This is a genomic window from Sandarakinorhabdus sp., assembly GCF_987265915.1.
In genome coordinates this window covers 747,959-805,629 of the sequence record NZ_OZ503948.1, presented here as the reverse complement: position 1 = coordinate 805,629, position 57,671 = coordinate 747,959, and the positions used below count along the sequence as shown (strand labels likewise).

General features: G+C 64.6%; 45 protein-coding genes, 1 tRNA gene and 2 pseudogenes (2 of these 48 running past the window's edge). 25 read left to right on the top strand and 23 right to left on the bottom strand.

Translation table 11 applies throughout. The features are described from left to right. A protein-coding gene (locus AC6UUM_RS03865) for a hypothetical protein (RefSeq protein WP_500804028.1) crosses the window boundary here: on the bottom strand, positions 1 to 304 show its 5' portion. 11 nt of this gene lie to the left of the window's left edge; 304 of the gene's 315 nt are visible here — the first part of the coding sequence; the start codon lies at positions 302 to 304; the stop codon falls past the left edge of the window. A 323-nt stretch (positions 305 to 627) separates the two neighbouring features. Between AC6UUM_RS03865 and AC6UUM_RS03860 the strand changes: the two genes are divergently transcribed. Further along, a complete protein-coding gene (locus AC6UUM_RS03860; RefSeq protein WP_500804027.1) occupies positions 628 to 954 on the top strand; it encodes a hypothetical protein in 327 nt (108 codons plus the stop codon). 18 nt (positions 955 to 972) lie between these two features. Here the strand turns inward: AC6UUM_RS03860 and AC6UUM_RS03855 are convergent, their stop codons facing one another. From AC6UUM_RS03855 to AC6UUM_RS03835, 5 genes are all read right to left on the bottom strand, one after another. After that, positions 973 to 2,076 (bottom strand): relaxase/mobilization nuclease domain-containing protein, encoded by a 1,104-nt coding sequence (locus tag AC6UUM_RS03855; protein WP_500804026.1) that lies wholly within the window; start codon positions 2,074 to 2,076, stop codon positions 973 to 975. 16 nt (positions 2,077 to 2,092) lie between these two features. After that, on the bottom strand, positions 2,093 to 3,208 hold the full coding sequence (locus AC6UUM_RS03850; RefSeq protein WP_500804025.1) for an LPD7 domain-containing protein: 1,116 nt from the start codon (positions 3,206 to 3,208) through the stop codon (positions 2,093 to 2,095). A 55-nt stretch (positions 3,209 to 3,263) separates the two neighbouring features. Then, positions 3,264 to 5,438, bottom strand: a complete 2,175-nt coding sequence (locus AC6UUM_RS03845) for a type IV secretory system conjugative DNA transfer family protein (RefSeq protein ID WP_500804024.1) — start codon at positions 5,436 to 5,438, stop codon at positions 3,264 to 3,266. Between the two features lie 3 nt (positions 5,439 to 5,441). Continuing rightward, positions 5,442 to 6,446, bottom strand: a complete 1,005-nt coding sequence (gene virB11 / locus AC6UUM_RS03840; RefSeq protein ID WP_500804023.1) for a P-type DNA transfer ATPase VirB11 — start codon at positions 6,444 to 6,446, stop codon at positions 5,442 to 5,444. A gap of 160 nt (positions 6,447 to 6,606) precedes the next feature. Then, positions 6,607 to 6,897, bottom strand: a complete 291-nt coding sequence (locus tag AC6UUM_RS03835; RefSeq protein ID WP_500804022.1) for a hypothetical protein — start codon at positions 6,895 to 6,897, stop codon at positions 6,607 to 6,609. A gap of 741 nt (positions 6,898 to 7,638) precedes the next feature. Here AC6UUM_RS03835 and AC6UUM_RS03830 point away from each other — a divergent pair. From AC6UUM_RS03830 to AC6UUM_RS03800, 7 genes are all read left to right on the top strand, one after another. Then, positions 7,639 to 7,728 (top strand): potassium-transporting ATPase subunit F, encoded by a 90-nt coding sequence (locus tag AC6UUM_RS03830; RefSeq protein ID WP_500804021.1) that lies wholly within the window; start codon positions 7,639 to 7,641, stop codon positions 7,726 to 7,728. A gap of 12 nt (positions 7,729 to 7,740) precedes the next feature. Continuing rightward, entirely contained in the window at positions 7,741 to 9,444 is a 1,704-nt protein-coding gene (gene kdpA, locus AC6UUM_RS03825; protein ID WP_500804020.1) for a potassium-transporting ATPase subunit KdpA, read from the top strand. 12 nt (positions 9,445 to 9,456) lie between these two features. Continuing rightward, entirely contained in the window at positions 9,457 to 11,493 is a 2,037-nt protein-coding gene (gene kdpB / locus AC6UUM_RS03820) for a potassium-transporting ATPase subunit KdpB (RefSeq protein ID WP_500804019.1), read from the top strand. 13 nt (positions 11,494 to 11,506) lie between these two features. Continuing rightward, on the top strand, positions 11,507 to 12,109 hold the full coding sequence (kdpC, locus tag AC6UUM_RS03815; RefSeq protein WP_500804018.1) for a potassium-transporting ATPase subunit KdpC: 603 nt from the start codon (positions 11,507 to 11,509) through the stop codon (positions 12,107 to 12,109). After that, a complete protein-coding gene (locus AC6UUM_RS03810; protein ID WP_500804017.1) occupies positions 12,106 to 14,745 on the top strand; it encodes a DUF4118 domain-containing protein in 2,640 nt (879 codons plus the stop codon). Before kdpC ends, AC6UUM_RS03810 begins: the two co-directional genes overlap by 4 nt. Then, positions 14,742 to 15,413: a response regulator transcription factor gene (locus AC6UUM_RS03805; RefSeq protein WP_500804016.1), complete on the top strand. Its 672-nt coding sequence runs from the start codon at positions 14,742 to 14,744 to the stop codon at positions 15,411 to 15,413. The genes AC6UUM_RS03810 and AC6UUM_RS03805 overlap by 4 nt, the downstream gene beginning before the upstream one ends. A 602-nt stretch (positions 15,414 to 16,015) precedes the next feature. Then, positions 16,016 to 16,291, top strand: coding sequence for a helix-turn-helix domain-containing protein (locus tag AC6UUM_RS03800; RefSeq protein WP_500804015.1), 276 nt, complete (start codon positions 16,016 to 16,018; stop codon positions 16,289 to 16,291). Positions 16,292 to 16,347: 56 nt separating this feature from the next. Here AC6UUM_RS03800 and AC6UUM_RS03795 read toward each other — a convergent pair whose 3' ends face one another. Together AC6UUM_RS03795 and AC6UUM_RS03790 are read right to left on the bottom strand one after the other, a co-directional pair. After that, complete coding sequence (locus tag AC6UUM_RS03795) at positions 16,348 to 17,604, bottom strand: tyrosine-type recombinase/integrase (RefSeq protein WP_500804014.1); 1,257 nt, start codon at positions 17,602 to 17,604, stop codon at positions 16,348 to 16,350. 165 nt (positions 17,605 to 17,769) lie between these two features. Beyond that, positions 17,770 to 17,845 (bottom strand) — tRNA-Thr (locus tag AC6UUM_RS03790). Between the two features lie 88 nt (positions 17,846 to 17,933). Here AC6UUM_RS03790 and AC6UUM_RS03785 point away from each other — a divergent pair. The 7 genes from AC6UUM_RS03785 to AC6UUM_RS03755 all read left to right on the top strand — a co-directional run bounded on the left by AC6UUM_RS03785 (position 17,934) and on the right by AC6UUM_RS03755 (position 28,877). After that, on the top strand, positions 17,934 to 18,572 hold the full coding sequence (locus tag AC6UUM_RS03785; protein WP_500804013.1) for a hypothetical protein: 639 nt from the start codon (positions 17,934 to 17,936) through the stop codon (positions 18,570 to 18,572). 73 nt (positions 18,573 to 18,645) lie between these two features. Then, positions 18,646 to 23,403, top strand: a complete 4,758-nt coding sequence (locus tag AC6UUM_RS03780) for an NAD-glutamate dehydrogenase (RefSeq protein ID WP_500804012.1) — start codon at positions 18,646 to 18,648, stop codon at positions 23,401 to 23,403. 65 nt (positions 23,404 to 23,468) lie between these two features. Further along, positions 23,469 to 23,756: an Asp-tRNA(Asn)/Glu-tRNA(Gln) amidotransferase subunit GatC gene (gene gatC / locus AC6UUM_RS03775; protein ID WP_500804011.1), complete on the top strand. Its 288-nt coding sequence runs from the start codon at positions 23,469 to 23,471 to the stop codon at positions 23,754 to 23,756. Next, the gene (gatA, locus tag AC6UUM_RS03770; protein ID WP_500804010.1) at positions 23,753 to 25,231 is read left to right on the top strand and encodes an Asp-tRNA(Asn)/Glu-tRNA(Gln) amidotransferase subunit GatA; all 1,479 of its coding nucleotides are present in this window, start codon (positions 23,753 to 23,755) and stop codon (positions 25,229 to 25,231) included. The genes gatC and gatA overlap by 4 nt, the downstream gene beginning before the upstream one ends. 236 nt (positions 25,232 to 25,467) lie before the next feature. After that, positions 25,468 to 26,562 carry an acyltransferase family protein gene (locus AC6UUM_RS03765; protein WP_500804009.1) on the top strand — a complete coding sequence of 365 codons (1,095 nt, stop codon included), beginning with the start codon at positions 25,468 to 25,470 and terminating at the stop codon, positions 26,560 to 26,562. Between the two features lie 64 nt (positions 26,563 to 26,626). Beyond that, on the top strand, positions 26,627 to 28,138 hold the full coding sequence (gatB, locus tag AC6UUM_RS03760; RefSeq protein WP_500804008.1) for an Asp-tRNA(Asn)/Glu-tRNA(Gln) amidotransferase subunit GatB: 1,512 nt from the start codon (positions 26,627 to 26,629) through the stop codon (positions 28,136 to 28,138). A 253-nt stretch (positions 28,139 to 28,391) separates the two neighbouring features. Continuing rightward, positions 28,392 to 28,877 carry a cell wall hydrolase gene (locus tag AC6UUM_RS03755; RefSeq protein WP_500804007.1) on the top strand — a complete coding sequence of 162 codons (486 nt, stop codon included), beginning with the start codon at positions 28,392 to 28,394 and terminating at the stop codon, positions 28,875 to 28,877. Here AC6UUM_RS03755 and AC6UUM_RS03750 read toward each other — a convergent pair. From AC6UUM_RS03750 to AC6UUM_RS03720, 7 genes are all read right to left on the bottom strand, one after another. Then, a complete protein-coding gene (locus AC6UUM_RS03750) occupies positions 28,868 to 29,194 on the bottom strand; it encodes a hypothetical protein (RefSeq protein ID WP_500804006.1) in 327 nt (108 codons plus the stop codon). The two genes, AC6UUM_RS03755 and AC6UUM_RS03750, sit on opposite strands and share 10 nt — an antisense overlap. Positions 29,195 to 29,206: 12 nt before the next feature. Beyond that, positions 29,207 to 30,619, bottom strand: a complete 1,413-nt coding sequence (locus tag AC6UUM_RS03745) for an MBOAT family O-acyltransferase (protein WP_500804005.1) — start codon at positions 30,617 to 30,619, stop codon at positions 29,207 to 29,209. Continuing rightward, positions 30,619 to 31,962, bottom strand: coding sequence for a GDSL-type esterase/lipase family protein (locus tag AC6UUM_RS03740; protein ID WP_500804004.1), 1,344 nt, complete (start codon positions 31,960 to 31,962; stop codon positions 30,619 to 30,621). The genes AC6UUM_RS03745 and AC6UUM_RS03740 overlap by 1 nt, the downstream gene beginning before the upstream one ends. Further along, the gene (locus AC6UUM_RS03735) at positions 31,962 to 33,095 is read right to left on the bottom strand and encodes an SGNH/GDSL hydrolase family protein (protein ID WP_500804003.1); all 1,134 of its coding nucleotides are present in this window, start codon (positions 33,093 to 33,095) and stop codon (positions 31,962 to 31,964) included. Before AC6UUM_RS03735 ends, AC6UUM_RS03740 begins: the two co-directional genes overlap by 1 nt. Before the next feature lie 64 nt (positions 33,096 to 33,159). After that, on the bottom strand, positions 33,160 to 34,203 hold the full coding sequence (locus tag AC6UUM_RS03730; protein ID WP_500804002.1) for an AI-2E family transporter: 1,044 nt from the start codon (positions 34,201 to 34,203) through the stop codon (positions 33,160 to 33,162). 56 nt (positions 34,204 to 34,259) lie between these two features. Then, complete coding sequence (locus AC6UUM_RS03725; RefSeq protein WP_500804001.1) at positions 34,260 to 36,824, bottom strand: YbcC family protein; 2,565 nt, start codon at positions 36,822 to 36,824, stop codon at positions 34,260 to 34,262. Positions 36,825 to 36,857: 33 nt separating this feature from the next. Beyond that, positions 36,858 to 38,459 (bottom strand): NADH-quinone oxidoreductase subunit L, encoded by a 1,602-nt coding sequence (locus tag AC6UUM_RS03720; protein ID WP_500804000.1) that lies wholly within the window; start codon positions 38,457 to 38,459, stop codon positions 36,858 to 36,860. 94 nt (positions 38,460 to 38,553) lie between these two features. Here AC6UUM_RS03720 and AC6UUM_RS03715 point away from each other — a divergent pair, with 94 nt between their 5' ends. Beyond that, on the top strand, positions 38,554 to 39,441 hold the full coding sequence (locus AC6UUM_RS03715; RefSeq protein WP_500803999.1) for a LysR family transcriptional regulator: 888 nt from the start codon (positions 38,554 to 38,556) through the stop codon (positions 39,439 to 39,441). Between the two features lie 20 nt (positions 39,442 to 39,461). On the opposite strand, the pseudogene AC6UUM_RS03710 reads toward AC6UUM_RS03715, so the two are convergent. Then, positions 39,462 to 39,560, bottom strand: a pseudogene (locus AC6UUM_RS03710) (PEPxxWA-CTERM sorting domain-containing protein); the annotation flags it as partial. A gap of 27 nt (positions 39,561 to 39,587) precedes the next feature. Further along, positions 39,588 to 40,655 (bottom strand): annotated as a pseudogene (locus AC6UUM_RS03705) (choice-of-anchor tandem repeat GloVer-containing protein); the annotation flags it as partial. Between the two features lie 219 nt (positions 40,656 to 40,874). On the opposite strand from AC6UUM_RS03705, the gene AC6UUM_RS03700 reads away from it, so the two are divergent. Then, positions 40,875 to 41,678 (top strand): sterol desaturase family protein, encoded by an 804-nt coding sequence (locus AC6UUM_RS03700; protein ID WP_500803998.1) that lies wholly within the window; start codon positions 40,875 to 40,877, stop codon positions 41,676 to 41,678. Between the two features lie 45 nt (positions 41,679 to 41,723). Here AC6UUM_RS03700 and ccmI read toward each other — a convergent pair whose 3' ends face one another. The 4 genes from ccmI to AC6UUM_RS03680 are packed head-to-tail and all read right to left on the bottom strand — an operon-like array spanning position 41,724 to position 45,977. Next, positions 41,724 to 42,980: a c-type cytochrome biogenesis protein CcmI gene (gene ccmI / locus AC6UUM_RS03695; protein WP_500803997.1), complete on the bottom strand. Its 1,257-nt coding sequence runs from the start codon at positions 42,978 to 42,980 to the stop codon at positions 41,724 to 41,726. Positions 42,981 to 42,987: 7 nt separating this feature from the next. Continuing rightward, on the bottom strand, positions 42,988 to 43,443 hold the full coding sequence (locus tag AC6UUM_RS03690) for a cytochrome c-type biogenesis protein (RefSeq protein ID WP_500803996.1): 456 nt from the start codon (positions 43,441 to 43,443) through the stop codon (positions 42,988 to 42,990). Continuing rightward, on the bottom strand, positions 43,440 to 43,982 hold the full coding sequence (locus tag AC6UUM_RS03685) for a DsbE family thiol:disulfide interchange protein (RefSeq protein WP_500803995.1): 543 nt from the start codon (positions 43,980 to 43,982) through the stop codon (positions 43,440 to 43,442). Before AC6UUM_RS03685 ends, AC6UUM_RS03690 begins: the two co-directional genes overlap by 4 nt. Positions 43,983 to 43,991: 9 nt before the next feature. Continuing rightward, positions 43,992 to 45,977: a heme lyase CcmF/NrfE family subunit gene (locus AC6UUM_RS03680; RefSeq protein WP_500803994.1), complete on the bottom strand. Its 1,986-nt coding sequence runs from the start codon at positions 45,975 to 45,977 to the stop codon at positions 43,992 to 43,994. A gap of 148 nt (positions 45,978 to 46,125) precedes the next feature. Here AC6UUM_RS03680 and AC6UUM_RS03675 point away from each other — a divergent pair, with 148 nt between their 5' ends. The 4 genes from AC6UUM_RS03675 (at position 46,126) to AC6UUM_RS03660 (ending at position 52,564) form a co-directional block, all read left to right on the top strand. After that, positions 46,126 to 48,660: a cyclic nucleotide-binding domain-containing protein gene (locus AC6UUM_RS03675; protein WP_500804900.1), complete on the top strand. Its 2,535-nt coding sequence runs from the start codon at positions 46,126 to 46,128 to the stop codon at positions 48,658 to 48,660. Positions 48,661 to 48,719: 59 nt separating this feature from the next. Further along, a complete protein-coding gene (locus AC6UUM_RS03670) occupies positions 48,720 to 49,595 on the top strand; it encodes a hypothetical protein (protein ID WP_500804899.1) in 876 nt (291 codons plus the stop codon). A 37-nt stretch (positions 49,596 to 49,632) separates the two neighbouring features. After that, on the top strand, positions 49,633 to 51,582 hold the full coding sequence (locus tag AC6UUM_RS03665; protein WP_500803993.1) for a cytochrome c3 family protein: 1,950 nt from the start codon (positions 49,633 to 49,635) through the stop codon (positions 51,580 to 51,582). Positions 51,583 to 51,709: 127 nt separating this feature from the next. Next, complete coding sequence (locus tag AC6UUM_RS03660; protein WP_500803992.1) at positions 51,710 to 52,564, top strand: phosphodiesterase; 855 nt, start codon at positions 51,710 to 51,712, stop codon at positions 52,562 to 52,564. 18 nt (positions 52,565 to 52,582) lie between these two features. Here AC6UUM_RS03660 and dnaN read toward each other — a convergent pair whose 3' ends face one another. Further along, positions 52,583 to 53,704, bottom strand: a complete 1,122-nt coding sequence (gene dnaN / locus AC6UUM_RS03655; RefSeq protein ID WP_500803991.1) for a DNA polymerase III subunit beta — start codon at positions 53,702 to 53,704, stop codon at positions 52,583 to 52,585. A gap of 98 nt (positions 53,705 to 53,802) precedes the next feature. On the opposite strand from dnaN, the gene AC6UUM_RS03650 reads away from it, so the two are divergent. After that, a complete protein-coding gene (locus AC6UUM_RS03650) occupies positions 53,803 to 54,429 on the top strand; it encodes a histidine phosphatase family protein (RefSeq protein WP_500803990.1) in 627 nt (208 codons plus the stop codon). 125 nt (positions 54,430 to 54,554) lie between these two features. Here the strand turns inward: AC6UUM_RS03650 and AC6UUM_RS03645 are convergent, their stop codons facing one another. Then, positions 54,555 to 55,079: a hypothetical protein gene (locus AC6UUM_RS03645; RefSeq protein ID WP_500803989.1), complete on the bottom strand. Its 525-nt coding sequence runs from the start codon at positions 55,077 to 55,079 to the stop codon at positions 54,555 to 54,557. Between the two features lie 227 nt (positions 55,080 to 55,306). Between AC6UUM_RS03645 and AC6UUM_RS03640 the strand changes: the two genes are divergently transcribed. From AC6UUM_RS03640 to AC6UUM_RS03630, 3 genes are all read left to right on the top strand, one after another. Beyond that, entirely contained in the window at positions 55,307 to 56,002 is a 696-nt protein-coding gene (locus AC6UUM_RS03640; protein WP_500803988.1) for an Eco57I restriction-modification methylase domain-containing protein, read from the top strand. A gap of 111 nt (positions 56,003 to 56,113) precedes the next feature. After that, the gene (locus tag AC6UUM_RS03635; RefSeq protein WP_500803987.1) at positions 56,114 to 56,833 is read left to right on the top strand and encodes a hypothetical protein; all 720 of its coding nucleotides are present in this window, start codon (positions 56,114 to 56,116) and stop codon (positions 56,831 to 56,833) included. Then, positions 56,830 to 57,671, top strand: partial view of a BsuBI/PstI family type II restriction endonuclease gene (locus AC6UUM_RS03630; RefSeq protein WP_500803986.1) — the 5' portion only. 256 nt of this gene lie beyond the right edge of the window; 842 of the gene's 1,098 nt are visible here — the first part of the coding sequence; it begins with the start codon at positions 56,830 to 56,832; its stop codon lies off the right edge, out of view. Before AC6UUM_RS03635 ends, AC6UUM_RS03630 begins: the two co-directional genes overlap by 4 nt.

Genomic DNA, 57,671 nt, shown 5'->3' with positions numbered 1-57,671 from the left:
ACGGACGTATCGCTTCTAAAAGAATAACTGCATTTATCACATCCTTGGCAGCTCGAATCACTGTTGTCGAAACGAGAAGCAAGTCATTCGAAACTGGAATAGTTCCATCTGCATGGTGCTCAACGACGTCATTGGCTTCTTGAAGGCCGGTCGACACATGCTTCATCAATTCTTTGAGCTGCATAGGCGCGCGCGATCCTGGCGCGCGTACTGCCGCGGCCAGCAAACTCTCAAGTTCATTTAAAGAAGTTGCATGTTCAGCCAGCGCGTTTCGTACGTGAAATTCATACTGCGTGTCAGTCAATGCTTTGTCTCCGATTAGATTGGCCGCCGCTCACATTGCTGATGCGAGGGCATCAAACTCTAGTTGAAGCCCTCGATGTAACTTGTAAAGTAGTCATATCCGCTGCGCATCGGAACGGCAGCTAGCGCATCCGCCATTTATGCTCACTTGAAACGGGTATACGGATTCACACTAGGTCATCGTTCATATATTGTTCTCCGATGCCCATCAGACCCGACCAACGACAGCTCTATCCATTCGACTGGCGGCAGCTCTCCCAATCCGTTCGTTTCCGGCGCGCGGGCGGCAGGTGCGAGCAATGCGGGAGGCCGCACGCGGCTAGGGTGGCCCAACTTCCCCAAGGCCAGTGGTGGGACGAGACCCTCCTTTGCTGGCGCGACGAGCGCGGCCGAAAGGCGCGGCTGCCTACCATCGACGTGTTCGCATCGGCGGCACCAACGTTCGCCGGCTTTCCGTCTTCGCCGCCGTTCCGGCTGCGCCGCGTGATCTTGGCCACCGCGCATCTGGACCACGACCCCACCAACAACACATCGCGCAACTTGGCGGCTCTGTGCGGGCGCTGTCATCTGGCGCACGATCGACCCGAGCATCGCCGCCGCCGGCACAAAACACTACGGCAGCGGCGAGCTGTCGGCGATCTCTTCAGCTGATCGGGCAGGCGGGAAGGATCACCGCCGCTGCTTCGGCTCATTCGGCGGCAGGTCTAGCTTGGGCTGCTCCGGGTCGGAAAGTCTTGCACCGTGCAAGACTTCCTCCTCCTTCGCCGGCCCGTCCACCTTCGCCCCTCCGGCCCCATTCTCCCGCTCCAGCACGCGCCGCAACTCCACCGCCAGCGCCTGCCGCCGGGTGAGCGCCACCGGCATTTCCGCCACAAACCGCTCCACGTCGCGGGCAAGCCGGCGATCGTCGGGATCACCGGTGGCGAGCTCGACCGCATGGGCGAGATAGGCGTCACGGATCTTCGCCTGTCTGGCGCTGATCGTGAGGTTCCACTCCGGGCGTTCCGCCGGCGGCGCCTTGGCGTCGCGCTCGGCCGCCTGCCGCTCGGCCTTCCGCACCTTGGGTTCGACACCCTTGCGCTCCATCTGCTCGATCGGCGCTTTGGTGGCCTTCCTGACCGCGCCGCGCGCCTGGCGCGGGGTGGCCTCGGCTTCGATGCCCAGCCTTCGCAGTTCCTTGGCGAACGTCTCCCGCCAGTTCTGCAGATCGGTGCGGTTCGGGGCGAGCCTCAGTCCATCGGGTCCGACCGCCCTTATGCTGACATGGACATGCGGGTGATCGGTGTCGTCGTGGCGGACCATCAGCCAGTCATGGCGGGTGCCGAACGTGTCCCTTGCCCAGGTGCGGGCGGCGGATTCCACGCGGTCGGCCGGCGACCCCGGCGGCATCGACAGGATGACCGAGACCGACTGCGCCGCATCGGGCAGCGGGCGTCCCCGTGCTTCGACAGCATTGGCGAGGAGCCAGTCATCGGTGAGGGCTCTGAGCGCATGGCGGTTGTCGATGCGGGTGCCGTTCTGGGTTTCAGCTGCGAGTTTGGCGTTGCGGGTGATGTAGTCGAGATGGGCCTTCAGGCCGAAAGCACCGCCGCGGGCGCGGCCGGTGACCTTGACCATGGCTTCGGGCGCACGGGACACAATCCTTCGCAGGCGATCCTTGGCGGCCTGGGACAGCGGCGCGCGCTTCGAGGGACCCGCACCACCCCCGGCGCGCAGATCGTCGCCACGGACGCTCTCAGGCAGCCGCCAGACGTCGTTCTCGTGTGTGGCCATGCTCCGGCAGCCTCGATCAGCGCGAGCGCGTCAGGCGGGGCTGCTCGGGCTCGCGAGACAAATTGGGAGGGGGTGCAGAGGCGGTGGATCGACCGGGATCGCGCCCGTCCCGCAGCGCCTCGACGTTGTCTTTCCCGGCTGCCCGACCCTGTTCCGGCGCGGTCGCCATGCGGCGTTGCTCGGCCGACAGCTGCACCGGGCCTTGGGCACGCTCCTTGGCTTGCAGTTCGGTGGCCACGAACAGCTTCAGCTCGGCTTTGGCATCGCTGTTGTAGCGGTTCATCTGGCGATCGATTTTCTCGGACAGCGCAGCGAGGATCAGCTTGCCGTCCGACGACAGCTCAGCCTCTGCGGTGCGCAGCGCCTTGCGTTGCTCTGCCGGCGTTGCAGGCGTAGCGGGAGCCGATGTCGCTATTGCGACAGATGGGGAGGGCCCATCGGTTGCCGCTGGCCTGTTCGGCGCGTCTCGCACGCTGCCATTCCGGCCGGCGGCGGCCACGGCCGCGACCGGGCCGCTGGCGGCGATTGCCGCAACCGCCGCTGCCGGCGCTGCTGGCGTCGACCGCTCCGATGAGTTCGGCATCTTCGGCGCGATGGCGTTCGCCGGCCGCGACTGTTCCCGCTCGGCCTTGCGCCGGTCCGCTTCCTGCCGATCGGGGTCGCTGGCCTTGTAGCCGGCGGCATCGAGCCCGGCGGCGGCAGCTTCGATCCAGGCCTCACGCCGGAACGTCTCTGTCCCGCGCAGCTGCACCGAGCGCCAGCCTCGTGCCTGGGCCACTTCCACCATGTCCCGCACGGTGCGGAGGTCCTCGCGCGCCGAGGTCACGCGGGTTTCGGTGGCGGTGAACGCCACTGCCTTGCGCTGATAGTCCTGGTAGTAGGTCCGGCGATCGGCGGCTTCCTCGACATAGTAATTAGCGGCGATCGTCGCCGGCTCGCTCTTCGCCGGGATCGGCTTGCGGGCCGGGGCGTCGGACGCAGCGGGCGGGGTTGGGCTTTGGGCTGAGCTGGCAGCCGCCGGCGCTGCCGCGCGATCGGCGGACGGTGCGCTTTGCGATGGCTGTGGCTGCGGCTCCGGCATCGCTTCGATGCTGTTGCTGGCACGGCGGGGGATAAAGTTTGCAATCGCCATCAGGGCCTCCTGTGGGGCTGTGTGAGGGGCATGAGGGAGCGGAGGGCCATCATCGCTACTCTGCGGCCGTCCTGCGGCCTCTGGACGGCGCAGCGGTCGGCACGCGGTCGATCATCTGGGCAACGACAAGCTTTGCGTCGGACAGGCCGTAGTCGCTGAGGTCGATATCGGCGCCCATCACCGAACTGAGCAGGCTGTCGGACTGGTGGGGCTTGAGGTCGTGTGACGGGGCAGATTGAGGTACGGCAGCCACGTAAGCCGGCGTTGGAGCGGGCGTTCCAGTGACACGGGCGCCGGTGCCGGAGTCTTGCACCGTGCAAGACTTTTGCGGGTTCGGCCTAGCGGCTTTGGGCCGGCGGGAGGAGGCGGTTTCCGCGGCAGAGTCTTGCACGGTGCAAGACATTTGCCCTTCCGCTTGCCCGGAACCCGCGCCCTGACCCGTACCCTCGTCAGCCATCGCGCCGGCATCGGCGCCGGCGCTGGCGGGCACTGCCCGCGCCACCGGCCCGCGATCGAGCCGCACATCGATGTCGATCGGCGGCACAACGGGCGGCGCGCGCAGCAGCCGCTTGAACAGCGGATCGGCATAATGGCGAATGCGCTTCGCCCGTATCGGAAACATCCCCGGCTTGATGAGGATAGCTTCTTCCGGCTTCAGCCGCGCGATCTCCTGCGGCAGCAGCAGCGCCCGGCGCTGGTCGCTCTCCGTCAGGCTGAGCTTGTCCCTGCGGAACAACCGCCAGAACCGCGGGCCGGAGCGGCTTGCCGCTTTCACCGTGTCATAGCCGATCCGTGCCGACAGCTCTTCGGTCAGTTTCAGGTCCTTGGTGCCGAACACCACTTCGAGCCCGCAGTTGTCGAGGATGGCTTCGGCCTTGTCCGGCCCATAGAGGTCGCGGTCTCTGAGCTGCGCCTTCGACTGCATGATCAGCATCATGCGAATGCCGAATCCGGCGACGAACGCGAACGCTTCCGCCAGCACCGGCATCGGCCCCAGCAGCGGAAACTCATCGAGCAGCAGCAGCACCTGGTGCCGGGCGTTGGGATCGTGTTGCGGCAGGGTGCGCACCTGCAGGTCGACCAGCTGCTGGAAGAACAGCGCCAGCAGCGGCCGCAGCCGGGCGATGTTGTCCGGCGTCACCCCGACATAGACCGCGTGCAGGCTGCACCGCAGCTCCCGCATGTCGAAATCGGATGCCGCGGTCGCGGCATCGATGCGCGGGTTGAACCACAGCGACAGCTTGGAGGTGACCGTCTTTCGGATCGAGTTGACTAGGTCGGCCGAGCCCTTGAGATAGTCCTCCAGCGCCTTCACGGTCGCTTCGGTGTAGGGATCGCCGGCAAGCCGCCGGGCCTCGATGCGCTGGAGCATCAGCGTCGCCGCATCGTTGCCCGACAGCTGGCGTAGTACCTCGCCGAACGTCAGCGGCAGTTCGGGGGATTCGGCGAGATAGCCGGCGGCGCCGACGAACGCCGAGCGTGCCGAGTCCTGCCAGAACGCCTGGTCGCCGCTGACATGCGGGAACACCATCTGGGCAATGCGCTGGATGTCCTCGAACGCATCGATGGTGCCGCGCCGGACATAGGTGAACGGGTTGTAGCGGGCGGTGCGGCCATCGGGGGCGAGCGGGTCGAACAGGAACACCTTCTGCCCGGCGGCCTCGCGGATGCCGGCGGTGGCAGCCCAGTTCTCTTTCTTCACGTCGAGGCAGACGAGGCTAGCGTCGTAGAGCAGGCAGTTGGGGATGACGAGGCCGACGCCCTTGCCTGATCGCGTGGGGGCATAGCAGGCGACATGCTCCGGGCCGCCGAACCGCAGATGTTTGCCGCGAGCGTCCTTGCCGACGTAGAGACCGGCGAACTTCGCATAGAAGCCGGCGTGTTTCATTTCGGAACGCGAGGCCCAGCGCGTACTGCCGTGGAGGCTCTTGTTGCCCGAGGCCGACAGCCCGCCGCGTGCCACCCGCGCCAGGATCAGCAGCGCCGGGATGGCGGTGGCAACGCCGGCGGCGATCTTCAGCCAGGTGCCAACCCGCGGGTTCGTGAACCCGTACCAGCGGAAGTAGGACCACCATTCGAGGAACGGTATCGTCTCCCGGTTGCCCAGCATGCTGGTGCCGACCAGGAACACCGTCGACGCAAGCAATGACCAGACGCAAGCGAGCAGCAGCATCCCGAACAGCAGCCCCAAAGCTTTGGCAGCGGGTGGCCACTCGGCGAAGCTGCCCATGCTCTACTCCGCCGCTTCGAGGGCATGAGGGAGGATGGAGCCGTTTCCGGTCGTGCCCTTGAACAGCACTTCCTCCACCCCGTAGCGGCCACAGTCCTTGCGGCAGTGGACGACCACATCGACCAGCGCGTGCAGCAGCTGGCGCACATCGGCGTCGGCGAGGTGCTTGCCGGCATCGTGCTGTTTCACCATCAGGCGCAGCGCGTCGAAGGCGCCGGCCGCACTGTTGGCGTGGCAGGTCGTGATCGAGCCGGGATGCCCGGCGGCGATCGAGCGGATGAAGGTGAACGCCGCGCCGTCGCGCAGCTCCTGCATCAGCACCCGGTCCGGGCGCATGCGCAGCGCGGCTTCGATCAGATCCTCCGAATGCACGCGGGCGAGGCCCTGATGGCCCTTGGAGTAGAACAGTGACACACGGTTGCGATGCGGGCAGACGAACTCGGCCGTGTCTTCGATTGTCACCAAGCGCTCTTCCAGCGGGATGGCGGCGATCAGTGCCTTGGCCACCGTCGTCTTGCCCGAGCCGGTGTCGCCGGTGATGACGATGGTCTTCTTTGCGGCGACGGCCAGCGCCAGGAACGCCTCCCAATGTCTTGCACGGTGCAAGACTTCGAGCTCATCATCATGTGGCGCCGCAGGGCGGTCGGCGGCGCGTGTGGAGGCAAACAGCCCGCCGGCGGCAAGGCTCGCGACCGTGGGTGCGAACCCCGAAGGGCGGCGGATTGTCAGGCTGATCGTGCCCGAGGGCACGGCCGGCGGTCGGCAAATTTGCAGGCGCTGGCCGTCCGGCAGCACCGTGGCGCACAGCGGGCGCTCCGGGCCGACGTCTTGCGACGAGAGCGACGCGGCCAATGTCGCAATGCCATCGAGGCGCTCAAAGGTCAGCTCCGGGACCGATTGCCACGACCAGGTGCCGCTGCGTTCTACCCCGACCTCGCAGGGGCGGTTGATGACCAGCTCTGTGACCGACGCATCGGCCAGCAGTTCCGCGACGGGCGCAAGCAGCAAGCGAAGCGTGCGCTCGCCTCCCCGGCTCACAGGCGAAAACCGGCGCTGGAACGGACAGCGAACGAGTCTTGCACGGTGCAAGACTTTACGAATTGGGAGGGGACCACACAGCGCCCTGCACAACCTGCTTTCAATGCATTGTTGCCGCCCGACATGCCTGCTATTCGAAAGCTGCGTAAAGGTGATGCCCGATCTCGCGGACGAACTGGCCTTTGGAATCGAACTCGAGCAGCTGGGCGGCGGCCGCGGCATAGGCCGGACCCTCTGTATTGCCGCGCTGGAAGACGTAGACCTGGCCCGCCTTGCCGACCGCAACGCCGGCCACTTCGCCCAGGTGCATGTCGGCCGGGGGTTTGAGGAAATCGACGGCGTCGAAGCGAATTTCCGGAACCTCCTGCGCCGCGGTGGCCGTGGCTAGCAGCGCCGCGCAAAGCCCGATCGCGCGCAGCATGATGCGTCTCCCCCCTGAAGTCAGGCCCGCTATACTGTTTCCGCCCACGTCACGATAGGCACTGTCAGGCCAACAGCGCCGACGCCGAATTCACAACCAATTCAATAGGTTGTGGCGAGACAACTTGCGGTGCGGCAACGAGGCGTCGGCGAGTCACAGCTCTAAAGTGAGGCGCCTCGCGGCAAAGACATTGATCTTACGACACAAATGGCGAGTCACGCACTTGCAGTTCACTGCATCGTGTGTGGCAATTGCTCCCACTCGGAATCCTCGTTCTACCGATGTGCAAATTTACTCCAGCCAGTACGCGGTTACTCGGTTTTTGGAATGATCGGGGTACCCGACACCGCAGTTACCGAGAACCCTTCAAGTTCATCCAAATGCGAAATGATCGATCAACGTCGGCGATTCGCAGAAAAGACATTCGCGCGTGTGCTCGAGCGATTTCGCTAATGGGCCAAGCGCGGACCGAAAGACGTCGGCAGCCTTGGTCGGATAGCGGTCCTCGGCGTCTGGTTGCCGCACGCGTCCGGCCGGAGCTTTGGCCCATGAAACATCCTCGCCCGGCTCACGCCCTGTAAATTGGCGTTTTCGGGATTGCTGTCAGCGATAGCTTTGCCGCCTCTCAGACAACCCGATTTAACGCGAATTTTACGGCACCGAGGTGATTTGCCCGCAGCGCCATGATGCCGATCGGTGGTCAAAGCACGGTCTATAACACCCGCCACAGGACCGCTTGCCATGGGTTTCGAGACAGCGCTGGGAGCCATCGTTTCGATGGTTGTCCTTATTTATCTGCTCGCCGTGCTGGCGCGGCCTGAGCGGTTTTAGGGGGTCATCGCCATGACAACCGCTGGTTGGGGCCTGATCCTCGCGTTCATCCTGCTGCTGGTCGCGCTGGCGCGGCCGATGGGCGAATTTCTGTATCGCCTGTATCTGGGCGAACGCATGCCCATGGCAGTGGTAATCGGCCCCGTCGAGCGCGGGTTCTATCGCGTCGCCGGGATCGATCCGCGCAATGAGCAGGGCTGGCTGGCCTATGCCGCGGCCGTCATGGCGCTCAATATCGGCGGCATCATCCTGTTGTTCGCGATTTTGAAACTGCAGGGCGTGTTGCCGTTCAATCCCCAGGGTTTTTCCGGCGTTGAAACGCTGCTGGCGCTCAATACCGCGGTTAGCTTTGTCACTAACACCAACTGGCAGAATTATGGCGGCGAGACGACGCTGTCGCATTTCTCGCAGATGGCCGGGCTGACAGTGCAGAATTTCCTGTCGGCAGCGACCGGCATTGCGGTGGCCTTTGCCTTTATCCGCGGGTTTGCCCGGCGCGAAGTGGCTGGCATCGGCAATTTCTGGGCCGATGTGACGCGGGTCACCCTGTATTTGCTGCTGCCTCTCAGTATCATCCTGGCATTGTTCTACGTCACGCAAGGCGTGCCGCAGACCTTTGCCGCCAGCGCTGCGGCGACGACGTTGGAGGGCAAGCAACAGGTCATCGCGCTTGGCCCGGTGGCGTCGCAGCTGGCGATCAAGCAGCTCGGCACTAATGGCGGCGGCTTTTTCAACGCCAACTCGGCGCATCCGTTCGAAAACCCGACGGCGCTGGCCAATCTGGCACAACTCCTCTCGATCATTTCGATCGGCGCGGGGTTGACCTGGCTGTTCGGCAAGGCGGTCGGGTCGACGCGCCAGGGCTGGGCGCTGCTCGCCGCGATGGTCATCATGCTGATCATCGGCGCCGGTACGGCCTATTGGGCCGAGGCGGCAGGCAACCCGATCCACCAGGCGCTGGGCGTTTCCGGTGCCAATTTGGAGGGCAAGGAAGTCCGCTTCGGCATTGCCGCGAGCGCGCTTTACGCAACAGTCACGACAGCGACTTCCACCGGCGCGGTGATCGCCATGCATGACAGCTTGATGCCGCTCGCTGGCCTGGTGACGATGTTCAACATGCAATTGGGCGAGCTCATCATCGGCGGCGTCGGCTCGGGGCTTTATGCCATGCTTGTCTACGCCATCCTTGCCGTCTTCATCGCCGGCCTGATGGTCGGCCGCACCCCCGAATATGTCGGCAAGAAGATCGAGGCGCGTGAAATGAAGCTCAGCGTCATCGCCATCGTCATCCCGCCGCTGGCGATCCTCGGCCTTGCCGCCATTGCCAGCGTGGTGCCGGCGGGCCTGGCCGGACCGTTGGCGAAAGGCCCGCACGGCTTTTCGGAAATCCTTTATGCCTTCAGCAGCGCGGCGGCGAACAACGGCAGCGCCTTTGGCGGGTTGTCGGGCAACACGCCATTTTACAACAGCCTGCTGGCGCTCGCCATGTTCGTTGGCCGCTTCGGCGTGCTGCTGCCGGTGCTCGCCATCGCTGGCGGGCTGGCGGCCAAACGCCATGTCCCTGCCGGGCCGGGATCCTTCCCGACCACAGGGCCGCTGTGGATCGGCCTGCTCATCGCCGTCATCGTCATCGTCGGCGGCCTGACCTTCCTGCCCAGCCTGGCGCTGGGGCCGATCGCCGACCAGTTCCAGGTCGCCGCCGGCAAGACGCTTTAGGGTTATCTGCACATGTCAAACGCCCCCGCTTCGCTGTTTACCGGCCCGCTGATGTCGGCCGCCGTCAGGGACAGTTTCGTCAAGCTTGACCCACGCGTGCTGGTCAGGAACCCGGTGATGTTCGTCGTCGCCATCGTGGCCTTGTTGTCGACGGTTCTGTGGATCAGAGGCCTCGTCACCGGCACTGGCCAGCCCGGTTTTGAAGGCCAGCTGGTGTTCTGGCTATGGCTGACGGTGCTGTTCGGCAATTTCGCCGAAGGCCTGGCCGAAGGACGCGGCAAGGCGCAGGCGGCATCGCTGCGCGCCACCAAGGCAGAATTGTCGGCCAAGCGCCTCGCAGGGGCTGAGGGCGCGCTCGCCAAGGCATGGCGTATCGTGCCCGCCAGCCAGTTGCAGGTCGATGATCTCGTGCTGGTCGAAACCGGCGACCTGATCCCCGCCGATGGCGAGGTCGTCGCCGGCGTCGCCAGTGTCAACGAGGCGGCCATTACCGGCGAAAGCGCGCCGGTCATCCGCGAAGCCGGCGGCGACCGGTCGGCGGTAACGGCCGGAACACGGGTGATTTCGGACCAGATCACCGTGCGGGTGACGGCGGCGGCGGGCGAAGGCTTTCTCGACCGGATGATCGCGCTGGTCGAAGGCGCGTCGCGGCAAAAGACCCCGAACGAGATCGCGCTGACGATCCTGCTCGCCGGGTTGACGCTGATCTTCCTGATCGCGGTGGCGACGCTGCCCAGCTTTGCCGCCTATGCCGGCGGCGTCATCGCCGTACCGGTGCTGGTGGCGCTGTTCGTCACGCTTATCCCGACGACAATCTCGGCGCTGCTGTCCGCTATCGGCATCGCAGGCATGGACCGGCTGGTGCGGTTCAACGTGCTGGCAAAATCGGGCCGGGCGGTTGAGGCGGCGGGCGATATCGACACGCTGCTGCTCGACAAGACCGGCACCATCACGCTTGGTGACCGCCAGGCGACGGCGTTCATGCCGATTCCGGGAGTGGCCGAGGCCGAACTCATGGCGGCCGCTCGCCTCGCCAGCCTTGCCGATGAAACCCCTGAAGGTCGCTCGATCGTTGCGCTCGCTGGCACTGGCGACCCACTCCCGTCGAACGCCGTGCCGATTGCGTTTACCGCCCAGACGCGCGTGTCGGGTGTTACCATCGGTGACCGCGAACTGGTCAAGGGCGCCGTCGATGCGGTTTTGAAACGCCTCGGCTCACGAGTCGACCCGGCGGCAGCGGCAGCGCTGACCCGGATTTCCGACGATATCGCCCGCGCCGGTGGCACGCCGCTGGCCGTCGCCGATGGTGCCCGCCTGCTTGGGGTGGTGCCACTGAAGGACATCGTCAAGGCCGGCATCCGCGAGCGCTTCGGCGAATTGCGCCGAATGGGCATCCGCACCGTGATGATCACCGGCGACAACCCGTTGACCGCCGCCAGCATTGCCGCCGAAAGCGGCGTCGATGACTTCCTTGCCGAGGCAACGCCCGAGGACAAGTTGGCGCTGATCCGCACCGAACAGGCCGGCGGTAAGCTTGTCGCCATGTGCGGCGACGGCACCAATGACGCGCCGGCGCTGGCGCAATCCGATGTCGGCGTTGCCATGAACACCGGCACCCAGGCGGCGCGCGAGGCCGGCAACATGGTCGATCTCGACAGCGACCCGACCAAGCTGATCGAGATTGTCGGCCTCGGCAAACAGCTGTTGATGACGCGCGGCGCGCTGACGACCTTCTCCATCTCCAATGATGTCGCCAAATATTTCGCCATCCTGCCGGCAATCTTCGTGGTGCTTTACCCGGGGCTCGGCGCGCTCAATGTCATGCGGCTCGGATCGCCGGAAAGCGCCATCCTGTCGGCGATCATCTTCAATGCGCTGATCATCCCGGCGCTGGTGCCCCTGGCACTGAAGGGTGTGAAATACCGCCCGGCGCCGGCTGGCGACCTGCTGGCACGCAATCTTGCCGTCTATGGTGTCGGCGGGCTGATTGCGCCGTTCATCGGCATCAAGATCATCGACATGGCCGTCACCGGCCTTGGTCTGGCGTAAGGACAAAAAAGCCTTGTTCACCGAACTCCGCGCCGCGCTGCGGCCTGCGCTCGTCCTCCTAATCGGCTTCACGCTCCTGCTCGGCATCGCCTATCCGGTCGCCATCACCGGTATTGCCGGGCTGGCGCTGCCGGCCGAGGCGGGGGGCAGTCTCGTCATCGCCGATGGCAAGACCGTCGGTTCGTCGCTGATCGGGCAGGATTTCACGGGGGCCGGCTATTTCCACCCGCGCCCGTCGGCGGCCGGCAAGGGCCATGACGCTAGTGCGTCCTCGGGCTCCAACCTTGCGCCGGGGTCGCACGACCTTGCGACACGCATTGCTGCATCGGTTGCCGGCCTGCGCGGCGAAGGCGTCTCGGGCGCCGTTCCCGGCGATCTCGTTACCACGTCGGGCTCGGGCCTTGATCCCGACATCAGCCCCGATGCTGCGCGCGCACAGGTGGCGCGCGTTGCCAATACCCGGGGCCTTGCCGCCAGCGAAATCGCGGCGCTTGTCGCGGAACAGACCGAAGGCCCGTTGCTCGGCGTCCTTGGCGAACCGCGCGTCAATGTGCTGGCGCTCAACCGCGAACTTGACCGGATTTCGGCTACAAAAGCTGCTAAACCGCCGGTGTGACCGACGACCGGCCCTCTCCCGATGCGTTGCTGCGCGCCGCCCGCCGCGAAAGCCGTGGCCGGCTGAAGATTCTGCTCGGCGCTTCGCCCGGCGTCGGCAAGACCTTCGAGATGCTGCTCGAAGGCGCCGAGCTCGCCAAGGCCGGCCGCGATGTTGTTGTCGGCATCGTCGAAACCCATGGACGCGCCGATACCGAAGCGCTGGTGGCGCCGTTCGAGGTGCTGCCCCGGCGCAGCATCGCCCATGGCCCGCACACGCTGACCGAACTCGATATCGACGCGCTGCTGGCCCGCGCCCCCGATGTCGCGCTGGTCGATGAGCTGGCGCATTCGAACGCGCCGGGCAGTCGCCACCCCAAGCGCTGGCAGGATATCGAGGAGCTGCGCGACGCCGGCATCGACGTGCTGACGACCGTTAATGTTCAGCATGTCGAAAGCCTCAACGACGTCGTCGCCAGCTTCACCCAGGTGCGGGTGCGCGAAACCGTCCCCGATGCGGTTTTCGACGATGCCGAGATCGAGCTGGTCGACCTGCCGCCCGACGAACTGATCGAGCGGTTGAAGGCCGGGAAAATCTATATCCCCGAAGAAGCCAGCCGTGCGCTGGGGCATTTCTTTTCCAAATCGAACCTGTCGGCGCTGCGCGAAATGGCGCTGCGCCGTGCTGCTCAGACAGTCGACCGGCAAATGCTCGACCATATTCGCAGCACCGGCGCTGGCGGCCAATGGGCGGCGGGTGAGCGCATCGTCGTCGCCATCGGCGATCAACCGGGCGCCGAAACGCTGGTGCGCACTGCGAAGCGCCTTGCTGACGCGCTTGATGCGCCGTGGACAGCGCTGGTAGTCGAAACGCCGCGCAGCGTCGCCCTGCCCGACGCGGCGCGCGACCGTGTTGCCGCGGCGTTGAAGCTGGCGGCAACGCTGGGCGCCAGCATCGCCACAGTGCCGGCCGCCGATGTCACGTCCGGGCTGATCGGCTATCTGCGCGAGGCTCGGGCGACGATGCTGGTCATCGGCAAGACCAGCCGGTCGTGGTGGTTCGAACTGCGCCATCGCTCGGTCGTCGGCGCGCTGGTGCGCGATCTTGATGGCATCACCGTCCATGTCGTGCCGGCAATGGCCGAAGGATCGGCGGAAACGCTTGGCGCCGCATCCGCCTGGCCCTGGGCGACGACCGGCCTTGCCATCGCCATGGTGGCGCTGACGACGGCGGTGGCGCTGCTGCTGGTGCCGGTCATCGGCGTCAACAGTGTCGACCTTATCTATCTGGTGCCGGTCATCGCCGCTGCGACACTGCTCGGCCTGCGCCCCTCGCTGGTCGCCAGCGTCGCTGCGGCGCTCGCCTATAACTTCTTCTTCCTGCCGCCGATCTATACCTTCACCATCGCCGATCCGCAGAATTTCGTGACGCTTCTGGTGCTGACCGGGGTGGCGATCATTGCCTCGCAGCTCGCCGGCCGGCTGAAGCGTGAGGCCAATATCGGCGCCCGTGCCGCCCAGGAAAACGCCGCGATCGCCGCCTTTGGCCAGCGGCTTGCCGCCACATCGGATGAAGCCGGCACCGCCCAGGCGGTTTGCGACGAGATCGGCCGCATGCTGGGCGTGCAGACGGTGCTGCTGGCCAACCACGATGGCCAGTTGCAGCCGATCGCCGCAAGCCCGGCCGATCCGATCTTGGGGCCGATCGACCTTGCCGCAGCGCAATGGGCGTTTGATCGGGGCGAGCCGGCCGGCACCGACACATCGACCCTGACATCGAGCGAGTGGCAGTTCCACCCGCTGGCGACGGCGCTTGGCGTGCTGGCCATATTGGGCGTGGCGCGCGATCACCGCGAACCGATTCCGGGCGATCGCCGGTTGTTGTTCACCACCCTCGTCGGCCAGGCAGCGCTGGCGCAGGAACGCATCCGGCTCGAAGCCGATGCCCGCGAACTCGACAGCCTGAAACAGCGCGACGAGTTGCGCGTCACGTTATTGTCGTCGATCGGCCATGACTTGAAAACGCCGCTCACCTCGGTCGTCGCCGCCGCCGAAGCACTCGCCGCCGACAGTCCGTCACCGATCGCGGCAACCCTGAAGGCCGAAGCGCGTCGCCTGCGCCGGGTGTTCGACGATCTTGTTGAAATGACCCGGCTCGACAGCGGTGCGGTGCTGGTCAAGGCCGAAGCAACCGACCTTGTCGATGCCATTGGCGGTGCCGTCCATGATCTCAAATCGGAACTGCTCCACCACCGGCTGGTGCTCGATGTGCCGCCGTCGCTGCCACTGGTCGAGGCCGACCCGCGCCTGCTGCATCACATCCTCATCAACCTTATTGGCAATGCCGCAAAATTCGCCCCCGAAGGCAGCGCCATCACCATTGAGGGGCGCCGCACCGCCACTGGCCTGACGCTGTCGGTGCTCGATACCGGGCCGGGGTTGCCGGCTGGGCAGGAAGCAACGCTTTTCGATCGCTTTGCTCGCGTCGAGGGCGATGACCGCAGCGGCGGGACCGGGTTGGGGCTCGCCATCGTCAAGGGATTTGCCAGCGCGATGGGACTATCGGCCATGGCAACGAACCGGAGCGACGGGCCGGGCGCGCGCTTTACCATCACCTGGCCCGAAGCCGCGATCCGCCGCGGCACGGTCGCTGCATGACAGCGCCGATATTGATCATCGACGACGAACCCGCCATCCGGCGCCTGGTGCGCGGCGCACTGGAACGCGCTGGTCACACTATCGATGATGCCGCCAATGCCACCGATGGCCTAGCGCAGGCGCATCGCGCCGGCTGCGAGCTTGTGCTGCTCGATCTCGGCCTGCCGGATCGTGACGGACTTGAACTGGTCCCTCTGCTCAAAGCCCTCGACCGCGCCGTCATCGTCCTGACCGCGCGCGATGCGACGTCGGAAAAGGTCGCAGCGCTCGATCTTGGCGCTGATGATTATGTCGTCAAACCATTCGACACTGACGAGCTGCTTGCCCGCGTGCGCACCGCCCTGCGCCATCGCAGCGGCGCAACAACGGGGCCGCTGATCGTTGGCGGCATCAGCATCGACATGCTGCGCCGCGAAGTGCGACGCGATGGCGCGCTGGTGCCGCTCACCCGCAAGGAACTCGCCTTGCTCGCCGAGCTCGCCCGCCACCCCGGTAGAGTGATAACCCACAACCAGCTTCTCATTTCGGTCTGGGGTGAAGCACATGTCGACGACGTCGAATATCTGCGCGTAACGGTGCGCAGCCTGCGCCGCAAACTTGAACCCAACCCGTCCTCTCCGACTCTAATCCGAAATGAACCGGGCGTTGGTTATCGATTAATGGATTGAAGTGCGCCCAATCTGAGGCCGACGCATACGCGTGACGAGTTTCGTTAAGCGGTTTGGCGGTGTCGAATGACTGGTACCCGAGCGCGTTGCTAGTCAGCGTCCGGGTGCCCGATGTTGCTAAAAGGCCGGGAATATCGCAACGGCGTGAGACGATTTCCGCCCCCGGCTCCAGGAGGATTTCAAGCGTGAGAGTTTGCCACACCTTACGCAGTGAACTGCAGGCCTGTGACTCGCGCTTTTTCTCGCTGTTTCAATGCCTTTGCGGCAAGGCACCTCGTCACAAAGCTATGCCTTATCGGCGCCTCGCTGCCTCGCTGCAAGTTGCCTCGCGATAAACAATTGAACTCGCTGCAAATTTAGCCGGTCGCAAGGCGCGGGCGTTTCCTTCTTTTTTAAGATTCTGGTGATTGGCCGCCGGCATTGCGTGAAAGGCGGTTGTCGGAAGTTCGTCCGCTGGCGTCCGCGCTGCTGAAGTGGCGCTCCAAGCGTCACTGTCGATACAATTGATCGTGGCATGTGAACGGAGCGCTGTTGCCGAGGCTCTGCTGATTTGGCATTATATCGCTGGTCCACAGGCCTGCTTTTGAGCGGAGTGTGGAGATATGCCTTACATTCAACCGGCCAAGCCCGCCGTATCGCCGGCCAATGATCGGCAACTGAAACTGCCGTTCGACACGATCACGGTGAAGATATCCGTCGCTGTTCAGATGACCGGGATCGGCAGAACCAAGATGTACGAGCTGATCAAGGATGGCCAGATCGAGGCCATAAAGGTCGGTACGGCAACCTTGGTACCGGTCGATAGCTTGCGCCGCTTCCTCGATGAGTTGCGCCGAAAGACGCCGCCGTCTTCGGGTGGACGTCGGCTCGATGCGTGATGCCGCGATTTCTGCCACGCCCTTCTTGATCGGTCGGCCTAGTCAAGCGCCCCAGCCTATCGGCCCTTGATCGTCGTAAATGGAATAATGGTCGCCCCGTCCCGGAGCATGTCGAGATAATCGCTCCACCATTGCGCCATCTCGACCCGCTCTGCCCAGTGCGTGCCCCGGTGGTAGGCAGCGCGCACTGCGTCCTTATCCCGGTGCGCAAGCGCCCGCTCGATCGCATCGGATGACCATTTGCCCGATTCGTTCAGCAGGGTGCTGGCCATCGCCCGGAATCCATGCGCTGTCATTTCATCGTTGGAATAGCCAAGCCGTCGAAGCGCCGCGTTGACGGTATTCTCGGACATCGGCTTCAAATGCGTCCGGATCGAGGGGAAGATATAGCGTCCGCTGCCGGTCATGACATGCGCTGTCCTGAATAGCGCGATGACCTGTCGCGACAGCGGCACGACATGTTCCTGCCTACCCTTCATCCTAGCAGCGGGAATGCGCCACACTGCAGCGTCCAGATCGATTTCCGTCCACTCGGCGCTGCGTAGCTCGCCCGGCCGCACAAACACATGCGGTGACAGCTGGAGGGCAATGCGCGTGACGGGGATCCCCTGGCCTTCGTAGCCATCGACGGCGCGCAACAGGTCGCCGACCAGCTTGGGCTCGAGGATGGCAGCATGGTGCTTCGGCTTGCGCTTCGCCAAGGCGCCGCGCAGGTCACGCGTTGGATCGGAAACAGCCAGTTGATTGGCGATCGCATAGCGATAAACGCTGCCGACAAACTGCAGCGTGCGATGGGCCTTCTCGTCATTCTTGGCTGCTTCGAACGGTCGAACCGCTTCCAGGATATCGAATGGCTGGATTTCAGTGATCGGTCGATTGCCCAACGCCTTCTGGAGCAATCTCACAAACCAGCGTCGCTTGGTGATCGTGTTAGCGGCAAGGCCATCACGTTCGTTTTTGGTGATGTAGGCTAGGGCAACCGCGGTGAACGTGTTGCTGGCTCGAATCTTGGCAGCCTGAACGTCTCGCCTTTTCTGCTCGGCGGGATCGATCCCCTTTTCGAGCAAACGGCGGACCTCGTCGCGCCGGTTGCGCGCCTCCTTCAGGCTGACCTCGGGATAGGTGCCCAACGATATCTTTTTCTCCAGTTTTTTGGGCGCTCCGGCGGCATCCGAGCCATCGACGCGATATTTCATGCGCCAGAGCATGGCGCCGGACGGCTGCACGAGAAGGAACAACCCCTTCTCGATTGTCTGCTTATAAGGCGCGGTTTTAGGCCTTAAGTTGCGGATTTGTGAGCTAGAAAACGTCATTTGGGGGCCACGCCTTTTTGCCGTTTCGCCGTGGCCCCCAATATGGCCCCCAGAATCACCCGATTGCGGGCGTACGGCGGCGGACACTAGCGGCTAGGCCAGCCCCATATGTACTCGATTTTGCTGGATTTTTCAACGTTTCGCGGACGTTAGCGAACGGAGAAATGGTGCCGCTTAGGTGACTCGAACACCTGACCCCATCATTACGAATGATGTGCTCTACCGGCTGAGCTAAAGCGGCTCCGGGGAAGGAGGCCGCGATTATCAGGGGGCGGGGGTGCTGGCAAGAGGGGGCGCAATGTTCGGCCCCAGGCGTCGTTATCAGGGGCATGAGCCAATCCCTGCCTGGCACCCGCACCGCGCCGCCGCCGCTGGAGGCAAATGGCCGCCCCCGCACCGGGCCGCTGCGCGTGGATCAGGTGCCGCGCAGCGTGGTGGTGGAGCGCCGGTTGACCAATCGGGCGCTCGCGGCCTGGCAGAGCGCCGCCGAGCATGACATCGCCACGGCCTTGCAGGCATTCTTCGATCACAGCCTGGTGGTCCGCGATCCGGCCGGGCGGGCCATCATCGACAGCGTCGGCGCCCCGGTATCGGCCCGATTTGGCCTGATGGCCGGCCTGCCGCTGCTGCGCGATCCTGGGCTCGGCGAGGAACTGGTGGCGGCGTGCGAGCTGGTGGCGTTGCAGCCGATGCCGATCCCGTTCGAGGCCAGCGTGAACGATCCGATGGGCGCGCAATTGCTGGTGCGCGGGTTGGCGTTGCCGCTGCCGGCGGCGGGCGATCCGGCCGCCATGGTACAGATCGTGCTGAGCTGGCGCGAGATATTGTCAAAAAGTGCGGCCAAGCGCTTGCGTGCCGAACTGGCCGGCGCCTTTGCCGACATTGGGCACCTGCCGCTGGCTGGTGAGCCGTTCGCGCGCCGGGACCCTGCGCCAGATGTGATCAAAATCACGCATCTGTGGAAATGATATCAACGGCACACTTTTCATTCCGGCCGGCAAGGCGCATAAGCCGCACGACAAACATCGCGGGAGCGACCTTGTGTCTGATAGTTTTGACGGTGCAGCCGTAGCTGGCGTGGCCCCGGCAGCGGCGTTGGCGGCTTTGGCAGAATGTTTCTTCGCGCAGGCGTTGCCCGGTGAGATCGAGGATCTGGATGGCGCCGGCCGCGCCGGTGTGGCGGCGTTCATGGGCCAGGCCGCCGCGCAGCGGCTGCCTGATGTGGCGGTGATCCATCTCGATCCGCCCGATGATGCGAGCGGCCGCCGGCTGCGGTTGGCGATCATTGGCGAGGATCGGCCCTTCCTGGTCGATTCGACCGCGGCTGCCGTCACCGCCGCCGGCATCGACATTCACCGCCTTTTGCACCCCATTGTCGATGTGCGCCGTGATGATGACGGTCGCTTGCTGGCAGCGGTGGTGCCGGCCGGTTCCGCGCCGGCGCCGGGCACGGCCCGCGAATCGATGATCTACATGGAGATCGAGCGGGTGGAAGGCGACGCGCGCGCCGCGTTGATCGACAGACTGGGCCAGGTGCTGGCCGATGTGCGCATGGCCGTCGCCGATTGGCCGGCGATGCTGGCGCTGTTGAAAAGCTGCATCCGCACCTTGTCGGACAATCCGCCGCCACTGGCGCCGCACCGCACCGCCGAGGCCATGGCGTTTCTGGAATGGCTGGCGGCAGACAATTTCACGCTGCTGGGCGCGCGCCGCTACGTGCTGAATGGCGATCTGGATGATCCGGCGATGCAGCCGATCAGCGATGTCGGCCTGGGGCTGCTTGCCGATCCGGATTACCCCTTGTGGTCGGGCGTGCGCGGCGAGGATGACACGCCGCGCGCGTTGCGGGCCATGCTGGCCAGCCCGGAACCGCTGTTGATCACCCGCGCCGGCGCGGTGGTAAGCGTGCATCGCCGGGTCAACGGCGATCTGATCGCGGTGAAGGGGTTTGATCGGCAGGGCCGGGTGGTATCGGAAACCCGCTTCCTGGGCCTTTATACATCGGCGGCGCTGGGCACATCGCCGCGCCAGGTGCCATTGCTGCGCCGCAAGGTGGGCGAGATCATCGATGCACTGGGCTTCGGCGAAACCGGCCATACCGCCAAGGCGCTGGTGCATGTGCTGGAAAGCTTCCCGCGCATGGAGATGTTCGAGGCCAGCCCTGAACAATTGCAGGCGATGGCGCTGGGCCTGCTCAGCCTGCTCGATCGGCCGCGGCCCAAATTGTTCGCCCGCGCCGATCCGTTCGGGCGCTTTGTGTCCGTGCTGGTCTATGTGCCGCGCGATGGCTATTCGGTGCGTCTGCGCGAGGCGGCGGGCCAGATGCTGGCGCAGGAGCTGCACGGCCGCATTGCCCGTTACGAGGTCGAGCTGCGCGAGGAGGGCCTGGCCCGCGTGCATTTCGTGGTGGATGTGGCCGACACCAGCGGTTTCACGCCCGAGGTGGCTGCCGGGCTCGACCGGCGCCTGCGCCAACTGGTGCGTGGCTGGGAGGAAGATCTGGAGGCCGCGCTGGCGACACGCGTGGATGTACAGCGCGCCGCGCGCCTGACCATCAGCCACGGCCGCGCCTTTTCCACCAGTTACCGCGCCCAGCATCAGCCGGCCGAAGCCGCTGCCGATATCCTGGCGCTGGCCGATCTGGCCGATGATCGCGCCCGCGCGGTGCGCATCACGCCGGTGACCACCACTGACGCCGCGTCAATCCAGGTGCGGCTGAAAATCTATCGGTTGGGCCGCATCATTCCGCTGTCCGAAGCGGTACCGGTGCTGGAGAATTTCGGCCTGAAAGTGATCGAGGAATATCCGTTCGATCTGGCCGGCGGGCAATTGGGCTGGGTGCATGATTTCCTGGCCGAAGTGCCCGACGCGGCGCTGCTGGCCGATCCCGCCGGCTTGCAGGCCCGGGTGGCGCCGGCGCTGGCCGATGTGTTGACTGGTACACGCGAGAATGACGGTTTCAACACGCTGATCTTCGCTTGCGGGCTGGAAGCGCGCGATGCCTCCCTGCTGCGCGCCTGGTTCCGCTATCTGCGGCAGACCGGCGTCACCTATGGCGTGATGACGGTGGTGGATGCCTTGCGCCGCTATCCGGCGATTACCCGCGATCTGGTGGCGTTGTTCACGGCGCGCTTCGGGCTCGACGTGACCAATCGCGCCGCGGCGCAGGCGGACGTGTTGGCGCGCATCGATGCCGACCTTGCCGATGTGGCGAGCATCGATGATGATCGCATCATCCGCCTGTACCGTGCCGCCATGCTGGCGACGCTGCGCACCAATTTCTTCGTGCCCGGCGGCCCCGAAGCCATGGCCTTCAAGATCGATTCGGCGGCCATGCCCGGCCTGCCGGCGCCGGTGCCCTATCGTGAAATCTGGGTGTTCTCGCCGCGGGTGGAGGGCATCCATCTGCGCGGTGGGCCGATCGCGCGCGGCGGGCTGCGCTGGTCGGATCGACGCGATGATTTCCGAACCGAAGTGCTGGGCCTGGTGAAGGCGCAGAAGGTGAAGAACACGGTGATCGTGCCCACAGGGGCCAAGGGCGGATTCTATCCCAAGCTGTTGCCGCCGGCATCGAATCGCGATGCCTGGCTGGCCGAAGGCACCGAAGCCTATCGCGTGTTCATCCGCGCCCTGCTGTCGATCACCGACAATCTGGCGGTGGACGGCACGGTGCTGCCGCCCGCAGCCGTCGTGTGCCACGATGCGCCCGATCCCTATCTGGTGGTGGCAGCCGACAAGGGCACCGCAACCTTCTCCGATACGGCCAATGCCATTGCCCAGGCACACGGCTTCTGGCTGGGCGATGCCTTCGCCAGTGGCGGCGGCAATGGCTATGACCACAAGGCGATGGCGATCACCGCCAAGGGCGCGTGGATTTCGGTGCAGCGGCACTTCCGCGAGCTGGGCATCGATGTGCAGACCGAGACGGTGCGGGTGGCCGGCGTGGGCGACATGTCGGGCGATGTGTTCGGCAACGGCTTGCTGCTCAGCCCGGCCGTCGCGCTGGTCGCGGCCTTTGATCATCGCCACATTTTCATCGATCCCGCGCCAGACATTGCGGCCGCCTTTGCCGAGCGCCAGCGCATGTTCGCGCTGCCGCGATCGAGCTGGGACGATTATGACAAGGCGCTGATTTCAGCAGGCGGCGGCGTGTTCCCGCGCAGCCTGAAGGCCATCCCGCTGTCGCCGCAAATGCGAGACATGCTGGGGGTGGAAGCCGCCTCGCTCAGCCCGGCCGACCTGATCAGCGCCATTTTGAAAATGAAGGTCGATCTGCTGTGGTTCGGCGGCATCGGCACTTATGTGAAGGCCAGCACCGAAAGCCATGCCGATGCCGGCGACCGCGCCAATGATGCCTTGCGCATCGATGCGCGCCAGCTGGGCGCGCGGGTGATCGGCGAAGGCGCCAATCTGGGCCTGACACAGGCCGCGCGCATCGAATTCGCCCGTCATGGCGGCAGCATCAACACCGATTTCATCGACAACAGCGCCGGAGTCGATTGTTCGGACCACGAGGTCAACATCAAGATCGCCCTGAATGGCGAAGTCGCGGCCGGCCGCCTGACCCAGGCGAATCGTGACCAGTTGCTGAAGGCGATGACGGACGATGTCGCGGCGCTGGTGCTGCAGGACAATATTTTGCAAACGCGGGCGCTCAGCCTGGCGCAGGCCGCCGGCAGCGCCGCCATGCCAGCCATGCGCCGGCTGATCCAGATGCTGGAACGCGAAGCCGGGCTGGATCGCAGCGTCGAAGGCCTGGCCGGTGACGATGTGCTGGCGACACGGGGCGCGGCCGGCGAAGCGCTGACCCGCCCTGAACTGGCAGTGGTGATGGCCTATGCCAAGATGGCCACCTATGAAGCGCTGGTGGCAAGCGCTGTGGTGGACGATCCGCTGCTGGAGGCCGATCTGATCGCGGCCTTCCCGGCGGCGATGCGGGCGCACCGCGATGCGATTCTGCACCACCGGCTGCGCCGCGAGCTGGTGGCGACCAAATTGGCCAATGAACTGATCAATCGCGCCGGCCTGGCTGCGCCGTTTGAACTGGCCGAAGAATTGGGCGCCAGCCTGGCCGATGTGGCGCGCGCCTTCGTGGCCGCGCGCGAGCTGTTTGGCATGGGCAGTTTGTGGGCGGCGATCGATGCCGCCGACATATCCGCCGCTGCTGCCACCACGCTGCATCGCGAGGCGCAAGCGGCACTGCGCGCGCAAATGGCCGATCTGCTGCGGCTGGGCGGCAACCGCAGCGCGGCGCTGCTGGTGACCGATCTGGCGCCGGGCGTTGCCGCCCTGGGCAGCGCGTTGGACCAACTGCTGCGGCTGGAAGTGCGCGGGCAGCTCGATCGGATCACGGTGCGGCTGGCTGCGGCCGGGGCACCGGCCGATCTGGCGGCCGCCGTGGTGCGCATCACGGCTCTGGATGGTGCCATCGGCACGGCGTTGCTGGCCGCCACCCATTATCTGGATGTGGCCGCCACGGCGCAGGCCTATACGATGCTGGGCGAAGCCACCGGGCTGGATTGGGCGCGCGGTGTAGCGGCAGCGCTGGCGCCGACCGATCCGTGGGAACGGCTGCTCACTGCCACACTGGTGCGCGATTTCGAACAGCTGCGGCTCGATCTGCTGGCCCGCATCGTGCCGGCCGGCAGTGATCCCGTGGCGGCCACCAGCGACTGGCTGGCGCAGGGTGCGGCCAAGGTGGCGCGCATCGCCGCGCCAATCGCCCAGGCGCGCGACGGCGGGGCATCACCGGCGATGCTGGCGCATGTTGCGGGGCTGGCCCGCGCCGCTTTGACCTGAATCCGGGCCAGGGCGGGGCGCTTCGCCCCCTTGTTGGCGCGCGCCGCGCCTGCTAGCGGCAGGCCATGTCTGTGACCGATGAAACCGTGCGGAAAATTGCGCGCCTGGCGCGCATTGCCGTTGCCGAAGACGATGTGCCGGGCCTGACCGGTGAGCTGAACGGCATTTTGGGCTGGATCGAGCAACTGGGCGAGGTGGACACCACCGGCGTCGCGCCGATGGCCAGCGTCATGCCCGGCACGCTGCGCTGGCGCGCCGATGTGGTGAGCGACGGCGATATCCAGGACAAGGTTCTGGCAAATGCGCCGGATGCCACCAGCGGCTTCTTCGCCGTGCCGAAGGTGATCGAATGAGCGCGCTGACGGACCTTTCCCTGACCGAGATGAAGGCTGGGCTGGACGCAAGATCGTTCAGCGCCGTGGAGCTGGCACAGGCGCATCTGGATGCGATGGCCGCCAATCGGCACCTGAACGCCTTCATCACCGAAACGCCGGAGCTGGCGCTGGCGCAGGCGCGTGCAGTGGATGATGGCACGCGCTCCGGCCCGCTGGCCGGCATTCCGCTCGGCATCAAGGATCTGTTTTGCACCGATGGCGTGCAGACCACGGCGGGATCGAAGATCCTGAAGGGCTTCGTGCCACGTTACGAATCCCGCGTGTCGGCCAATCTGCTGCGCGATGGCGCGGTGTTCCTTGGCAAGCTCAACATGGACGAGTTTGCCATGGGATCCTCCAACGAAACCAGTGCCTTCGGCCGGGTGATCAGCCCGTGGAAGGCAAAAGGGAACTCTGGCGGCAGCGATGCCGATCTGGTGCCCGGTGGTTCGTCGGGCGGCTCGGCGGCAGCGGTGGCGGCGCGGCTGTGCGCCGGCGCAACCGGCACCGATACCGGCGGTTCGATCCGCCAGCCCGCCGCTTTCGTTGGCATCGCCGGCATCAAGCCGACCTATGGCCGCGCCAGCCGCTGGGGCACGATCGCCTTCGCCTCCAGCCTCGATCAGGCCGGGCCGATGGCGCGCAACGTCGCCGATTGCGCGCATCTGCTTACCTCGATGTGCGGTTTCGATCCGCTCGATTCGACCAGCCTCGATGTCGCCGTGCCGGATTTTGCCGCGGGCCTCACCGGCAGCATGGCCGGCAAGCGCGTCGGCATTCCGGCCGAGTACCGGCTGGACGGCATGGACCCGGAAATCGCCGCATTGTGGGATGCCGGCATCGCCTGGCTTAAGCAAGCGGGCGCCGAGATCGTCTCGGTGTCGCTGCCACACACGAAATATGCCCTGCCCACTTACTATATTGTGGCGCCGGCCGAAGCCTCGTCCAACCTCGCCCGCTATGATGGCGTGCGCTATGGGAGCCGCGTGCTGCCGCCCGGCGGCAATGTGCAGGACATGTATGCCGCCACCCGCGCCGCCGGTTTCGGCAAAGAAGTGCAGCGCCGCATCATGATCGGCACCTATGTGCTGTCGGCCGGTTTCTATGATGCCTATTACACCCAGGCGCAGAAGGTGCGGGCGCTGATCGCGCGGGATTTCGAAGCGGCCTTTGAACGCTGCGACGTGCTGCTCACCCCCACCGCGCCCAGCCCGGCCTTTGCTTTCGGAGCGAAGGCCGATCCACTCGCGATGTATCTCAACGACGTGTTCACCGTGCCCGCCAGCCTCGCCGGCCTGCCAGCGATGAGCGTGCCGGCCGGGCTGTCGGCCTCTGGCCTGCCGCTGGGCTTGCAGATCATCGGCCGGCCGCTGGATGAGGCCGGCGTGCTCGATGCCGGCCTCGCCATCGAACGCGCCGCCGGCTTCACGGCCAAACCAGGAACTAGGCCGTGAACTCATAAATTCCATGCCCGTCATTGCCCGAAGCGCGGCCTGGAGCGGCCCGGCCTGGATGGGTTGCCGCACCGGTATAACCAGCATGCTGTAATTCCATGCCTGTAGCCGACCCGATACCGCGGGTACCGCCAGTGACAATCGGGACCCGTGCAATTTCCGTTCTTTCCTTTTCGATTCGTGCCCCTTAAGCCAGCAAATCTCTCAGACTCGTGCGGGACAGCCCGGGGGCCCAAATGCTCACTCATCGCGAAAAATGGTTGGCAGGCGAAACCGTCTTGGCCGTGATGGATCGCCACCGTGGTTCTGGTCCTGGATTCGATTGGGTTCGAATCGGTCTGTCGCTGACGGTGATACTTCTGCACAGCATCCACACGTCTTATGGGTATGTAACGCGATCGCAGGCCGAGCTGCTGATAGCGCCGTTCTTGGCTGCCGTATTACCCATGTTTTTCGGGCTGTCTGGATTTCTTGTAACCGGCAGCGCGCTACGCACGCGCGATTTGACAACATTTCTCTCTTTTCGGGTGCTGCGCATCATGCCGGCACTTGTTACTGAGGTGACGCTATCGGCTCTGGTACTGGGCGCGCTGATGACAACCTATACCATGCGCGACTATTTTTCAGACGCGACATTTTTCGTTTATTTCGGTAATATTGTTGGCTGGGTGCACTACAGTCTTCCTGGTGTTTTTTTGGACAATCCGCGCCCTGGCATCGTCAATCAAAATTTGTGGACGCTCCATCCAGAACTTTTCAGCTACGCTGTGATGGCTGCCTTGATGGTCAGTACAATTGTTTACTCTCGCAAATACATCACTATTGTATGGGCAATTGGCACAGTCGTTCTGTTCGTGATAAACCTACAAAACGGAATGTTTGAACCGAAAGGTATTTATCACGGAGAAACATTGGCATATTTTTTCGTTACAGGTGTTGTGGCCTTTCACTGGCGTGACAGCATTGTCATCAACAGAACCTATTTGATTCTGTCGATTGTGTTAATATATGTTCTGCATTATTTTCAGAACATGACATTTTTCATTCAATTCCCGATGATTTATCTTACTTTATGGCTTGGCATGCAGGATTTCCCGCGCGTTAGATGGCTGCAAAGCGGCGACTACAGCTATGGCCTCTATCTTTATTCATATCCTGTGCAGCAGACGCTGGTCGCGCAACTCATTTGGAGCCGCGAATGGTATATCAATTTCGCTTTGACCGTTCCGATAACGTTGGCCATCGCAATGCTTTCATGGCATTTTGTCGAAAAGCCGGCGTTGTCGTTGAAGCGCTATGTGCGGCCGGCCACAAAGCGGGTCGCCAGTTGAGCCCGCACACCGCTGCCGATTGAAGCGACTTGCCAAGTGACTGCCGTAAAGCCAAAAGCCGGGTATGAACTATATAGACGACGGCAGCTTCAGCAGCTTTTGCGTTAAAGGTGCCACCGGCGATTGGGAGATCGTCGTCGGGCTGGAAGTGCATGCGCAGGTGACAGCCAATTCCAAGCTGTTTTCCGGCGCAGCCACGACCTTCGGCGCCGAGCCCAATGCGCAGGTCAGCCTGGTGGATGCCGCGATGCCGGGCATGCTGCCGGTGATCAACGGCGAATGCGTGCGCCAGGCCGTGCGCACCGGGCTGGCCATCGATGCGCAGATCAACAATTGGTCGCGGTTCGATCGCAAGAATTATTTCTACCCCGATCTGCCGCAGGGCTACCAGATCAGCCAGCTTTATCACCCGATTGTCGGCGAAGGGCATCTCGACATCACGCTTGATGATGGCACCACCAAACGCATCGGCATCGAGCGCATCCATCTGGAGCAGGATGCCGGCAAATCGGTGCATGATCTGCACCCGACGATGAGCTACGTCGATCTCAACCGTTGCGGCTGCGCGCTGATGGAGATTGTCTCCAAGCCCGACATCCGCTCGCCGGCCGAAGCCGGCGCCTATGTGGCGGCGCTGCGCCAACTGCTGCGCTATGTCGGCAGTTGCGATGGCAATATGGACGAAGGCTCGATGCGCGCCGACGTGAACGTATCGGTGCGCAAGGCCGGCGCGCCGTTCGGCACGCGCACCGAAACCAAGAATGTGAACAGCGTGCGCTTCATCATGGCAGCAGTGGAGCATGAAGCGCGCCGGCAGGTCGATGTGATCGAATCGGGCGGCAGCATCGTGCAGGAAACAAGGCTGTTCGATCCGGGCACCGGCACCACGCGATCGATGCGCGGCAAGGAAGACGCGCATGATTATCGTTATTTCCCCGATCCCGATCTGCTGCCGTTGGTGATCGACGACGCGTTCGTCGCGCAATGCCGCGCGAGCCTGCCGGAACTGCCGGTGGCGAAACGCGCCCGCTATCAGGCGGAACTGGGCCTTTCGCCTTATCTGGCCGGCGTGCTCACCGCCGAGCAGGAAACCGCGGCCTGGTTCGAAACCGCGCTGGCCGCCACCGCCGGCCGGCTGAACAAGCCCCTCGCCGACGTGGCCGGGCGCGTTGCCAATTTCGTTTCCGGCGATCTGTTCGCGGCGCTGAAGAAGCTGGGCAAGGATATCGGCGACAGCCCGGCGTCGCCCGAAGGCCTGGCCGAATTGCTGGCCCTGGCCGCCGACGGCACGCTGTCGGGCCCGCTGGTCAAGCAGGTATTCGAAGCCATGCTCGAAACCGGCGACAGTGCCGGCCATATCGTTGAGACGCGCGGGTTGAAGCAGGTCTCCGACACCGGCGCCATCGATGCCGCCATCAGGTCCGTGTTCGATGCCAACCCGGAAAAATTGGCTGAATATCGCAGCGGCAAGGACAAATTGTTCGGATTCTTCGTCGGCCAGGTGATGCGCGCCATGGCCGGCAAGGCCGCGCCGGGCATTGTGAACGATCGGCTGAAGGCGCTGCTGGACGGCTGATCGCGCTCGACTGGCCGACAGTTACTGCCGCTTCGTCGCCATCGGCTTGACGAAGTCGTGACGGTCTCGTTACAGCGGCTCTCTGTTTTGAACGGCAGGTGAATGGCCCGGTTTTGGCCTGATCTGCACGTCGTGCCTGTCGCGTTGGTGGCTCGTGTTTTTGGCTGCCAATTGCCGCAGGGGCGCAGTCTCGGTTCGAGATGTGACCTTTACACCCCGTTTGCAAATGCTGGCTGCCAGTGCGGCCATTGTGATGACGTCAGGGCTGGCGCTTGGCCATGTTGCCGCCCAGCCCAGCCCGCAGCCGGAAGCGGTTATCGCCCCCGCAGCAGCGCCGGCGTCCCCGGTCGATGTGCCGGAACCAGCCGCGAAGCTGGATACACGCCAGATCAACTGCATCGCCAAGGTGGTGCATCACGAAGCCGGCAACCAGCCGCGCGAAGGCCAGATCGCGGTCGCCCATGTCATGGTCAACCGCGTCCGCCGCGGGTTCGGCGACGATGTGTGCGATGTCGCCAACCAGCCCGGCCAGTTTTTTCGGCTGAGCCGCTACCACCCCAACCGCAAGACGGCCGCCTGGGCCGAGGCCGTTGACGTGGCGCGGACGGTGCTTTCGGGCAGCACGCGCGATTATTCCAAGGGCGCGCTGTATTTCCACGCCAACTGGGCCAAGCCCGATCGGTTCTTCCGCGGCCGCACCAAGCTGGCGCGCCTGGAAGATCATGATTTCTACCGCTGATCGGCGGCGTCGGAATCTTCCGCGATCTGCCCGCGCCAGCGTCGGGCCTTTGCGTCATCCCAGCTTGATTTGAGCGCGGCGCGCGGGCCATCGAGGCCAACGGCTGCCGTGCGATCGGCCAGACCATGGGCGATCGTAACGATGCGGGCCGTGCGCGCGCCCGGTTCGAGCCCATCCGCCCAAGCCGCCAGCGCATGGGCGTTGAGCATGGCCACGGTGAACAGCGCCGAGCCCACCGCCATCACCATATAGGCCAGGCCAGACACGCCCTGCGCGTCCGCTGCCACATCCACCGGCGAATCAAACTGGTCGGCCACGCGCGCGCCCTTTCAGAACTGGTAATAGATGAAGGCCGCGACGCCTTCAAAGCGCATGGCGTCGATCAACAGGATGGCGAGGCCCACCACCAGGCCCAACACCGGCGCCGGCCATGCCGCCACGCGCCGCGCCAGCACCGGCAGCAGCGTCGGCGGGGTGAAATTCATGGCGAGCCCCAGCCCGATCAGGCCGATCAGCAACGGGCTGGCCAGCGCCACGCCGGGCCGGAACGCCCACAATTGTTCGAAATAGCCCAGCGCGCCGGCCAGCGTTTCGGCCCGGAAGAAGATCCAGCCGGCCACCACCACGTGGAAGATCAGCAGCACGGCCAGCGGCGCCGGCAGCGTCGGCCAGCCGGCCGGGCGCCATTCGCGCCAAATGCGCTCCAAGGCCAGCACGCCGCCGTGCAGCGCCCCCCAGATCAGGAAGGTCCATTTCGCGCCGTGCCACAGGCCGCCGAGCAACATGGTGATCATCAGGTTGCGGCAGATGAACAACAGGCTGCCGCGGCTGCCCCCTACGCTGATATAGAGATAATCGCGCAGCCAGCTGGACAGCGAGATGTGCCAACGCCGCCAGAAATCCTGCAGTGACGTCGCCCGATAGGGCTGATCGAAATTGCGCGGAAACCGATAGCCGAGCAGCGCCGCCAGCCCGATCGCCATGTCGGAATAGGCCGAAAAATCGCAATAGATCTGCACGGCATAGCCATAGGCGCCCGCCAGCAGATCAAGCCCGGTCTGCCGTGTGGGATCGAAAAACGCCTTGTCCACCAGCACCACGGCCAATTCGCTGGCCACCACGGTCTTCTTGAACAGCCCCCAGGTGATCAGGATCAGCGCGGTTGCCACCATGCCGCGGGTCAGGCGCGGCGCGGCCTGGAACTGTGGCACCAGATGGCTGGCGCGCACGATCGGCCCGGCCACAAGGTGGGGGAAAAAGCTCATCAAGAGCGTGATATCAAGAAAGCTGGCCGGCTTGGTCTGGCGGCGCGCGATGTCGATCAGATAGCTCATGCCCTGGAAGGTGAAGAAGCTGATGCCCACCGGCAGGATCACCTCGATCACAGGCAGATCGCGGCTGAAGCCGGTCCGCGCCAGCACGCCGGCCAGTTCGGTGAGGAAGAAGCCGTAATATTTGAACGTGCCCAGGATGGCGAGATTGGCGGCAACGCCGATCGCCAGCCAGGGCTGTGCCGGTTCACCCTGTTCCAGCCGGGCGTGAATGCGCGCCGCAATCCCCCAGTTGATCACCGCCGACGCGATCAGCAGCGCAACGAAGCGCCAATCCCACACGCCGTAGAACACCCAGCTGGCCAGCAGCAGGATGATCTTGCGCCATTCATTGCTGGCCTGCCCCACCGTCCACACCAGCACCAGCACGGGCAGGAAGAAGATCGCGAAATCCAGCGTCGGGAACAGCATCAGCGGCGCGTCCCGGGCGTTGCCCCAGTGTTTGCCTTTCCGACGGCCTGGGCCGCATCGAGATCATCGAGCAGCATGCGCGCCACTTCGGCGCCGCCGGCCGGCGAATAATGGATGAAATCCGGGCCCATCAGGCGCTGTTGCGTCCAGCGCACCGCCGCACAGGCCCCGCCCTGCCGCACCCGCCAATCCCAGAATGCCAGGCCCAGATCAGCCGCGACCCGGCGCTGCACGGCGGCGACGACATCGAGGCCCGGCGGCGTGAACAGCGGCAGCCCGCGCCGCACCGCGCGCAGATTGGGGCCTGCAAGCGCCACCGGATCGGGAGCCAGCACGCCGCCGTCTGTATCCTGGATCGGAATGTCGAACCCCGTCACCGGCAGTCGTTCCGGGCTGGACTGGATGGCGCGGTTGCAATCGGCCACCCGGCCTGGTGCATTGCCCATCAACGCCGTGCTGCGGCTGGCCGCATCGGGCGGGCCGAGCAACAGGATCGGCACCGGGCCTACAAGGGCGCGCAGCCGCGCAACTTGTTCGCGCAGGTTGCTTTCCAGCCGCGCTGCATCCGCCGTGGGCGCAAAGCCTTCATTGGTGCCGAAGGCCAGGATCACCAGATCGGGCGGCAGCGCCTGGAACTGCGCCGCCATGGTGGCGGTATCGGCGCGGCCGAGAAATTGCAGCTGCGATCCCGGCACGCCAAGATTGGAAAGGATCAGCCCGCGCGGGCGTTCGAGCCACCAGCCGGTGATGATCGCTTCCCCCGCCAGCAATTCCAGCCGGGCGGTGCTGGCCTGAGGATCGGCGAGAAAGCGCTGGCAGCGGGGGGTGTCGCTTTCGCTGGTGAAATCCACGGTCTCGGTGCGGTCTCCCACCGTGATCGCCAATTGCGGCCCTGCGGCGCTGGCGGCGACGCACACGCCAAAGGCGCTGAACTGCTGGCCGGCATCGGCGGTCAACGCCAACGAAGCCCCGATGGAGCGGCTGGTGAGCGTATAGCCGGTGATGCCGCGAGGCGGCCAGGTGTCGGCCGCGCCGCTGCCAAACAGCCCGCGCGACTGCCAATTGCCTGACATGCTGGCCGTAACCCCGCGCGTGCGCACCCCGGGATGCGGGCGGCCTACGGGCATCAACCCGCGCCCGCCATTGCCCAGCCGCGCCTGCAAGGCCTCGCGCAGCGCGCCGGTGATGCTGTCGCCGGCGGTGTGGGAATCGCCGATCTGCACGATATGCACCGGGCGGTCCGCCGGCATCGCCGCCAGGCTGAGCGGCACGCCGGCCAGCAAATCGCCGGCGCACAGGCTGGCCAGGCAAGGCGCGGCGGCAAGGGCGAGCGGCACCAACATCAGCCCTGCGGCGGAACGGTTTGCGGCGGCACAGTTTGCGGTGGCACGGCTTGCGGTGGCAGGGCTTGCGGCACGGCAGGATCGGTGGCGGGCGGCGTTTCCGGCAGCAGATCGACGGGCGGCGCGGATTGGGCCGGGGCCGGATCGGCCGCCACCACGGGTTCGGCCAGCGCGGGATCGGCCTTGGCCGGCACGGCGGGCGGCAGCGGCAGCTGCACCGGCGGCGGCACCATTTCGGGCGGCACCACTTTGCCGCCACGCGCCGCCTGCCCCCAGGCGCGCAGCCGCACGGCCAGCGCATCGGTGAGCAGGCGATAGCCCTTCATGCTCATGTGGATGCCGTCGCCGGCCCGCACCAGCCACGGCGCGCCGGTGATCTTGTCCGGCAGATGCGAAGCATAGCCGCCGTCGGGGCCGACGGCCGCATTTCTGGTATCAATGAACGGCACCTTCAGCCGCGCCATCACGCCGGCATGAAAGGCGTTGAGGCCCTGAACCTGGCGGTCAAAAGCCGGATCGCGCATCAGCGGCAGGCCGATCCACACCACATCGGCCCCCTGGGCGCGCAGCATCCCGACATAGCGGGTGATGCGTGCCGCAATCTCTGCCTGCCATGCCGGCGACAGCAACGGCGCCACCCGGCCATCGACAAAAATGCCCTGCACATCATTGGCGCCGAAACTGATCACCGCCAGATCCACCGGGCCTTCGCGCAGCTGGCCGGCCAGCGCCTCTTCCAGATTGGTCTGGCGATAACGCGTGAAGCCAGTGCCTTGCTGCGAATATTGCAGCACATGAAAGGCTTCGCGGCGCGGCAGCTGATTGTACAGCGCCGCCCACAGGCCATCGCCGAAACTGTCACCGAACACGCCGATGCGGAAAGGCCGGCCTTGCGCCACGGCGCGTGCCAAACCCGCCGGCACATTTGCGGCAGCGGCGACATCGCCGGGCAAGCCGCCGACCAAGGGCGCAGCGCCGGCAGCCGTGACCGATGCTGGCAAGGCAGGCGGCGCGTCGGACAGGAATTCGTTCAATTGCGGCGCGAAGGCCAGCCCGATGGCAATGCCAGCCGCCACCCCGCAGAACAGGGCAGCGGTGCGATCGATCAACAGGAAGGCGGGATTTTCGGCCATGCGGTCTGCCGGGCTGATACACGCACCGGGCGGTGGTGCAAGCGCTTGGCTCGGCTGCCTGCGATCAATCGCCCGTCAACGGCGATTTGCGCCCCAGCTGCATCAGCCGGTATCGCAACAGCGCCATGCCGACCACCGTGAACGGCACGGCCAGCACCAGGCCCAGCGGGCCGAGCAAGGTGCCGGCGGCAATCAGGCTGAAGATCGTCAGCACCGGCGGCAGATCACCAAATCTGCTCTGGGCCAGCGGCGTCACCACATTGCCCTGCAACTGTTGCACCACCACCAGTGCGATGATGGTGAAGACGCCGGTTTCCACGCCCTGGCCAAAGCCGAGAATCACCGCCGGCACCGACACCAGCACCACGCCCAGATAGGGCACGAATTCGCACAGGCCGGCGACCAGGCCGATGGCCAGCGGCGATGGCAGACCGACCAACCACAGCCCCAGCGAGGTGCCCACCGCCACAAAGGCCATGCCGATCGCCTGGCCCTTGAGCCAGGCAGAGATCGCATCGCGCACCACGCCCAGGATCTCGTTCGCAGGCGGTTGGGCCGCCAGCGGCAACAGAGCAATCAGGCCATCGACATAAAGCCGCGGCTGCGCGGCCAGATACAGCCCGGCCACCAGCACCACGGCGAGGCCGGTGACGGCCGATCCGACATTGGCCAGCGCGCTCTGCAATATGCCGGCCACCTGCGCCATGCTGGGCGTCAGGCCGCCAATCTGGGACAGGGCTTCGCGGCCGATCGGGGTGGCGCGCGCCCAATCCTGCACATTCTTCAACGCGGGCGGAAAGCGTTCGGCCAGGATGATGAACTGTTCCACCATCATGCTGCCGAACAGGCCGAACACCACCAGCAACAGGATCAGCGGGATCAGGATCGCCGCCGCCAGCGCCAGCGCGAACGGCAGCCGCAGCCCGCGTTGCAGCAGCACGGTGAAATCATTCAGCATCAAGCCGATCAGCGCGGCGGCAAACAAGATCAACACCAGTTGCTGCAACTGCCACGCCGCCAGCGCCAGGGCGATACCGGCCATCACCGCCAGGGTACGGCGGAACCATTGGCCCGCGTCGTCAGCGGGTGGGGCGGGGGGAACACGCATTCCTCCATCATGCGGCAGCCGGCAGCGCTTGCCAAGCCGCGCCCGCCCTCAGGCGATCAAAGCGCTGCCCATTCGCCATCGCGGCTGTAGCGGTGCGAAACGCGACCATTCTCGTCGATCGCCCACAGATGGAGCCATTGATTGTCCACCAGATCGCGGACCATTTGGTTGGCCATGATCACATCGGTCATCGCCGCCAGCGGTGCTTCGATGAACACATTCAGGCGCAAGGGTTCGTGCAGGAAGCGCTGGCCATCATGGACCGATTGCCAGGCCAGGCCGGTTTTCAGATCACCGCCATTGCCTTCCAGCACGCCCAACGTGCCGACCACATTGTGCAGCACCTTGTTGCCGGCGCCCCACACCTGATTGTTCACCACCGATCCATAATATTGCAGGTTGATCCAGCTGGCCACGACCATCGGCGCCGTCATGATCAGCGACAGGATGCCGAAGCCCTTGTCCTGCTGCCAATCATAATCGTGCAAGAAGCTGCGGCCGCCCAGATCGATGCCCAAGGTGCGCTTGCGCGGTGCGGCGATGAACGCACCATTGCCGGCCAGGCCCCATTCAGGGCGAACCTGCGCCCAGTCGCGGCTGCGTTCGATCACCTGGGCGTCGATATCACGCTGCGGCATGTCCAGATCCAGGAAGCGCGACCGTTCCGCCCGCGCCAGCGTGGAGGCGCGGGCCAGCCAGGCTTCCACCTCGGCCACATAGGGCCGCAGTTCGGCGGGCACACGATCCTTGTCGTACACCATCACGTCATCGGTGGTGGTATCGTGCAGGGCGCTGAGGAACCAGGTGTCGGCCGGGATTTCGATGCCCTTGTGGGCCAGCCCAGCCCGCACGTCCGGATCGTTGAGGATGTCGGCGGCAATGCGGGCGTTGGCTTCACCGGTGTGGCCGCCGCAGGCACCGCAATCGAGGCCCGAGGCGTGGGGATTGTTGGCCGTGGTGCTGCCATGGCCAGCCAGCAACACGATGCGGCCGAAATCGCTGGTCATGCTCATGGCGCGCAGCACGGCTTCGCCCTGGGCGAGGCGCTGCCCGGCATCGAGGCCGGTCATGCGCCCACCCACCTGCCGCGGCTCCAGCCGCGGGCCCAGGCGCCCGATCATGCCATGATCAAGCCCGTCACTGTTGGGATCGGACACGGTGCGGGTGAAGCCCAGCGCGTCGCCGACCAGCTTGGGCGCAAATGCCAGCCCCACCGCCTCGACATAGGTGAAGCTGGAGACAGCGGACTGTTTGAAGCTTTTCCAGGCCTTGGCGGCACGCCGGCGCAACAGGCGCAAGCCGAGCACTTCGGTTTCTTCCGCCATCGAGGCGTTGTTGACCATTTCACAAACCGTGAAGCACGGCGTGAGCAACACCGGACAATGCGCACCACCGGTTTCGCGGCCGATCGGAATATATTCGATCGAATAGCCGAAGAAGCCGGCGAAGCCGACGGTTTCGCCGCCCGGCACCACCTGCTCCAGCGCACGACGATAGACTTCGGACCGCACATCGATGCAGAAGGCGGCTTGCAGCGGCTTGCGGCCATCGCGGCTTGGCAACTGGAACGCCTGCGGCACCGCATCGTTGCGCGCCAGCTTGCCGAGCAACTGCTGTTGCCAGGCGATTTCATAGGCGTCCTGAAACACCAGGATCAGCGCCAGATCCGGATCGGCATGATGGCCGGCATCGTCGGGCAAAGCGGCGGCCTGGCGCATTTCAGCAGCCCATGCGGCCTGGAATTCGGCATCGGTGCGTTGCTGGAACAGCGCATAGCCCCAGGCCATGCGGATGGCGAGCAGTTCGACCAGTCGATTGTCCGGCCGGCCGTACAGGCCATTGTCCCACACCAGATAGCGGACATAGGCCGCCCAGCCGCCGATATCGAACAGCGCCCGGTGCAGATAATCGGCAAGCGCCCGTTCCGGGATGCCGATGGCGCCCACGATCAGGGCGATCGCCGCCATCGGATCATCGGGCAGGCTGGCAATGATGCGGCGAAAGCCCTTGATGCCCATGGCTTCGGCATTGCGATCATGGCGCATGGTATCCCGCCACGCGGCCCAGGGCGAGTTGCCGTCTGATGCCCCGCGCTGCGGCATCTGCCAACTGGCCTGGCCTTCATCGAAATAGGCCGCGCACCAGCGCGAGATTTCATCGACCATGAAGGCTGTGCGGCTGGCCTGGCGGTCGCCGGCCGCAAGCGTGTCGAGCACTTCGGCAATGGTGGCAACCACGGCCGGCCCGCGCACCCGTTCACCCGGTTCACGGGCCAGGCTTGCCTTGGCGAGGCCCACATCGGCGGGCACCTGGGCATTGCCGGGCGCGCGCGCCAGCGCTTCGGCGATATGCAGATCGGTGATGATGCCGCTGGCCATCGCATCGCGATAGAATTGCCGCGGCATCAGCATATCGACCTTGGCCACCCGGCGCAGCGTGGCAGCCGTTTCACCAAAGCCCTGGCCGATGAAACCGAGGAAGGGATTGACCGCAACGAAATGCTTGAGCGGCCACAGCGGTGCAATGCGCTGGCAGGCAATGGCAATCGCGGTCTCCAGCGCATCGGGAACCGGCGTCTGTGTGGGGGCGGGCGTGGAGATGGTGGCGGTTTCGGTGCTCATCGTGGCATCCTTCGTTCAGGGTGGGGCCTAAGTTCAGCGTGCGGTCGGCAGGCCGGTGGGCCAGAATTTCAGCACCAGCCGGTTGGCGACGCTGTTGACGTAAAGCCCGTTGCGGGCATGCACATAGAAGGCGCGAACCCATTCCGGCGCCGGGTTGCCCGAACCGGGCTTGGCCGCGATGAAGCTGGCCTGGCCAACGGTGAGGGCGGCAAAGCCCGCCACCACCAGGATGATCGCGGCCAGCGCAACCGGGCCGCTGCGATGGCCCGTGGCGGGCAAGGTGCCGGCCATCAGCCACGCCATGCCGGCCTGCAGGGCAAAATAGCTGCCTGCCACCAGCAGCGCCATGGCGACGGTGCGGGCGATGACAAAGCTGGTCGGCCTTATGTCGATCGATTGGGTGATCAGGTGGGTGAGGCCCATGACCATGATCGCCCCCAGCGCGAAGATGCCGGGCTGGGTGGCAAGCTGGAAGCCGGACAAGGTGCCGATGATGGCGACCCCGGCCAGCACACCCGCCAGCGCAATGCCGACACGGGCCGGGTGCGCGGCACCACCCGGGCTGGGCGACCACGATGCGCGGGCGATATCGATGACGCTGCCCGACGACAGGAAGGCATGCGCCTTGTAAAGCGAGTGCGCCACGATATGCAGCAGCGCGGCCGGCCAGGCGCCCAGCCCGCATTGCAGCAGCATGAAGCCCATCTGCGCAATGGTCGACCAGGCCAGCGCGACCTTGATGGCATTCTGGGTGAGCATCACCACGCTGGCGAACAGTGCGGTGAAGCCACCGAGGATGATCAGCAGGTCAAGCGACGGCGTCGCCAGTTGCAGCAAGGGCGCAAAGCGCAGCAGCAGGAAACCGCCAGCGTTTATGATGCCGGCATGCAGCAGCGCGGACACCGGCGTCGGGGTTTCCATCACTTCGGTGATCCAGCCGTGCAGCGGGAATTGCGCCGATTTGAGCAGCGCCGCGACCGCAATCAGCACAGCAGCGACGGTCAGCGGCAGCGGGGTTGCGCCGGTGGCCGCAATGCCCTTCAGAAAGACATGAAGGCTGGCGATATCGAGCGTGCCGGCAGCCTGCCAGACCAGGCCGATGGCCACGGCCAGGCAGACGTCGCTCAGCCGGCTGGCGATGAATTTCTTGCGCGCCGCGAGAATGGCCGCCGGGCGATCGCCGTAAAACAGCAGCAACTGATTGAGGCCCAGCGACGTCGCCACCCAGGCCGCCAGGAACATCAGCAGATTCCCCGACAGGATGAGCAGCAGCACGCTGGCCAGAGTTAACGACAGCAGCCGGGTGAAGCGCGCGTGCCCCGGATCGCCGGCCATGTAATTGCGCGAATAATGCACGACGATCAGCCCGACGAAACTGACCAGCAGGAACATCACCGCCGTCAGGCCATCGAACAATATGCCGACACCCGTGCCCACCCCTGGCAGTGCCGGGGTGACCAGCGGGCCGGCAGCAACCGCCACTACAGCCAGCAGCACCGCCGTGGCCAGGCTGGCAATTACGGCCAGGCGGGCGCGGCCGGCCAATGGCCGCGCGTCGCTGCCGCCAAACCCGGCCAGTGCCAGCAGCGCGGCCGGCCCAGCCAGCGCCAGCCACAAGAGGGAAGTGGTCATCATGTCATCGCTCCATCGCGAAAGGGGAACGACCAGCCATGTAGGGGGTGGAAATTACTGCGTAAAATATATATAATATAGATTGTCGTTCGGTTTGATGAATGTATTTGCGATGGCAGCCTTGAACTACAATCACTTGCGCTATTTCCACGCCGTGGCGCACGCCGGCAGCCTGACGCGCGCCGCCGGGCAACTGCACCTGTCGCAATCAGCGTTGTCGGTGCAGCTGAAAAGCCTGGAGGAGGCGCTGGGGCACGCGCTGTTCGAACGCAGCCACCGCCGCCTGGCGCTGACCGAGGCCGGCAAGATCGCGCTGGATTATGCCGACACGGTGTTTGCCGCCGGCGATGCGCTGGTCTCGACGCTGGCCGGGCGGGTGCGGCTCGATCAGCAGGTGCTGCGCATCGGGGCGCTGCCGACGCTGTCGCGCAATTTCCAGGCCGAATTCATCGCGCCGCTGATCGGCCGTCGCGATGTCGAGCTGGTGATGGCATCGGGCACCTTGCGCGATCTGATGGCGCAACTGGAAGCGCATGAACTGGATGTCGTGCTCGCCAACCAGCCGCCGCGGGGCGCCGTTGCGCCCGACATCATCAGCCGCCGCATTGCCCAGCAGCCGGTGGGCCTGGTCGGCCCGCCCGGCCTCCTGCACCGCCCTCTGCACTTCCCGCACGATCTCGCCAAGCTGCCCGTGCTGTTGCCGGCCAGGGGCCTCGATATCCGCACCGGTTTCGACCAATTGCTCGATGCGGCCGGCATTCAACCGATCATCCTCGCCGAGGTGGACGATATGGCCATGCTGCGCCTGCTCGCCCGTTCTTCCGAAGCGCTCACGCTGGTGCCGCCGATCGTGGTGAAGGACGAACTCGCCGCCGGCACACTCGTCGATCTTTACACAATCCCCGACCTTGCCGAGGATTTCTATGCCATCACGCAACGCCGGCGGTTTCCCAATCCGTTGCTGACGGGATTGTTGGGCGGTTAGGGCCGCCGCAACGCTGGCGATCAAGCGGACGCTGCCGCCCGGCGCTGGCGGCGCAGCGTGCCACCAATGGCGGCAAAGCCAGCCATCAACATGGCCCAGCTTGCCGGTTCCGGCACCGCCCCGTTCACGTTAAAGCCAGCCCCGTCGATGCGAAACACGGTGCCATAGAGAAAGCTTCCGCCCGTTCGGGTCGTGCCATAAAGCCGGCCCTGTCCATCGGCGACCAGGCTGCCAAGCGGGTTATCGTCGCCGCCAAAATTTACCAGCGTCGTAAAGGTGCCGTCTTTGGTCAGCCGAAACGCCGTGCTGCCATTGTAAGCACTTGTCGTGCCGAACAATGTGCCCGACGCATCGATGATGACACCGCCATAGGGGTAACCATTGGCGCCACCGAGATTTGCCAGGGTTTTCAATGTCCCACCGGGGGTCACGCTGAACACTGTGCCGCCGCCATTGGCGCCCCCAGTGTATGTTGTGCCATAAAGCGTGCCCGAAGGCCCGGCGACCAGGGTGCTGTAGGGGCTGGAACCGTTGGTGCCGTTGAAGGCTGCCAGGGTCGTAAGGACGCCGCCGCTGGTCAGCTTGAACACGGTGCCATACTGCCCCGGTCCGCCACCCCGAGTCGTGCCATAGAAGGTGCCCGATGCATCAGCGATGAGCCCCCCAAAAGGCGTGCTGCCATTGGGGCCGGTGAAGGTGGCCAGCGTTGTGAAGGTGCCGCCGGTGGTCAGGCTGAACACCGTGCCCTTGCTTGCTGAGCCGCCTTCCGATGTCGTGCCATAAAGCGTGCCCGACGCGTCGGCGATCAAGCTGCCTTGGGGGAAACTGGGATATAACTGTGCCAACGTCGTAAAGCCGCCGCCAGAGGTCAGCTTGAACACCCCGCCACCGATGCTGGTGGTGCCATAAAGCGTGCCGGACGCATCAGCGAGCAGCCCGCCATGTGGAAAGCCGCCAGTGGTATCGGCGCCCAAGGTTGCCAGCGTGTTGAACGTGCCGCCAGGTGTCAGGCTGAACACGGTCCCCGCGTTATTGGCGCCGCCCCTGAACGCCGTGCCATAAAGCGTGCCGCCGGCGCCGATGATCAAATTGGCCTGGGGATAGGCGCCATTGGTCCCGTTGAAGGTGAACAAGGTGGTCAGCGTGGCGGCAGCGACGGGCGCAGCTTGGCCGAGAAACACGGCCGTTGCCGCCACAACAAGATGCCACTTCATGCCACTTCCCCCGGACCGAATCGCTGTTTGATCGGCTTATCATTTGCAAATTAAGAACATAAGTCGGCAGTTCGTCCACTTTCAGGCGATTGCACGGGCTTGGCCGGCGTCGTTGGCGAACCCATTGCCGTTGCCACGAACTGGACGGCCTGATCGGGTGCCGTCATAAAGGCACTGCGCTCCGGCAGATGCCGATGGATTCGCGGCGGAGAAGCCAGTTTGATCGAATTCCTTCTGTTGATCGGGGAACGGCTCGCGCGGGGCTTTGCCATAGAATTTGTGCGCTATCTTGTTGGCGCAGCCGGCGTGGCGCTGTTCTGCTGGCTGGCGCAGCGCTGGATTGCTGCCCGGCGCATTCAACGCCGTGCCGCCAGCTTTGCCGATCGTCGGCGCGAATTTTTGCAGTCGGTCCAGACCATCGGCATCTTTGCGATCGTCAGTCTCACCACGTTCGCGCTGTTCAAGGCGGGTGTCCTCCACATCCAGCGCAGCGTTCCGCACGTCGGCGTGCTGATGGCGCAAGTGGCGGCGATGGTGATCCTGCACGATGCCTGGTTTTACTGGATGCACCGCACGCTGCACCACAAAGCGTTGTTCCGCCGCGCCCACGCCACCCATCATCTCAGCCGCACGCCGACCAGTTGGGCCGCCTACAGCTTTGCGCCGATCGAGGCAGTCGCTGAATCAATCTACATCCCGTTCATGCTGATCGTGCTGTCGGCGGTGACACCGCTTTATGGCCTGGCGATCTTCATCTTCCTGGGCCATCAGATCATCCGCAATGCGATCGGCCATTCCGGGTATGAACTGGCGTGGCCTGGCTTCACCCGATCGCCGCTGACCGGTTGGCTGACAACAACAACCCACCACGATCTCCACCACACCGAAGGCCGCTATAATTTCGGGCTGTATTTTACCTGGTGGGACCGATGGATGGGAACCGAACATCCACGATATCATGCGGTGTTCGAGAATGTCACACGACGGCCTGCAACGGGAAATGTCGCCGAAGAAATGGCTTGAGCTGAACCTTCGGTTTGGATCGCGTCCCGGTGATCGGCGACGAACCTACAGCCCCATCTCCGCCGCCGCCGCCCTGATCCGCCCCTGCACCGCCGTATCGCCATTGAACGACGCCAGCGCCTGATCCCGCGCTGTGCGGGCCGCTGCGACATCGCCGAGCACCTGGCGGGCGCGCATCAGGCGTAGCCAGCCGGCTTCGTCCTTTGGGTTGGTCTTCAACCGGTCGGCGAGCCGTTCGACCATGCCGCGGATCATCGCCTGCTGATCGGCCGGGGCCATCTGCTGCACGGCCTGCACCTGTTCGCGGCTGGGGCTGGGCATCACGCCGGCTGGAGGCGCGGCACTGGCGGCAGCCGCAGCAACGGTTGAATCCGGCACGCCGGGCACGGCGGCCTTGCCGGCCGGCTTGGTGGCGGCAAGGCGCGCAGCGATGTCGATGCCGGCGGCCTGTGCGGTCTGCTGGATCACGGCGCGCAATTGCGGCAGCCACGGCGCGTCGGCGGGCGAATCGGCAAGCAGCGTCAGCCAATCATTGATCGCGCCCTGGCGATCGCCTTGTTCAGCCTTGCGCACGCCAAGGAAATAGCGGGCGCGGGCATCGGCGCCGTCTTGCTGCGCGGCCTTTTCAAAGGCGGCAGCGGCAGCGGGCGTCACCTGGCCGCCGGCATCCTGCACCAGCGCTTCGCCATAGGCAGATTGATAGCCAACGCCATCGGGTTTCAGCGCGATGGCGCGGGCATAGGCCTTGGCGGCATCGGCGTAGCGCCCGGTCTGGAAATAGCTCCAGCCCAGCATGCGCCAGCCTTCGGGATCATCCGGCGTCGATTGCATCTTGGCTTCAAGGCCGGTGATCAGCTGCGCCACTTCAGCCGACGGCGCACCTTGCGGCGCAGCGGCCGGCCCGGCCGCCGCAGCAGTTGCAGCCGGAGCCGGTGCGGCGCCACTGGCCAGTTCCGGCTGGCCCATACTGGCATAGAGAGCGGCGGCGGCCACCGCGACCATCCCGGCCAGGCCCAGTGCGACGACAGACAGGCTCTTCTGCCCCAGCGTGCGATCCAGCTCGGTCGGGATATGGCCGGCCGCCAGCAATCGCCGGCGGACTTCGTTACGCAGGCCCTCGGCTTCGGCGGGCTGGATGCTGCCGGACGCCAGTTGCACGTCCACATCGGCCAGCTGATCCTTCAGCACGGCGATGGTGGCGGCGCGGGCATCCACCCGCGCTTCGTGGCGACGCACCAGCGGAATGGTGAGCCAGGCGGCAGACAGCGCCGCCAGCACGGTGAGGATGATCCAGAGTGTCATGAGGGTCTCAGTCAGATGGGTCGGACAACCGGTCAAGCTCGGCCTGTTCGGCTGCGGTCAAAGCTGTGTCGGCGGCAGCAGCTGGGCGGCGCCGCTGCCACAGGATCAGGCCGGCGCCGCCCAACAGCAGCACGGCGAATGGCCCCGCCCACAGCAGCAGCGTGTCGCCTTCCACCGGCGGGTTCAGCAGGACGAAATTGCCATAACGTTCAACAAGATAGTCGCGCACCGCCGCGTCGCTCTTGCCCGCCGCAATCTGTTCGCGCACCAGCAGGCGCAGATCGCGGGCCAATGGCGCATCACTGTCGTCGATCGACTGATTCTGGCAGACGACGCAGCGCAAATCCTTGGATAACGCCCGCGCCCGCTGTTCCTGCGCCGGATCGGGCAGCATTTCATCAGGGAGGACGGCCGCGGCCGGCGCTGCAAGCAGCAGGGCCAGGGCAATGATCAAGCGCTTCATGCCTCGGCCCGCAATTGCTGCATCAACGGCTTGATCTGGCCTTCCCACACCTCCGGGCTGATCGGGCCGATCTGCTTGAAGCGCACGCGGCCCTTTTTATCCACGATGAAGGTTTCCGGCACGCCGGTAACGCCCAGATCGATGGCGGTGCGGCCCACTTCGTCAGCGGCGACACGGGTATAGGGATTGCCATAACGCGCCAGCCAGCTTCGGCTGTCTTCCGGCTTGTCTTTCCAGGCGATGCCGTACACCTTATAGCCTTCGGCTGAAATACGTTCCAGCACCGGATGTTCCTGCGGGCAGGCGGCGCACCAGCTGGCCCAGATGTTGAGCAGCCGCGGCTCGCCCTTGAAGCTGGCGCTGGCAAAACCCGGTCCGCCATTTGCCTCGGCGGCAATGCCAGGCAGCGCGAATTCCGGCAGCGGCCGGTCGATCAACTGGCTGGGCAGGGCCTTGGGGTCTTGCGTCAGGCCAAAGCCCAGAAACGCCGCCAGACCGGCAAAGGCGATGATCGGCAGGATGAAGATCAGGCGTTGCATGGGACCAGCCTATTCCGCCGGAACCAGGCCGGGCGCAAGAGCGGCCCGCACCTGTGGCACCCCGATGCGGAAGCGGCGATCCGCCAGCGATGAAGCGCCGCCCATCGCCATCAGCAGCCCGCCAAACCAGATCCAGCCGACCAGCGGATGCCAGTAGATGCGCACCACCAATCCCTGCCCGCGCGCATCGGACTGCACATCGCCGATAGCAATATACTGGTTGCCGGCGATCGAAGCGTTGATGCCGGCTTCGGTGGTCTGGTTGCCGGAGACGGTGTACATCCGGCGTTCGGAGAACAGGGTGGTGGCGCTGCCATTCTGCGCCACGGTGAACTGGGCCCGCAGCGCGCGATAATTGGCGCCATCCACTTCCTGGGCATCCACCATCGTCACCCTCAGTGGCCCGGCGCTGGCCGTCTCGCCGGGGCGCATCACCAGGATCTTCTCGGCCGAGAACGCCCCCATCGATGAAATGCCGGCCGTGGTCACGCCCAGGCCAGCATGGGCCAGCACCAGGCCGATGGTCGCCGCCGGCGTGGTGCGCACCAGCCGCCATGAGAAGCCGCCTGCGCCCCGCCAGCGCCGCACCAGCACCAGCACCGCGCCCAAAATGAGCCACGCGCCCAGCGCCAGACCAAGCGCCGATGCCGCCTGCGCCGTCCCCAGCCACAGGGTCAGGCCCGCCAGCAGCGCCAGCACGGCCGCCGCCGGCACCAACAGCTTGCGCCCCACGCGGCCCAGTTCATCACGCTTCCACGCCAGCACCGGCCCGACCGTGACCAGCATCAGCAGCGGAATGGCCAGCGGCGCGAACACCAGGTTGTAATAGGGCGGGCCGACCGAGATCTTGTTGGTGGGCGCGATGGCCTCCATGATCACCGGATAGAAGGTGCCGAGGAACACCACGGCCGTCAGCGCCATCAGCAACAGATTGTTGAGGGTGAGGCCAGCTTCGCGGCTGACGCTGCCGAACAGCGCGCCCGACCGCAGCATCGGCGCGCGCACGGCAAACATCGCCAGCGCCGTGCCGGTGGCGCCGATGATCATCGCGAGGATGAACACGCCGCGCTTTGGATCGACGGCAAAGGCATGCACCGACGTGAGAATGCCGGAGCGTACCAGGAAGGTGCCGACCAGCGACAACGAGAAGGCCAGGATGGCGAGCAGGATGGTCCAGCCGGCCAGGCTCCCGCGCTTTTCGGTGACGATCGCCGAATGGAGCAGCGCCGTGCCGATCAGCCACGGCATGAAGCTGGCGTTTTCCACCGGATCCCAGAACCACCAGCCGCCCCAGCCCAGTTCATAATAGGCCCAGAAACTGCCGAGTGCGATCCCGCAGGTGAGCGGCACCCACGCCGCCAGCACCCAGGGCCGCATCCAGCGCGCCCACGCCGGATCGGCGCGGCCTTCCATCAGCGCCGCCACGGCAAAGCTGAAGGTGACCGAGAAGCCGACATAACCCAGATAAAGCAGCGGCGGGTGGAAGACGAGGCCAGGATCCTGCAACAGCGGGTTGAGTTCCGCGCCATCGAACGGCGCCGGGCTGAGCCGCGCAAAGGGGTTGGAGGTGAACAGCGCAAACGCCAGGAATGCCACCGAAATCATCGCCTGCACGGCAAGCACCCGCGCCTGCAAAGTGGCCCGCAGATTGTCACCAAAACGGGCAATGCCGGCACCATAGATGGACAGCACCAGCACCCAGAGCAGCATCGATCCTTCGTGGTTGCCCCAGGTGGCAGCCAGACGATAGGGCAACGGCTGCGACAGCGCGCTGTGGTTGGCGACCAGCGCCACCGAAAAATCGGCCTGGCCGAACAGGGTCATCAGGCAGGCAAAGCTCAGCGCGATCAGAAGGGCCTGCAACCCGGCCGCAGACCGCCCGAACGCCATCAACGCCGCGTCACCGCGTATGGCCCCCAGCAGCGGCAAGGTCGCTTGCGCCGCGGCCACCAACAGGGCGAGGATCAGGGCGAAATGGCCGATTTCGGCAAGCATGGGCGCTGCGTCTCCGATGGGGCGGCAAAACAGGATCGTGCATTAATTGCATGCCTGACGATTCTTGCTCTAGCCGATGCGTATCAAGATGCTAGGATTTATCCCGAACAAGCGTAGGAAGACAGGGCTTGAACCGGGGGGCAAAGCCATTGTGACGACGTATCGCATCGCCATCGTGGGCTCCGGCCCGGCCGGCCTGTCGGCCGCGGCGCATGCAGCACGGCTGGGTCTCAGCCATGTCCTGCTCGAAAAGACCGACCATCTTTCCGATACGATCTATAAATATCAGAAGGGCAAGCATGTGATGGCAACGCCGTCGCAACTGGTCCTGCGTTCCCCGCTCGATTTCGATGCCGGCAAGCGTGAAGTGGTGCTCGGCACCTGGAATGACCAGACCGCAGCGGCTGCCGTGAACGTGAAATATCATGCCGAGGTGAAGTCCATTGTCGGCACCGGTGATCCGATTCCCGGTTCGATCATGAAGATCGTCAACCGCAAGCGCGACGGCACCAGCGAGACCAAGGAAATCCAGCGCCTCGCCCCGCCCTATCGGCTGACGCTTACCAATGGTGAGGAGGTTCTGGCCGACACGGTGATTCTGGCAATCGGGACCCAGGGCAACCCCAATCTGATGGCTTGCGCCGGGGGCAACCTGTCCCATGTGCAATATCAGCTCGATGATCCGACTGCCTATACCGATGAACATATCTTCGTGATCGGCGGCGGCGATGCCGGCATCGAAAACGCGCTCGGTCTGGCCGCGGATCCGGCACAGAACAACACGGTGACGCTGGTCAACCGCTCGGCCGATTTCGCCAATGCCAAGGATGCCAACGTCAAGGCCTTGATGGGGGCGCGCGATTCGGGGCGCATGAGCGTCATGACCGAAACCACCACCAAGCTGATCGAGCCGGACTGGGTGACGCTCGACACCCGCGACGGCGAGGTGCGGGTCCGCTGTGATCGGATGATTGCCCGGATGGGATCGGCGCCGCCGCGCGGCTTTGTGGAAAGTTGCGGGGTGGAATTTGCCTCGAATGACCGGCTGGCCTTTCCAAAACTGTCGGCCACCTTCGAATCGACGGCGCCGGGCATCCATGTGGTCGGCGCGCTCGCCGGCTATCCGCTGATCAAGCACTGCATGAACCAGGGCCATGATGTCGTCGAGTTCATCAACGGCAATCTCGATCTGAAGCCCGCCGATGAGCCCATCCTTGAAGCCAAGCTGGCCGGCTTGCCCGGCAAGCGCAGCGTTGCCGAGTGGCTGGAACATCTGCGGACCAGCGTGTCGATCCTGAACGGCATGAGCAGCCTGCAGATGCGCGAGTTCATGCTCGATTCGCGTGTGCAGGCGTACCGCGCCGGCGATGTGGTGTTCGAACGCAACGCGCCGGGATCATCGCTGTTCGGCATCGCCGAGGGCCATGTGCTGGTGGAGGTCAACCCCACAGACCCGTCGATCACCGTGCCGGTGGGCGCCGGCACGATCTTTGGCGAAATCGGCCTGATCTCCGGGCGGCAGCGCGGGGCCACCATCCGGGCCGGCAGCGATTGCGTCTTGGTGGAAATCAGCCGCAATGCCGCGCTGAAGCTGATGAGCCAGGTGCCATCGGCCGCGCGCGAGATCACCCGCGTCACCACCGAACGCAGCCTGCTGCAGATCTTCAAATCCGGGCTGGTTGCCAGTGATCTGGTCGATGTGATCGCCGCATCGAAGGTCGAAAGCCTGCGCCCCGGCCAGGAGATCATCAAGGAAGGCGAAATCGACGACGCAATCTTCCTGATCCGATCAGGTTCGATGGTGGTGGAAAAAACGCTGGGCGGCAAACCTGTGTTCCTTGCCTATGTACCGGCCGGGTCGTTCGTTGGCGAAACGGAAGTCATCGAGGGCGGCCCGCGCGGCATCACCGTCCGTGCCGCGGTGAAAAGCGATGTCATCCGCCTGTCCGGCGAGCCCTTCCGCGCCCTGCTCGCCGCCAAACCGCAATTGCTCGACAAGGTCCGCGGCGAGATGGCCAGCCGGGTCGCCGTGAACAACTTCATCGAATCCAAGAAGGACAGTTTCTCCGGCATCGTCGAGACCTTCACAGGAGTCGCCAATTTCCTGGTGGATCAGGGCGTTGGCGAAGCCACCGACGTGCTGCTGATCGATGAAAAGCTGTGCGTCGGTTGCGACAATTGCGAAAAGGCCTGCGCTGATACCCATGATGGCCTGTCGCGGCTGGACCGCGAAGCCGGCCGTACTTTTGCGCATCTTCACGTGCCGACCAGCTGCCGCCACTGCGAGCGCCCGCACTGCATGGCCGATTGCCCGCCCAACGCCATTCACCGCGGCCCCACCGGCGAAGTCTATATCGACGACACCTGCATCGGCTGCGGCAATTGCCAGCGCAACTGCCCCTATGGCGTGATCCGCATGGAAAAGGAGCCGCCAAAGAAACCCTGGCTGCTCAGCTGGTTCCTGTTCGGCAGCGGCCCGGGCCCCGGTGAGCCAAGCTACAAATGGTCGAAAAAGGCCGATCCGGCCTATGCCGAAAAGGCCAAGAAGGCGGTCAAATGTGACATGTGTTCGGGCCAGGATGGCGGCCCGGCCTGCGTGCGCGCCTGCCCCACTGGCGCCGCCATCCGCGTATCGCCCGAACAATTCCTCAGCGTGGCGCTGATGGCGCGGGACGGCAACTGATGGCCAGCAACGCCGCTGCCACAAAAGCCGCTGCCTCAAGCCAAGGCACCCGCAAGGCCATGACCGGCAAGGCGGTGAAGCGCGCACCGCGCGACGCCGTGCATGAAAGTTTTCTCACCCACCGCCGCGCGCGCTGGGCGAAAATCGCCGCAACAGTGTCGCTGGTCGCCCTTGCCGCCTATCTGCTCACCGATCCGATCCCGCGCCACAATGGCGGCACCTGGCTGGGCTACACGCTGGGAACCATCGGCGCCGGCATGATCATCTGGCTCAGCCTGCTCGGCGTGCGCAAGCGGGTGATCGGATCCAAGCCGTTCAGCCTGAAGGGCTGGACCAGCGCCCATGTCTATCTCGGCCTGTCACTGATCGTCATCGGCACGCTGCACACCGGTTTCCAACTCGGCTTGAATGTCCATACGCTGGCCTGGGTTTTGATGATGATCGTCATCCTGTCTGGCCTGTGGGGCATCAGCCTTTATGCCACACTGCCCGAAAAACTGTCGGCCAATCGCGGCGAGTTTACCCAGCTGCAGATGCTGGAAGCGATCCGCACGCTCGATCGCCAGCTCGATTCCGCCGCGCAGCCGCTGGGGCCGGACGATGCCGCGCTGGTGCGGATGAGCCTGGAACAGTGCCGGATCGCCGGGTCATTGTCCCAGCGCCTGTTCGGCAGTTATGCCGACGACGGCAATGCACGGGCGCTCGCTGCCGTTTCGGCACGCGTGACGGCCGACAGGCGGGCCGGCCGCGTCGATGAAGCCGTGCAGCAGATCCAGTTCCTGCTCGAGCGCAAGGAGGCCGCCCTGAGCCAGGCGCGCCGCCATATCCGCCTGAAAGCCCGGCTGGAATTCTGGCTCTATATCCACGTGCCAGTAACCCTTGCGTTGCTGGCGGCGCTGCTGGCGCACATCCTGTCCGTGTTCCTGTATTGGTGATGGCGATGCTTGGTTGGCAATGCATGGGGGGCCGGTCATGAGCTTCATCATCCGCCAGGTCGCCAAGCGCGCCGATGGCGGCGACATCATCCGCACACGCACCTTGTCTGCCGCCGAAATCAGCGTCGGGCGCGGCACTGATTGCGATATCCAGCTGGCCGATCTGGCGGTGATGCTGCGCCACGCCCGGCTGGTGGAAATCGCGCCCGGCCGGGTGAGTGTGGAAACCACCGGCGGGGTCCCGGTCGAAGTGGCGGGCAAGTTCGTCACCCGTGCCGATGTGGCGATCGCCGATGCGCCGGTGATCGATATCGGCCCGTTCCGCCTGTCGCTGTCGACAGGCGACGGCGGTGCCGTGGCCATCACGGCCGAGCGCGTGGTGCCGCCGATGGATACGGCAGACGCGGCGCAGGAAGTTTCGATCTTCTCGCTGCAGGGCGCCATGCCCACCCGGCGCCGGCTGGCCTGGGTGGGGGCGCTGGCGGTGCTGGCCATCATGCTGGTGCTCCCGCTGCTGCATTTCCTGGGCGAAGGCCAGGCCGCCCTGCCCCGCGACATGCTGGCCGAGGCGGCGCAGCTGGGCCCGGCGGCGCCGGCCTTTGGCCTGCAGGTGGCACAGCCGCGCGCCGTGCCGGCTGGCGGCCCCGCGCCTGACGAACTCTGGTCCACCGGCACCTTGTCCAACGCCCATGCCAGCCTGGCCAACAATTGCGGTGCCTGCCACAACAAGGCCTTCGTGTCGGTGACCGACAGCAGTTGCCAGGCCTGCCACACACCGGCCGCCCTGCCCGAACATGCGAAGCCCGCGCGGTTGGCGGGCAGCCAGATGCCGGAAGGCGGCATCGTGGGGGCCGCGCACCGGGCCTTCAACCTGCCGCAGGGCCGGTGCACCAGTTGCCACAAGGAACATGAAGGCGAAGCCACGGTGATGACGGTGGCGGCCAGTTTCTGCACCGATTGCCACGATGGCATGAAGAGCCGGCTGGGCGACACGCAGGTGGCCGATGTACAGGATTGGCCGAAGCATCCGGATTTCCGCGCGACGCTGGTCTCAGCACCGGCGCCGGGCACGCCGCAGTTCACCCGCATCGCGCTCAGCGGTGCGCGCGAGCAATCCGGCCTGATCTACCCGCACGATCTTCACCAATCGACGCGCAATGCCGTGGCCAACATGGCGCTGAAACAGGGCCTGCCCACCAGCGCCGATGGCGCCCTGCCCTGCAATTATTGCCACAAGCCGGACAGCGATCAGCTGCGCTTCAAGCCGATCGAGATGGAGGCCAACTGCGGCGCCTGCCATGATCTGGCCTTTGCCCGCGATGGGGACACGCTGCGCACGCTGCCACATGGCAAGCCGGCGCAGGTCGCCGGCATCATCCGCGATTTCTATCTGTCGCAGGCCGTCGCGCCGCGGGCCGGCGTGCAGCGCATCGCCTTTGAACGTCGCCTGCCCGGCCGCATGGCCGAGCTGGAGGCTACGCAATTGCGACTGGGCGGCATCGGCGATGCCCGCACGAGGGCGGCCTCCGCCGTCGAGGCGGTATTTACCGGTGGCGACACGCCCGGAAAAGGCATCTGCACCGATTGCCATGCGGTCGCCGATACCGGCGCCGCCGATATCACCAAGCGCTTCGCCATCGCGCCCGTATCGATCAACGATCATTATCTGCCAAAGGGCCAGTTCCCGCACGGCCAGCACAAAAGCTATGACGGAAAGACCGGCCAGGCGGCCTGCATCGCCTGCCACACCGGTGTGCTGAAATCCAAGACATCGACCGATGTGCTGATCCCCGGCGTGGCCAACTGCCGTGAATGCCATGGCGCGCCGCCGAAAAGCCTGCTCCCCGCCGCAGGCAAGGCCGGCGCCAGTTGCGACACCTGCCATGGCTTCCACGAAGGCAATGGCGGCAGCACCCCGTTGCCGGCGGGGCATGGTGGCACCGCGGCGCGCGTTGCGGCCGTGCGCAGCCCAAGGGCCCGTTCCTAGTGCAGGTGGGCCTGATACAGGCGGCGGGCTTGCGCATTCATGAAGATTGCGTCACATTCGCTAAAGTCTGCGTATCTGTCGGCGATCAAGCTGTTGCCATTCGGGCGCAGCGCGCGGGGGCCATGCAATGTTGATTGCCCAGGTGACTGATATACACCTTGGCTTCCAGCCGGACGACCCGGCGGAGCTGAACCGCAAACGCTTTGACGAGGTGATCGATTCGCTGCTTGCGCTCACCCCGCAACCTGATCTGCTGCTGGCGACCGGCGATCTGACCGAAAATGGCACGGATGCGTCTTACCAGACGCTGAAAACCGTGATCGATCGCCTGCCCTTTCCGGTGCTGCTGGCGCTCGGCAATCACGATGTTCGCAGCAATTTCTGCCGTGTATTTCCCGACGTGCCGATCACGGCGACCGGGCATGTCCAATATACGCTCGTCCATGGTGCCTTGCGCTTTGTCGTGCTGGACACGCTGTCGGAAGGCCATCACGGCGGTGCCTTTACGGCCGATCAGGCCGCCTGGCTGGATGCGGAATTGGCGCAAGACACGCGGCCGACCGTGCTGGTGCTGCACCACCCGCCGATCGAAACCGGCAATGGCTGGATGACCGAGGATATTGATGCGCCCTGGGTCGGGCGGCTGGCCGCCGTGGTGGAGCGCCACCCCCATATCATCCGCATGGTCACCGGCCATCTGCACCGCGCCATGGTCACCAACTGGCACGGCACCACGCTCGCCGTCTGCCCATCGAGCGGGCCGCAAGTCGCCATCGATTTCCGCGAGATCGACCCGGAAAATCCGGATGGCCGCGACATGATCGTCGCCGAAGCCCCCGGCTTTGCCCTGCATTACTGGACCGGGCGTGACCTGATCACCCAGTTCGGCAGCGGCGGCGATCACCCGGTGCTCGCCCGCTACAACGCCCGCATGCAGCCGACCGTGCAGCATATCCTGGCGGAGCGCACGGGCGCGCATTGAGGCGCCGAGCAGCCGCGCTCACACCCTCATCGGCATCAGCACATACAGCGCCCGCGACTCGTCATTCTCGCGGATCAGCGTCGGCGCCGAGGCATCGGCCAGGTGCATATCGACCTGATCGCTGCCCACCTGCGCCAAGATGTCGAGCAAATAGCGATAGTTGAAGCCGACCTCCAGCGCATCGGCGCCATAATCCGCCGACACTTCTTCCGAAGCCGTACCATTTTCCGGGCTGGTCACCGACAATGTCACCTTGTCCGGCCCCAGCGACAGTTTCACCGCGCGGGTCTTTTCGGTGGTGGCAATCGCCGCCACGCGGTCCACGCCTTCGGCCAGGCTGCGCGCGTCGATCTTCAGCAACTTGTCGTTCGCGGTCGGGATCACCCGGCTGTAATCCGGGAAGGTGCCGTCGATCAGCTTGCTGGTCAGCGTCGAATCCGCCGAGAATTTGAAGCGGATCTTGGCTGGCGACAGGCTGATCTCCACCGGCGCATCGCCGGCCAGTTCATCGAGCAACTTGCGCACTTCGTTCACGCATTTGCGCGGCACGATCACGCCCGGCATGTCGGCGGCGCCAGCCGGCAGATCAAGCTCGATCCGGGCCAGCCGGTGGCCATCGGTGGCCACACCGCGCAGCCGCGGCGACGGGCCCGCCGTGGCATGCAGGTAAATGCCGTTCAGATAATAACGCGTTTCCTCGGTCGAGATCGCAAAGCGCGTCGCGTCGATCAATTCCTTCAGATCGGCGGCGCTCAGCGTGAAGCGCACCGGCAGATCGGTTTCGGCGATCACCGGGAAATCGTCGCGCTTCAACGTCGAAAGGCTGAAGCGGCTGCGCGCCGACACCACGCTCATGCGCTCGCCCGACACCGCCAGTTCGACCTGCGCGCCTTCCGGCAGCTTGCGGGCGATATCGAACAATGTGTGCGCCGAAACCGTGGTGGCGCCGTTCACATCGATCGCCGCCGGGATGGTTTCCACCACCTGCAGATCAAGATCGGTGGCCATCAACCGCAAGCCATCGCTGCGCGCCTCGATCAGCACGTTGGACAGGATGGGAATGGTGTTGCGGCGTTCCACCACCGACTGGATATGGCCCAGACACTTCAGCAGCGTTGCCCGTTCGACAGTGGCCTTCATCCTGATCCCTGCAAAATTGGATAATTCATGGCCACTATAGCCATTCAGACGCGGCGCGGTAGTGGCGATGTGCGACATTCTCGGCCTATGGTGCAGCCATGGATCTGATTCTCGCCCGCCACGCCGAAACCGTGTTCAACGCCGCCGGCCGCATGCAGGGCCACATGGCGCACACCCCGCTCACCCGCGCCGGCATCGCCCAGGCCGAAGCCATGGGCGAAGCGCTGCGCAGCGCCCTCGGCCACGCCCCCGATCTCGCGCTCTACGTCTCCCCATCAGGCCGCACCCAGCAAACCGCCGCCATCATCGGCGAGCATCTCGGCCTCGATTTCTTCCGCTGGCAAAAGGACGATCGCCTGCTCGAAATCGACGTCGGCGATTGGGAAGGCCGCTGGTACCACGACATCATCGCCGAACTCGGCCGCCCCATCGTGGACACGGAACGCGGCCTGTTCTGCGAACCGCCCCCCAATGGCGAATGGTTCCCCGCCATCGCCGACCGCCTGAACGACTGGATCGCCAGCCTCTCTCACGACCGGCCAGTGCTGGCCATCAGCCACGGCATCACCGCCGGCGTCCTGCGCGGCCTCCTCACCGGCGGCGACCCCTGGCACGGCGTCCCCGTCGCCCCACGCGCCCCGCAAGGCACGGTGTTCCGCATCGTGGACGGCGTGGAGAGCGTGATCCACACCGGCAGCGGATTGACGGCGTCGCGAGCGGCTTGATCTGAAGTAAAAGGGCACGTCACCCCGGGCCGTCACCCCCCCGGATCAGGTCCGGGGCGGGCTGCACTTGATGCGGGGCTTGGCTTTCTTGCCTGGAACAGCGCCGATCACCGACATCCGCGACGTCATCCGGCCAAAGCGGTGAACGGCGCCAGCGGCCAGTCCGGCGCAATCATATCGTCTTCCGGATCATGCGGCATCGCGGCAAGCGCCTGCAATTCCGCCCGCACTTTTGCCACACTTGCCGAATCAGGCCGCATTCGGCGTTGTTTATCCTGCGCTTTCTGTTTTTCGCGCTCCAGCCGCTTGAGGTGGAACAACAACAGCCGCACATCGGCCGGCCGCCGCCGCACCGCCACCACCACGCCCTCGCGCTCGATCACCTCCGCCTCCCCATCGCGCAACCGATCCAGCGCCATATCCTCGATCCAGCGCCCCGTATCAGCCAACGCCGCATCCCAGCGCCGCGCGAAATCCTGGCTGTGCGCCTGCGCCCGCAACCAATAAGCCGACTGCTTCGTCATCCCCGCCGCCCGCGCCGCCGCCGAAACATTGCCGTTGAGCGCCAGATGATCCAGAAACCGCTGCTGCCGCTCGGGCGACCAGCCGTTGTGCTGCGGACGAAGGGCGGGGGGCGTGTTGCTGCTCATGGGGTTGGTATAACCCATGGGCGGGGTTGTAGGACAGACCGGGAACAAAGGAAGCAAGGCCTCCGGCGGCAAGGGTCGCAGACCCTTGACCCGTCAGTTTTCGGGCGGAACTACCAAAGCGCGCACCCAGATTTTTCCGCACAATTATGCATACTTCCTGCTGAATCTGAATGGAGGTTCGTGGCTCTGCCATTTGCCAAAAAGTTGCGGTCGGTTAGAGAGGGTAGATGGTCATCTCGAACAATTCGCGCTCGCTTGTTGAGTTTGCACATGAGGCAGGCCGTACCTTCGTTGCAGGAATCACGCGCGATGAGCAAAAGGCGGCTGGCCAGTTCATGACACCGCCCAAGATCGCTCGTTTCATGGCCCAACGCTTGGTGCATCCCGTCGATCATCAGCAGGTTCGCATTTTGGAACCAAGCGCAGGTGGCGGTGTCCTGATTGCTGCAGCTATCGAAGCGTTGCTGGAGAAACCCGACCCGCCAGCAGTTATTGATGTTCTGCTATATGAACAGGACCAACGACTGATTCAGACTTTGGAGGATCTTTGCCAGAGAATCAACACAGTTTGCACGGAAGCAGGGGTTCGGTTCAAGTGCTCCATCCGCCATGAGGACTTTTTGCTTTCCGATTTTGCGATACGTGGCGAGCCTGTAGATGGCTTGCTCACTATTGCAAATCCACCGTTCTTCAAGCTCAACAAGTCAACTGACGAACGGGCGCAACGCCATAGCTATGCCGTCTACGGCCAGCCCAATGTTTATGGTTTATTCATGGCCGCAACCGCGCGGCTGACGCCCTCTAATGGCCGGTGGTGCTTCATCGCGCCCCGTAGCTGGATGAACGGCCAGTATTTCAGAGCTGTTCGTCATACTTTGGTCCGCCATCTGACAATGGACAGCCTTCATGCGTTCGAGAGTTGACGGGACAGCTTTGAACAAGACGCTGTTTTGCAGGAGACCGTGATCGCGTGGGCTACCGGCCGAGCCACACGACAAAGCGGGTTGAATGTTTTGTTCACGCGAAGCCAAGGCATGTCTGACCTGGATCAAGCGTTGGTGCAGGCTGTGCCAGCAGAGCAGATTGTAACCGACGATGAACACGCAACCGTGACATTTCCATCGGAGGGCGCAAGCCTCCTCGATGGATGGTCTTCGACCCTTTCGACATACGGGCTGAAGGTCAGCACTGGCCCAGTAATTGCGTTCCGGTGCAAAGAGTACATCAGCGCTCAGGCTAGCTCTAATGCTGTTCCACTGCTTTGGATGCAGCACGTTAGTCAGCAGGCAATCAATTGGCCGATCTTCAAAAAGCAGGAACATGTTCGGGGCACCGCCACCAATGCGTGGATGTTGGTAGCTAACACGCCCATGGTGATCATGCGGAGGTTTTCCCCGAAGGAGGATGAACGCCGCGTTATATGTGCACCCTATTTCGGCACGCTTCCCGGCAGCGCCATCGGCCTTGAGAATCATTTGAACTACATCCATCGACCTGGCGGTTACATGTCCCATTCCGAGGTGCGCGGACTGTCAGCACTCCTGGCAAGCAGCATGGTGGATCGATACCTTCGGGCCATTGCTGGGAGCACTCAGATCAATGCGGGTGAACTGCGCTCCTTGCCGCTGCCATCGATGAACATCATCGAAGCTATTGGCCACCGTGTCCCAGAACTTCCTACCCTTGCTGAAATAGATGCGGTCGTAGAGGCTGAACTGGGGTTATCGGCAGCATGTAGGAATGTTGCTGCATGAATTTTCCCAAATTACCGAGCATTTCGGAAATTCATACACGCCTTGAGCTACTGTTTCCAAACGGCTTGGAGATGAGAAGCAAGCTCGTCCGGGAAATGGCGGCTAAGGTTGTTTTTGTGTTTCTTTACGGTGGCATGGTCGAAGGAGCCGGCCGTTTCCTTCGGCCAAGTCATGTCTATTTTTTCACTGAGGAACAAGCAAAGAAGGATACCGATCAAGATCGCGGGCTATGGCTGGCCAAAGCAAGTAAGCCTCGCTTTCGTCCTGAAGGTTTACGATGGTACGCTGACAATACACGCGAATCTATTCGTGATGATACAATCCGTTTTGGGCTCGTCGACGTTGGTGCTGCTGGTAAGTTGCCAGGGATTGCGGTTACATCAAGTGTGCCAATTTACTACCTGAAGGATGACTTCGCCGCCATCTTCGACCCTGACCTAAATGAGTTGGCGCTTGAGGTGGCAATCACCGCTTGGCAGAAAAAGCACCTCACCGCAGCAGCTCGTGCCCGAATGGCGTTGCTGGCCGCAGGCAAAATGAAGTCTGATGATAAAGTGGTCGTGAACTGCCCGGATGGCACCGTGGCCAAGCTGTCGCCCGGAACGTCCTCCATGATCTCGAAGGCGGTGGTGGAAAACTTTGCGCCTAGCTTTTTGACCACTCCAGTTCTGCTTTGGCTTTCAGAGAGCGGAGCCAAGGTTCGTTACCAAGATGAGAAAACTACAAAAGCGCTTGGCCTGAACATCGACCAGAGCAAGGTTTTGCCGGATATCATCCTAGCTAATGTTGGAGATACCGGTGAAGATACGCATCTAGTTTTTGTAGAAGTTGTAGCCAG

What these genes read in the sequence shown, in the direction of transcription:
- AC6UUM_RS03855 (WP_500804026.1), bottom strand. Translation starts at nt 2,076, where the DNA reads ATGGCCACACACGAGAACGACGTCTGGCGGCTGCCTGAGAGCGTCCGT.
- AC6UUM_RS03850 (WP_500804025.1), bottom strand. Translation starts at nt 3,208, where the DNA reads ATGGCGATTGCAAACTTTATCCCCCGCCGTGCCAGCAACAGCATCGAA.
- AC6UUM_RS03845 (WP_500804024.1), bottom strand. Translation starts at nt 5,438, where the DNA reads ATGGGCAGCTTCGCCGAGTGGCCACCCGCTGCCAAAGCTTTGGGGCTG.
- AC6UUM_RS03835 (WP_500804022.1), bottom strand. Translation starts at nt 6,897, where the DNA reads ATGCTGCGCGCGATCGGGCTTTGCGCGGCGCTGCTAGCCACGGCCACC.
- AC6UUM_RS03830 (WP_500804021.1), top strand. Translation starts at nt 7,639, where the DNA reads ATGGGTTTCGAGACAGCGCTGGGAGCCATCGTTTCGATGGTTGTCCTT.
- kdpA (WP_500804020.1), top strand. Translation starts at nt 7,741, where the DNA reads ATGACAACCGCTGGTTGGGGCCTGATCCTCGCGTTCATCCTGCTGCTG.
- kdpB (WP_500804019.1), top strand. Translation starts at nt 9,457, where the DNA reads ATGTCAAACGCCCCCGCTTCGCTGTTTACCGGCCCGCTGATGTCGGCC.
- AC6UUM_RS03805 (WP_500804016.1), top strand. Translation starts at nt 14,742, where the DNA reads ATGACAGCGCCGATATTGATCATCGACGACGAACCCGCCATCCGGCGC.
- AC6UUM_RS03800 (WP_500804015.1), top strand. Translation starts at nt 16,016, where the DNA reads ATGCCTTACATTCAACCGGCCAAGCCCGCCGTATCGCCGGCCAATGAT.
- AC6UUM_RS03795 (WP_500804014.1), bottom strand. Translation starts at nt 17,604, where the DNA reads ATGACGTTTTCTAGCTCACAAATCCGCAACTTAAGGCCTAAAACCGCG.
- AC6UUM_RS03785 (WP_500804013.1), top strand. Translation starts at nt 17,934, where the DNA reads ATGAGCCAATCCCTGCCTGGCACCCGCACCGCGCCGCCGCCGCTGGAG.
- gatC (WP_500804011.1), top strand. Translation starts at nt 23,469, where the DNA reads ATGTCTGTGACCGATGAAACCGTGCGGAAAATTGCGCGCCTGGCGCGC.
- gatA (WP_500804010.1), top strand. Translation starts at nt 23,753, where the DNA reads ATGAGCGCGCTGACGGACCTTTCCCTGACCGAGATGAAGGCTGGGCTG.
- AC6UUM_RS03765 (WP_500804009.1), top strand. Translation starts at nt 25,468, where the DNA reads ATGCTCACTCATCGCGAAAAATGGTTGGCAGGCGAAACCGTCTTGGCC.
- gatB (WP_500804008.1), top strand. Translation starts at nt 26,627, where the DNA reads ATGAACTATATAGACGACGGCAGCTTCAGCAGCTTTTGCGTTAAAGGT.
- AC6UUM_RS03755 (WP_500804007.1), top strand. Translation starts at nt 28,392, where the DNA reads ATGACGTCAGGGCTGGCGCTTGGCCATGTTGCCGCCCAGCCCAGCCCG.
- AC6UUM_RS03745 (WP_500804005.1), bottom strand. Translation starts at nt 30,619, where the DNA reads ATGCTGTTCCCGACGCTGGATTTCGCGATCTTCTTCCTGCCCGTGCTG.
- AC6UUM_RS03740 (WP_500804004.1), bottom strand. Translation starts at nt 31,962, where the DNA reads ATGTTGGTGCCGCTCGCCCTTGCCGCCGCGCCTTGCCTGGCCAGCCTG.
- AC6UUM_RS03735 (WP_500804003.1), bottom strand. Translation starts at nt 33,095, where the DNA reads ATGGCCGAAAATCCCGCCTTCCTGTTGATCGATCGCACCGCTGCCCTG.
- AC6UUM_RS03730 (WP_500804002.1), bottom strand. Translation starts at nt 34,203, where the DNA reads ATGCGTGTTCCCCCCGCCCCACCCGCTGACGACGCGGGCCAATGGTTC.
- AC6UUM_RS03725 (WP_500804001.1), bottom strand. Translation starts at nt 36,824, where the DNA reads ATGAGCACCGAAACCGCCACCATCTCCACGCCCGCCCCCACACAGACG.
- AC6UUM_RS03720 (WP_500804000.1), bottom strand. Translation starts at nt 38,459, where the DNA reads ATGATGACCACTTCCCTCTTGTGGCTGGCGCTGGCTGGGCCGGCCGCG.
- AC6UUM_RS03715 (WP_500803999.1), top strand. Translation starts at nt 38,554, where the DNA reads ATGAATGTATTTGCGATGGCAGCCTTGAACTACAATCACTTGCGCTAT.
- ccmI (WP_500803997.1), bottom strand. Translation starts at nt 42,980, where the DNA reads ATGACACTCTGGATCATCCTCACCGTGCTGGCGGCGCTGTCTGCCGCC.
- AC6UUM_RS03690 (WP_500803996.1), bottom strand. Translation starts at nt 43,443, where the DNA reads ATGAAGCGCTTGATCATTGCCCTGGCCCTGCTGCTTGCAGCGCCGGCC.
- AC6UUM_RS03685 (WP_500803995.1), bottom strand. Translation starts at nt 43,982, where the DNA reads ATGCAACGCCTGATCTTCATCCTGCCGATCATCGCCTTTGCCGGTCTG.
- AC6UUM_RS03680 (WP_500803994.1), bottom strand. Translation starts at nt 45,977, where the DNA reads ATGCTTGCCGAAATCGGCCATTTCGCCCTGATCCTCGCCCTGTTGGTG.
- AC6UUM_RS03670 (WP_500804899.1), top strand. Translation starts at nt 48,720, where the DNA reads ATGACCGGCAAGGCGGTGAAGCGCGCACCGCGCGACGCCGTGCATGAA.
- AC6UUM_RS03665 (WP_500803993.1), top strand. Translation starts at nt 49,633, where the DNA reads ATGAGCTTCATCATCCGCCAGGTCGCCAAGCGCGCCGATGGCGGCGAC.
- AC6UUM_RS03660 (WP_500803992.1), top strand. Translation starts at nt 51,710, where the DNA reads ATGTTGATTGCCCAGGTGACTGATATACACCTTGGCTTCCAGCCGGAC.
- dnaN (WP_500803991.1), bottom strand. Translation starts at nt 53,704, where the DNA reads ATGAAGGCCACTGTCGAACGGGCAACGCTGCTGAAGTGTCTGGGCCAT.
- AC6UUM_RS03650 (WP_500803990.1), top strand. Translation starts at nt 53,803, where the DNA reads ATGGATCTGATTCTCGCCCGCCACGCCGAAACCGTGTTCAACGCCGCC.
- AC6UUM_RS03645 (WP_500803989.1), bottom strand. Translation starts at nt 55,079, where the DNA reads ATGAGCAGCAACACGCCCCCCGCCCTTCGTCCGCAGCACAACGGCTGG.
- AC6UUM_RS03640 (WP_500803988.1), top strand. Translation starts at nt 55,307, where the DNA reads ATGGTCATCTCGAACAATTCGCGCTCGCTTGTTGAGTTTGCACATGAG.
- AC6UUM_RS03635 (WP_500803987.1), top strand. Translation starts at nt 56,114, where the DNA reads ATGTCTGACCTGGATCAAGCGTTGGTGCAGGCTGTGCCAGCAGAGCAG.